Origin of the sequence: Streptomyces sp. Da 82-17 (assembly GCF_046098215.1) — a bacterium.
In the GTDB taxonomy this organism is placed as follows: Bacteria; Actinomycetota; Actinomycetes; order Streptomycetales; family Streptomycetaceae; genus Streptomyces.
This window is the reverse complement of sequence record NZ_JBJURH010000006.1, coordinates 1-56763: the sequence shown is the minus strand read 5'-3', so window position 1 is coordinate 56763 and position 56763 is coordinate 1. Positions and strand designations below refer to the sequence as shown.

52 protein-coding genes are annotated in these 56763 nt (G+C 71.2%); 30 read left to right on the top strand and 22 right to left on the bottom strand.

Annotated features, from left to right (window positions below):
* Positions 1-79: 79 nt before the first annotated feature.
* Positions 80-1843, top strand: coding sequence for an aspartate--tRNA ligase (gene aspS, locus ACIDOF_RS12020; protein WP_409005805.1), 1764 nt, complete (start codon positions 80-82; stop codon positions 1841-1843).
* Positions 1844-2018: 175 nt separating this feature from the next.
* On the opposite strand, the gene metG is transcribed toward aspS, so the two are convergent.
* Positions 2019-3728, bottom strand: a complete 1710-nt coding sequence (metG, locus tag ACIDOF_RS12015; protein WP_409005804.1) for a methionine--tRNA ligase — start codon at positions 3726-3728, stop codon at positions 2019-2021.
* A gap of 142 nt (positions 3729-3870) precedes the next feature.
* Entirely contained in the window at positions 3871-5238 is a 1368-nt protein-coding gene (locus ACIDOF_RS12010; RefSeq protein ID WP_409005803.1) for a VWA domain-containing protein, read from the bottom strand.
* Positions 5239-5575: 337 nt separating this feature from the next.
* Here ACIDOF_RS12010 and ACIDOF_RS12005 point away from each other — a divergent pair, with 337 nt between their 5' ends.
* Positions 5576-7645 carry a PhoX family protein gene (locus ACIDOF_RS12005; protein ID WP_409005802.1) on the top strand — a complete coding sequence of 690 codons (2070 nt, stop codon included), beginning with the start codon at positions 5576-5578 and terminating at the stop codon, positions 7643-7645.
* A 95-nt stretch (positions 7646-7740) separates the two neighbouring features.
* Here the strand turns inward: ACIDOF_RS12005 and ACIDOF_RS12000 are convergent, their stop codons facing one another.
* Both ACIDOF_RS12000 and ACIDOF_RS11995 read right to left on the bottom strand, forming a co-directional pair.
* On the bottom strand, positions 7741-8625 hold the full coding sequence (locus tag ACIDOF_RS12000) for a hypothetical protein (protein ID WP_409005801.1): 885 nt from the start codon (positions 8623-8625) through the stop codon (positions 7741-7743).
* A 184-nt stretch (positions 8626-8809) separates the two neighbouring features.
* Positions 8810-9760 carry a LysR substrate-binding domain-containing protein gene (locus tag ACIDOF_RS11995; RefSeq protein WP_409005800.1) on the bottom strand — a complete coding sequence of 317 codons (951 nt, stop codon included), beginning with the start codon at positions 9758-9760 and terminating at the stop codon, positions 8810-8812.
* Positions 9761-9945: 185 nt separating this feature from the next.
* Here ACIDOF_RS11995 and snpA point away from each other — a divergent pair, with 185 nt between their 5' ends.
* Positions 9946-10602: a snapalysin gene (gene snpA / locus ACIDOF_RS11990; RefSeq protein WP_409005799.1), complete on the top strand. Its 657-nt coding sequence runs from the start codon at positions 9946-9948 to the stop codon at positions 10600-10602.
* Positions 10603-10947: 345 nt separating this feature from the next.
* On the opposite strand, the gene ACIDOF_RS11985 is transcribed toward snpA, so the two are convergent.
* Positions 10948-12204, bottom strand: a complete 1257-nt coding sequence (locus ACIDOF_RS11985) for a sensor histidine kinase (RefSeq protein ID WP_409005798.1) — start codon at positions 12202-12204, stop codon at positions 10948-10950.
* Positions 12201-12911: a hypothetical protein gene (locus ACIDOF_RS11980; RefSeq protein ID WP_409005797.1), complete on the bottom strand. Its 711-nt coding sequence runs from the start codon at positions 12909-12911 to the stop codon at positions 12201-12203. The genes ACIDOF_RS11985 and ACIDOF_RS11980 overlap by 4 nt, the downstream gene beginning before the upstream one ends.
* An 820-nt stretch (positions 12912-13731) precedes the next feature.
* Between ACIDOF_RS11980 and ACIDOF_RS11975 the strand changes: the two genes are divergently transcribed.
* Complete coding sequence (locus ACIDOF_RS11975; protein WP_409005796.1) at positions 13732-14133, top strand: hypothetical protein; 402 nt, start codon at positions 13732-13734, stop codon at positions 14131-14133.
* A 176-nt stretch (positions 14134-14309) separates the two neighbouring features.
* Here ACIDOF_RS11975 and ACIDOF_RS11970 read toward each other — a convergent pair whose 3' ends face one another.
* The 3 genes from ACIDOF_RS11970 to ACIDOF_RS11960 form a co-directional block, all read right to left on the bottom strand.
* Positions 14310-16292 carry an FUSC family protein gene (locus ACIDOF_RS11970; protein WP_409005795.1) on the bottom strand — a complete coding sequence of 661 codons (1983 nt, stop codon included), beginning with the start codon at positions 16290-16292 and terminating at the stop codon, positions 14310-14312.
* Positions 16293-16439: 147 nt separating this feature from the next.
* On the bottom strand, positions 16440-17468 hold the full coding sequence (locus ACIDOF_RS11965) for an endonuclease/exonuclease/phosphatase family protein (RefSeq protein WP_409005794.1): 1029 nt from the start codon (positions 17466-17468) through the stop codon (positions 16440-16442).
* Positions 17469-17527: 59 nt separating this feature from the next.
* Positions 17528-18886 (bottom strand): PLP-dependent aminotransferase family protein, encoded by a 1359-nt coding sequence (locus ACIDOF_RS11960; protein ID WP_409005793.1) that lies wholly within the window; start codon positions 18884-18886, stop codon positions 17528-17530.
* A gap of 192 nt (positions 18887-19078) precedes the next feature.
* Here ACIDOF_RS11960 and ACIDOF_RS11955 point away from each other — a divergent pair, with 192 nt between their 5' ends.
* Both ACIDOF_RS11955 and ACIDOF_RS11950 read left to right on the top strand, forming a co-directional pair.
* Positions 19079-19906, top strand: a complete 828-nt coding sequence (locus ACIDOF_RS11955) for an alpha/beta fold hydrolase (protein ID WP_409005792.1) — start codon at positions 19079-19081, stop codon at positions 19904-19906.
* Between the two features lie 73 nt (positions 19907-19979).
* Positions 19980-20561: a Uma2 family endonuclease gene (locus tag ACIDOF_RS11950; RefSeq protein WP_409005791.1), complete on the top strand. Its 582-nt coding sequence runs from the start codon at positions 19980-19982 to the stop codon at positions 20559-20561.
* A gap of 1 nt (position 20562) precedes the next feature.
* Here ACIDOF_RS11950 and ACIDOF_RS11945 read toward each other — a convergent pair whose 3' ends face one another.
* The 4 genes from ACIDOF_RS11945 to ACIDOF_RS11930 form a co-directional block, all read right to left on the bottom strand.
* Positions 20563-21447 (bottom strand): hypothetical protein, encoded by an 885-nt coding sequence (locus ACIDOF_RS11945; protein ID WP_409005790.1) that lies wholly within the window; start codon positions 21445-21447, stop codon positions 20563-20565.
* Between the two features lie 239 nt (positions 21448-21686).
* The gene (locus ACIDOF_RS11940) at positions 21687-22553 is read right to left on the bottom strand and encodes an ABC transporter permease (protein WP_409005789.1); all 867 of its coding nucleotides are present in this window, start codon (positions 22551-22553) and stop codon (positions 21687-21689) included.
* The gene (locus tag ACIDOF_RS11935; RefSeq protein WP_409005788.1) at positions 22550-23593 is read right to left on the bottom strand and encodes an ATP-binding cassette domain-containing protein; all 1044 of its coding nucleotides are present in this window, start codon (positions 23591-23593) and stop codon (positions 22550-22552) included. Before ACIDOF_RS11935 ends, ACIDOF_RS11940 begins: the two co-directional genes overlap by 4 nt.
* Before the next feature lie 135 nt (positions 23594-23728).
* Positions 23729-24295 carry an NADPH-dependent FMN reductase gene (locus tag ACIDOF_RS11930; RefSeq protein ID WP_409005787.1) on the bottom strand — a complete coding sequence of 189 codons (567 nt, stop codon included), beginning with the start codon at positions 24293-24295 and terminating at the stop codon, positions 23729-23731.
* A 296-nt stretch (positions 24296-24591) separates the two neighbouring features.
* Here ACIDOF_RS11930 and ACIDOF_RS11925 point away from each other — a divergent pair, with 296 nt between their 5' ends.
* The 9 genes from ACIDOF_RS11925 to ACIDOF_RS11885 all read left to right on the top strand — a co-directional run bounded on the left by ACIDOF_RS11925 (position 24592) and on the right by ACIDOF_RS11885 (position 33300).
* The gene (locus tag ACIDOF_RS11925; protein WP_409005786.1) at positions 24592-24993 is read left to right on the top strand and encodes a hypothetical protein; all 402 of its coding nucleotides are present in this window, start codon (positions 24592-24594) and stop codon (positions 24991-24993) included.
* 216 nt (positions 24994-25209) lie between these two features.
* Positions 25210-28713, top strand: coding sequence for an ATP-binding protein (locus ACIDOF_RS11920; protein WP_409005785.1), 3504 nt, complete (start codon positions 25210-25212; stop codon positions 28711-28713).
* A gap of 59 nt (positions 28714-28772) precedes the next feature.
* The gene (locus tag ACIDOF_RS11915) at positions 28773-29399 is read left to right on the top strand and encodes a CrcB family protein (protein WP_409005784.1); all 627 of its coding nucleotides are present in this window, start codon (positions 28773-28775) and stop codon (positions 29397-29399) included.
* A gap of 4 nt (positions 29400-29403) precedes the next feature.
* On the top strand, positions 29404-29748 hold the full coding sequence (locus ACIDOF_RS11910; RefSeq protein WP_409005783.1) for a DUF190 domain-containing protein: 345 nt from the start codon (positions 29404-29406) through the stop codon (positions 29746-29748).
* Positions 29749-29875: 127 nt separating this feature from the next.
* Positions 29876-30256, top strand: coding sequence for a fluoride efflux transporter FluC (locus ACIDOF_RS11905; protein WP_409005782.1), 381 nt, complete (start codon positions 29876-29878; stop codon positions 30254-30256).
* A gap of 138 nt (positions 30257-30394) precedes the next feature.
* Positions 30395-30826 carry a hypothetical protein gene (locus ACIDOF_RS11900; protein WP_409005781.1) on the top strand — a complete coding sequence of 144 codons (432 nt, stop codon included), beginning with the start codon at positions 30395-30397 and terminating at the stop codon, positions 30824-30826.
* Between the two features lie 309 nt (positions 30827-31135).
* Positions 31136-31669, top strand: a complete 534-nt coding sequence (locus ACIDOF_RS11895; protein WP_409005780.1) for a DUF6232 family protein — start codon at positions 31136-31138, stop codon at positions 31667-31669.
* Positions 31669-32028, top strand: coding sequence for a hypothetical protein (locus tag ACIDOF_RS11890; RefSeq protein ID WP_409005779.1), 360 nt, complete (start codon positions 31669-31671; stop codon positions 32026-32028). The genes ACIDOF_RS11895 and ACIDOF_RS11890 overlap by 1 nt, the downstream gene beginning before the upstream one ends.
* A 57-nt stretch (positions 32029-32085) precedes the next feature.
* Positions 32086-33300 (top strand): cation:proton antiporter, encoded by a 1215-nt coding sequence (locus tag ACIDOF_RS11885; protein ID WP_409005778.1) that lies wholly within the window; start codon positions 32086-32088, stop codon positions 33298-33300.
* An 81-nt stretch (positions 33301-33381) separates the two neighbouring features.
* On the opposite strand, the gene ACIDOF_RS11880 is transcribed toward ACIDOF_RS11885, so the two are convergent.
* Positions 33382-34818 (bottom strand): MDR family MFS transporter, encoded by a 1437-nt coding sequence (locus ACIDOF_RS11880; protein WP_409005777.1) that lies wholly within the window; start codon positions 34816-34818, stop codon positions 33382-33384.
* Positions 34819-35042: 224 nt separating this feature from the next.
* On the opposite strand from ACIDOF_RS11880, the gene ACIDOF_RS11875 reads away from it, so the two are divergent.
* The 8 genes from ACIDOF_RS11875 to ACIDOF_RS11840 all read left to right on the top strand — a co-directional run bounded on the left by ACIDOF_RS11875 (position 35043) and on the right by ACIDOF_RS11840 (position 44495).
* Positions 35043-35255, top strand: coding sequence for a hypothetical protein (locus ACIDOF_RS11875; protein ID WP_409005776.1), 213 nt, complete (start codon positions 35043-35045; stop codon positions 35253-35255).
* On the top strand, positions 35252-35341 hold the full coding sequence (gene kdpF, locus ACIDOF_RS11870) for a K(+)-transporting ATPase subunit F (RefSeq protein WP_409005775.1): 90 nt from the start codon (positions 35252-35254) through the stop codon (positions 35339-35341). The genes ACIDOF_RS11875 and kdpF overlap by 4 nt, the downstream gene beginning before the upstream one ends.
* 8 nt (positions 35342-35349) lie before the next feature.
* Complete coding sequence (gene kdpA / locus ACIDOF_RS11865; protein ID WP_409005774.1) at positions 35350-37014, top strand: potassium-transporting ATPase subunit KdpA; 1665 nt, start codon at positions 35350-35352, stop codon at positions 37012-37014.
* Positions 37011-39194: a potassium-transporting ATPase subunit KdpB gene (gene kdpB, locus ACIDOF_RS11860; protein WP_409005773.1), complete on the top strand. Its 2184-nt coding sequence runs from the start codon at positions 37011-37013 to the stop codon at positions 39192-39194. Before kdpA ends, kdpB begins: the two co-directional genes overlap by 4 nt.
* Positions 39195-39199: 5 nt before the next feature.
* On the top strand, positions 39200-39826 hold the full coding sequence (kdpC, locus tag ACIDOF_RS11855) for a potassium-transporting ATPase subunit KdpC (RefSeq protein WP_409005772.1): 627 nt from the start codon (positions 39200-39202) through the stop codon (positions 39824-39826).
* Positions 39823-40533, top strand: coding sequence for a response regulator (locus ACIDOF_RS11850; protein WP_409005771.1), 711 nt, complete (start codon positions 39823-39825; stop codon positions 40531-40533). The genes kdpC and ACIDOF_RS11850 overlap by 4 nt, the downstream gene beginning before the upstream one ends.
* 65 nt (positions 40534-40598) lie before the next feature.
* Positions 40599-43163 carry an ATP-binding protein gene (locus ACIDOF_RS11845; RefSeq protein WP_409005770.1) on the top strand — a complete coding sequence of 855 codons (2565 nt, stop codon included), beginning with the start codon at positions 40599-40601 and terminating at the stop codon, positions 43161-43163.
* A 150-nt stretch (positions 43164-43313) separates the two neighbouring features.
* Positions 43314-44495 (top strand): acyltransferase family protein, encoded by a 1182-nt coding sequence (locus tag ACIDOF_RS11840; protein ID WP_409005769.1) that lies wholly within the window; start codon positions 43314-43316, stop codon positions 44493-44495.
* A gap of 350 nt (positions 44496-44845) precedes the next feature.
* On the opposite strand, the gene ACIDOF_RS11835 is transcribed toward ACIDOF_RS11840, so the two are convergent.
* Positions 44846-45262: a YeeE/YedE thiosulfate transporter family protein gene (locus ACIDOF_RS11835; RefSeq protein WP_409005768.1), complete on the bottom strand. Its 417-nt coding sequence runs from the start codon at positions 45260-45262 to the stop codon at positions 44846-44848.
* Entirely contained in the window at positions 45262-45987 is a 726-nt protein-coding gene (locus ACIDOF_RS11830; RefSeq protein WP_409005767.1) for a YeeE/YedE family protein, read from the bottom strand. Before ACIDOF_RS11830 ends, ACIDOF_RS11835 begins: the two co-directional genes overlap by 1 nt.
* Positions 45988-46853: 866 nt before the next feature.
* On the opposite strand from ACIDOF_RS11830, the gene ACIDOF_RS11825 reads away from it, so the two are divergent.
* Positions 46854-47045: a hypothetical protein gene (locus tag ACIDOF_RS11825; protein ID WP_409005766.1), complete on the top strand. Its 192-nt coding sequence runs from the start codon at positions 46854-46856 to the stop codon at positions 47043-47045.
* 30 nt (positions 47046-47075) lie between these two features.
* Here the strand turns inward: ACIDOF_RS11825 and ACIDOF_RS11820 are convergent, their stop codons facing one another.
* A complete protein-coding gene (locus tag ACIDOF_RS11820; RefSeq protein ID WP_409005765.1) occupies positions 47076-47990 on the bottom strand; it encodes a 4-hydroxy-tetrahydrodipicolinate synthase family protein in 915 nt (304 codons plus the stop codon).
* 70 nt (positions 47991-48060) lie between these two features.
* Here ACIDOF_RS11820 and ACIDOF_RS11815 point away from each other — a divergent pair, with 70 nt between their 5' ends.
* Positions 48061-49056, top strand: coding sequence for a LysR family transcriptional regulator (locus ACIDOF_RS11815; RefSeq protein ID WP_409005764.1), 996 nt, complete (start codon positions 48061-48063; stop codon positions 49054-49056).
* A 312-nt stretch (positions 49057-49368) separates the two neighbouring features.
* On the opposite strand, the gene ACIDOF_RS11810 is transcribed toward ACIDOF_RS11815, so the two are convergent.
* The gene (locus tag ACIDOF_RS11810; protein ID WP_409005763.1) at positions 49369-49557 is read right to left on the bottom strand and encodes a hypothetical protein; all 189 of its coding nucleotides are present in this window, start codon (positions 49555-49557) and stop codon (positions 49369-49371) included.
* Between the two features lie 39 nt (positions 49558-49596).
* Positions 49597-50352: a GntR family transcriptional regulator gene (locus ACIDOF_RS11805; protein ID WP_409005762.1), complete on the bottom strand. Its 756-nt coding sequence runs from the start codon at positions 50350-50352 to the stop codon at positions 49597-49599.
* Between the two features lie 72 nt (positions 50353-50424).
* Here ACIDOF_RS11805 and ACIDOF_RS11800 point away from each other — a divergent pair, with 72 nt between their 5' ends.
* From ACIDOF_RS11800 to ACIDOF_RS11785, 4 genes are all read left to right on the top strand, one after another.
* On the top strand, positions 50425-50721 hold the full coding sequence (locus ACIDOF_RS11800; RefSeq protein ID WP_409006081.1) for a hypothetical protein: 297 nt from the start codon (positions 50425-50427) through the stop codon (positions 50719-50721).
* Between the two features lie 510 nt (positions 50722-51231).
* Positions 51232-51456 carry a hypothetical protein gene (locus ACIDOF_RS11795; protein ID WP_409005761.1) on the top strand — a complete coding sequence of 75 codons (225 nt, stop codon included), beginning with the start codon at positions 51232-51234 and terminating at the stop codon, positions 51454-51456.
* Positions 51457-51464: 8 nt separating this feature from the next.
* On the top strand, positions 51465-52193 hold the full coding sequence (locus tag ACIDOF_RS11790; RefSeq protein ID WP_409005760.1) for a GntR family transcriptional regulator: 729 nt from the start codon (positions 51465-51467) through the stop codon (positions 52191-52193).
* A complete protein-coding gene (locus tag ACIDOF_RS11785; RefSeq protein WP_409005759.1) occupies positions 52190-52498 on the top strand; it encodes a hypothetical protein in 309 nt (102 codons plus the stop codon). The genes ACIDOF_RS11790 and ACIDOF_RS11785 overlap by 4 nt, the downstream gene beginning before the upstream one ends.
* 277 nt (positions 52499-52775) lie before the next feature.
* Here ACIDOF_RS11785 and ACIDOF_RS11780 read toward each other — a convergent pair whose 3' ends face one another.
* From ACIDOF_RS11780 to ACIDOF_RS11770, 3 genes are all read right to left on the bottom strand, one after another.
* Positions 52776-53351, bottom strand: coding sequence for an RloB family protein (locus ACIDOF_RS11780; RefSeq protein ID WP_409005758.1), 576 nt, complete (start codon positions 53349-53351; stop codon positions 52776-52778).
* A 59-nt stretch (positions 53352-53410) separates the two neighbouring features.
* Complete coding sequence (locus ACIDOF_RS11775; protein ID WP_409005757.1) at positions 53411-54706, bottom strand: AAA family ATPase; 1296 nt, start codon at positions 54704-54706, stop codon at positions 53411-53413.
* A 573-nt stretch (positions 54707-55279) separates the two neighbouring features.
* Positions 55280-55732: an NUDIX hydrolase gene (locus ACIDOF_RS11770; protein ID WP_409005756.1), complete on the bottom strand. Its 453-nt coding sequence runs from the start codon at positions 55730-55732 to the stop codon at positions 55280-55282.
* Between the two features lie 30 nt (positions 55733-55762).
* Between ACIDOF_RS11770 and ACIDOF_RS11765 the strand changes: the two genes are divergently transcribed.
* The gene (locus ACIDOF_RS11765; RefSeq protein WP_409005755.1) at positions 55763-56542 is read left to right on the top strand and encodes a GntR family transcriptional regulator; all 780 of its coding nucleotides are present in this window, start codon (positions 55763-55765) and stop codon (positions 56540-56542) included.
* The last annotated feature ends 221 nt before the right edge of the window (positions 56543-56763 follow it).

Below are 56763 nucleotides of genomic sequence, written 5' to 3'. Positions count from 1 at the left end.
CCCTGGGGCCGGGCGGTAACCTGGTTCGCGTTGATTCCCGCCTGTCTCGCGACGAACGACGCGAAGAATTGGAAGAGAAATGCACCGGTACAGGTCACACAACTGCGGCGAGCTCCGCGCCACCGACGTCGGCAGCGACGTCCGGCTGAGCGGTTGGCTGCACAATCGCCGCGACCTGGGCGGCATCCTCTTCATCGACCTCCGCGACCACTACGGCCTGGTCCAGCTGGTCGCCCGCCCCGACACCCCCGGCTTCGAGGCGCTCGACAAGCTCTCCAAGGAGACCGTCGTCCGCATCGACGGCAAGGTGATCTCGCGCGGCGCGGAGAACGTCAACCCCGAGCTCGCCACCGGTGAGATCGAGGTCGAGGTCGGCGAGGTCGAGGTGCTCGGCGCCGCCCAGCAGCTGCCGTTCCAGATCAACCAGGACGACGGCGTGGGCGAGGAGCGCCGCCTGGAGTACCGCTTCCTGGACCTGCGCCGCGAGCGCATGCACAAGAACATCATGCTGCGCACGGCGGTCATCTCCGCCATCCGGCACAAGATGACGGCCCTCGGCTTCAACGAGATGGCGACGCCGATCCTCACGGCCACCTCCCCGGAGGGCGCCCGCGACTTCGTCGTCCCGTCCCGCCTGAACCCCGGCAAGTTCTACGCGCTGCCGCAGGCCCCGCAGCAGTTCAAGCAGCTCCTGATGATCTCCGGCTTCGACCGGTACTTCCAGATCGCGCCCTGCTTCCGCGACGAGGACGCCCGCGCCGACCGCTCGCCCGGCGAGTTCTACCAGCTCGACGTCGAGATGAGCTTCGTCGAGCAGGAGGACGTCTTCCAGCCGATCGAGAAGCTCATGACCGAGCTCTTCGAGGAGTTCGGCGGCGGCCGCCACGTCACGTCGCCGTTCCCGCGCATCCCGTTCCGCGAGTCGATGCTCAAGTACGGCAACGACAAGCCGGACCTGCGCGCCCAGCTCGAACTGGTCGACATCACCGACATCTTCGCCGACTCCGGCTTCAAGGCGTTCGCCGGCAAGCACGTCCGTGCCCTGCCGGTCCCGGACACCGCCGGCCAGTCCCGCAAGTTCTTCGACGGCCTCGGTGAGTACGCCGTCGAGCAGGGCGCCAAGGGCCTGGCCTGGGTCCGCGTCGGCGAGGACGGCTCGCTGACCGGCCCGATCGCCAAGTTCCTCACGGAGACGGACGTCGAGGAGCTCACCAAGCGCCTCTCCCTCGCCCCGGGCCACGCGGTGTTCTTCGGCGCCGGCGAGTTCGACGAGGTCTCGAAGATCATGGGCGCGGTCCGCGTCGAGGCCGCCAAGCGCGCCGGCCACTTCGAGGAGAACGTCTTCCGGTTCTGCTGGATCGTGGACTTCCCGATGTACGAGAAGGACGAGGACACCGGGAAGATCGACTTCTCCCACAACCCCTTCACGATGCCCCAGGGCGGCATGAAGGACCTGGAGGAGAAGGACCCGCTCGACATCCTCGGCTGGCAGTACGACATCGTCTGCAACGGCATCGAGCTGTCCTCCGGCGCGATCCGGAACCACGAGCCGGACATCATGCTGAAGGCCTTCGAGATCGCCGGTTACGACCGGGAGACCGTCGAGGCCGAGTTCGCGGGCATGCTCCGCGCGTTCCGCTTCGGCGCCCCGCCGCACGGTGGCATCGCCCCCGGCGTGGACCGCATCGTCATGCTCCTCGCGGACGAGCCGAACATCCGCGAGACGATCGCGTTCCCGCTGAACCAGAACGCGCAGGACCTGATGATGGGGGCGCCGACGGAGCTGGAGGAGGCTCGGCTCAAGGAGCTGAACATTGCGCTGCGCAAGCCGGCTGCTCAGTAGGTAGGCCTGCCGCCTGGGCACGCGAAAGGACCCGGAACCTTCTGGTTCCGGGTCCTTCTGTTTGTCGTTCGGGTGCGGGTGCGTCGTGGTTGCTCGCGCAGTTCCCCGCGCCCCTAAAAGATGCGGAGTTCCCCGCGCTCCCAAGATTGCGCAGTTCCCCGCGCCCCCAGAAACGTCACTCGCCGCCGAAGCGGTCCTTGTACGTCTCCAGGTCCTCGTCCGTCAGCTTGGCGAAGAGGACCGGCGGGACCGTGAACGGGGTGCCGGCGGGCAGGAAGGTGAGGGCGCGGGCCTCGTCGGCCGTGACCCAGGTCTTCGTGTCGTCGGCCAGCTCGAACGCACCGCGCATCGCGGCCGCCGAGGACGGGATGAACGGCTCGGAGACCACCGCGTACAGGTGGATGAGGTTCATCGCCGTACGCAGCGTCAGGGCCGCGGCCTCCGGGTCCTGCTTGATCTCCAGCCAGGGGGCCTTCTCCTCCAGGTAGGAGTTGCCCGCCGACCACAGGGCGCGCAGCGCGGCGGCGGCCTTGCGGAACTGGAGGGCCTCCATCTGGGACTCGTACTCGGCGAGCAGGCCCGCGATCTCCTCGCCCAGCTTCGCCTCGGCCGCACCCGCGGCGGCGCCCGCCGGGACCTCCTCGCCGAAGCGCTTCTTGGAGAAGGACAGGACGCGGTTGACGAAGTTGCCGAGGGTGTCGGCCAGGTCCTTGTTGACCGTCGCCGTGAAGTGCTCCCACGTGAACGACGAGTCGTCCGACTCCGGGGCGTTGGCGATCAGGAAGTACCGCCAGTAGTCCGCCGGGAGGATCTCCAGGGCCTGGTCGGTGAAGACGCCGCGCTTCTGCGACGTGGAGAACTTTCCGCCGTAGTACGTCAGCCAGTTGAACGCCTTGACGTAGTCGACCTTCTTCCACGGCTCGCGGACGCCCAGCTCGGTCGCCGGGAACATCACCGTGTGGAACGGGACGTTGTCCTTCGCCATGAACTCGGTGTAGCGGACCGTGTCGTCCGCCTCGTACCACCACGACTTCCAGTCGCGGTTCTCCGGGTCCTGGTCGGCCCACTCCTTCGTCGCGCCGATGTACTCGATCGGGGCGTCGAACCAGACGTAGAACACCTTGCCCTCGGCGGCCAGTTCGGGCCAGGTGTCGGCGGGGACCGGGACGCCCCAGTCGAGGTCGCGGGTGATCGCGCGGTCGTGCAGGCCCTCGTTCAGCCACTTGCGGGCGATGGACGCGGCCAGGTGCGGCCACTCGTCCTCGTGCGCCGCGACCCACTGCTCGACCTCGTGCTGCAGCTTCGACTGCAGCAGGAACAGGTGCTTCGTCTCGCGGACTTCGAGGTCCGTCGAGCCGGAGATGGCGCTGCGCGGGTCGATCAGGTCCGTCGGGTCCAGGACGCGGGTGCAGTTCTCGCACTGGTCGCCGCGCGCCTTGTCGTACCCGCAGTGCGGGCAGGTGCCCTCCACGTAGCGGTCCGGCAGGAAGCGGCCGTCCGCGGGGGAGTACACCTGGCGGATGGCGCGCTCCTCGATGAAGCCGTTCTCGTTCAGCTTCCGCGCGAAGTGCTGGGTGATCTCGACGTTCTGCTCGCTGGAGCTGCGGCCGAAGAAGTCGAAGGCGAGCGCGAAGCCGTCGTAGACCGCCTTCTGCGCGTCGTGCGCCTGCGCGCAGAAGTCCGCCACGGGCAGGCCCTGCTCCTTCGCCGCCAGTTCGGCGGGGGTGCCGTGCTCGTCCGTCGCGCAGATGTACAGGACGTCGTGGCCGCGCTGGCGGAGGTACCGGGAGTACACGTCCGCCGGGAGCATGGACCCCACCATGTTGCCCAGGTGCTTGATCCCGTTGATGTACGGAAGGGCGCTGGTGATGAGGTGTCGAGCCATCGCGGGCTGCTCCCAAGTCGCTACGAAAAGTGACGGTTGATGTCTGCGGGACCGTCTACGGAACCTTGAAATCGTAGCCGACACGCGACAGCCGCCCGCCCCGAGTTTCCGGGGCGGGCGGCTGGTCCAGCATGTGAAACGGTCAGGGGCGCTCGGTGGGTTCCCAGCTCGCGAGCAGGCCCTTGTACAGCTCGGCGTCCGTCAGCTCCTTCGGGACCGGGCCCGCGTGGAAGAACGCGGCGTTCGCGACGGACTCGTCCGCGTCCAGCTTGCGGAGGAAGTCGAAGGCCTTCGCCTCGTGCTCGCCGAACGCGACGAACTGGAAGAAGAGGTGCGCCGGGGCGTCGGTGAGTGCCTTCGTCGCGGCGGTCTTCACCTCCGGTGCGCCGTCCGTCTGGAAGACCACCAGGGCGGGGGCCTCGGGGTCCGCGGACTCCTGGTGCAGCTTGACGATCTCGTCGACGGCCACGTGGTAGTTCGTACGGCCCATCCGGCCGGCCTCGGCGTGCAGCTCGTCGACCTTGCCCTCGAACGCGTCGAGCGTGAGGCTGCCGGTGCCGTCGATCTCCGTCGAGAAGAAGACGACGCGGACGGTGGCCTGCTCGTCCAGGTGCGCGGCGAGGGCCAGGGTCTGCTCGCCGAGGTTCTGCGCGGAGCCGTCCTTGTAGTACGGGCGCATGGAGCCGGAGCGGTCGAGTACGAGGTAGACGGAGGCTCGCGCCCCCGTCAGGCCCCGCTTCTTCAGCGCGGCCCCGGCGGCCTTGTGCGCTGCGGCGAGCGCGGGGGCCTTGGACTTCAGGCGGGCGGGGGCGGTGGCGGGCTTCGCCTGCGGCGTGGTCTGTACGGGGGCGGGGTCGACGTCGGCGTCGGCGTCAGCGTCAGCGTCGGCGTCGGCCGCTACGGGCTCCGGGGCGAGGTCGGCCTGCGGCTCGGGGGCGGGGGCGGGGGCAGCCTTCGGCTGGGGTTCGTTTTCGGCCGTCGGCTCGGGGGTGGGCACCCGGTCTTCGACCGGGTCGTCGCTCCCACCCGCAGCCACCCGTGCGGATACGTCGTCGGCTGCCGGGTCCTCCAGTGGGGCCCTTTCGCCGTCGGCGACTGCGGGTGCGATTTCGGGCTCGGACCCGCTCTGCGGCTCGGGCTTCGCCTCAGCCTCCGGCTCGGGCTTCGCCTCAGCCTCCGGCTTCGCCTCGACCTCAGCCTCCGGCTTCGCCTCGACCTCGGGCTCCGGCTTCGCCTCGACCTCGGGCTCCGGCTTCGCTTCGGCCTCCGCCTCCGGCTTCGGCTTCGCCTCGGCTTCGGGCTGCGGCTCGGGCTTTGCCTCGGGCTCGACCTCCGGCTCCGCCTCAACCTCCGGCTTCCCCGCCTTCGGGGGTGCGCTCAGTGAAGGGTTGTCGAAGGCCGCCGACACCAGGTCGTCCACCGGCTCCGGCTTCGCCTTCGGGGCGGGCGTGGGCTCGGGCTCGGGCTCCCGGGAAGGTTCCGGGATCTTCACCGCCGCCGGCTCAGACACCTGCGCCTCGTCCTCCGCCGGAGGCAACGCCTCTCGGGACCGCCGTCCGAACGCATTCCGCAACCGTTCCAGAATGCCCATGTGCGCAACCCTTCGCGTGAGTTGATTCCGTAACCCCTGGCCAGGGCGGACACGTAAGGTTAGCCGCCGCTCGGAGCGATCTTCGTGAGGGTCTCGCTCAACGGAACAGCGGCCACAACTGCCCTCCGTGTACCCCGGGTTCACTCACCGTTCACCCAGAGGCCGCCGCTGTGCCCGTCTACGCGCCTAACGTCGCGGCCGAAAACATTCCGACACCATGTCGGCGCGGGGTGCGCCGCAATATGGAGGGTCCAACGTGCGCAAACTGCTGCCGCTCATCACGAACAAGAAGGCCGGTTCGCACCCCGGCGGCCGCTCGGCTCTCACCTGCCGCTTCCGCTGCGGTGACGCCTGCTTCCACGAGACGCCGAACACCAGCGACAACGAGTACGTCGGCGACGTCATCTCCGGTGCCGTCAGCCGCCGTTCCATAGTCCGCGCCGCCGCCGTCGTCACCGCGGTGACCGCCGCCGGCACCGGCGTCGTGCTCTCGCAGCAGAACAACGCCGTCGCCACGCCGCCGGCCGGCAAGGGCGCCGGTACGCGGTCCGCGCGCGGTCTGCGCTTCGGCGCCGTCGCCCCGAACACCGCGGACAAGGTCACCGTCCCCGCGGGCTACCAGCAGAACATCGTCATCCGCTGGGGTGACCCGATCCTGCGCGGCGCCCCGGAGTTCGACCCGGACAACCAGACGGCGAAGGCGCAGGCCGGCCAGTTCGGCTACAACAACGACTTCCTGTCGCTGCTCCCGCTGGAGTCGGAGCGCGGCCGCCAGGTGCTCGTGTCCAACCACGAGTACACGGACGAGGTCCTGATGTTCAAGGACTACGACCCGGAGAACCCCACCCGCGAGCAGGTCGAGATCGCCTGGGCCGCGCACGGTCTCGGCGTCGTCGTGGTGGAGGGCGAGGGCCGTACGGGCAAGCTCACCGCGGTCCCGCGGCACCGCCTCAACCGCCGTGTCACCGCGACCACCGAGTTCCGTGTGCAGGGCCCGGCCGCCGGTTCGGACCTCCTGAAGACGTCCGCCGACCCGACCGGCACGAAGGTGCTCGGCACCCTCAACAACTGCTCGGGCGGTACGACGCCGTGGGGCACGACCCTGCACGGCGAGGAGAACGTCGACCAGTACTTCGCCAACGGCACCCGCGCCACCGACAAGCGCTACGGCCTCAAGCCCGGTGCGACCGAGCGCAAGTGGGAGCGGTTCGACAAGCGCTTCGACGTCGCCAAGGAGCCGAACGAGGTCCACCGCTTCGGCTACGTCGTCGAACTCGACCCGTACAACCCGGAGTCGACGCCGGTGAAGCACACCGCGATCGGCCGCTTCAAGCACGAGGGCGCCTCCATCGCGCTGACCGCCGACGGCCGCCCGGTCGCGTACAGCGGTGACGACTCGAAGTTCGAGTACTTCTACAAGTTCGTCAGCAGCAAGCGGATGCGCCGCGGCACCACCCGCGCGGACCGCGAGTACAACATGACGCTGCTCGACGAGGGCACGCTGTACGTCGCCAAGGTCAGCGGCGACTCGCCGGCCGCCGAGATCGACGGCAGCGGAAAGCACCCCTCGGACGGCCAGTTCGACGGCAGCGGCACGTGGATCCCGCTGGCCACGGCCACCGCGGACGGCGCGGAGTCGCACGTCGAGGGCATGACCGCGGAGGAGGTCTTCGTCTTCACGCGCCTCGCCGCCGACAAGGCCGGCGCGACGAAGATGGACCGCCCCGAGGACATCGAGCCCTCGCCGCGCACCGGCAAGGTCTACCTGGCGCTCACCAACAACTCCGAGCGTGGCCTGGACGGCAAGGCCCCGGCCGACGAGGCCAACCCGCGCAAGGCCAACAAGCACGGCTCGATCCTGGAGCTGACGGAGAAGGGCAACGACCCGGCGGCCACCAAGTTCGGCTGGCTGCTGTTCCTCGTCGCCGGTGACCCGAACGACCCGGCCACGTACTTCGGCGGCTTCCCGAAGGACCAGGTCTCGCCGATCTCCTGCCCGGACAACGTCGCCTTCGACCCGCACGGCAACCTGTGGATCTCCACCGACGGCAACGAACTCGGCTCGCACGACGGCCTGTTCGGCACCGCGACGGTCGGTGAGTTCCGCGGCCAGCTGAAGCAGTTCCTGACGATGCCGGTCGGCGCCGAGACCTGCGGCCCGATCGTGCAGGACCGCCGGGTGCTCGTCTCCGTGCAGCACCCGGGCGAGGTCGACGGCGCGTCCGTGGAGGAGCCCGCGTCGACCTGGCCCGACGGCCCGGGCACGCTGGTCCGCCCGTCCGTGGTCGCGGTCTGGCGCGAGGACGGCTCGGACATCGGCGTCTGACCCCCCAGGGGTACGTGAGGATGGGGCACCCGGTCGTCGCCGGGTGCCCCATCGGCCTTTTCCGGTACGGGAGTTGAGGTGCGAGGTCGGCCGGTTCAGCCGTCCTCGCGGCCGCGGCGCAGCATCGCGAAGCTCAGGCCCGCGGCGCCGGCCGCCGCCATGCCGCCGCCCGCGGCGAGCAGCGGCGCACTGCTCCCGCCGTCCCCCGGCACCTCCGCCCCGGCCGGCGCGATCCGGTCGTGCGCGGCCTTCGCGGCGACCGCGCCCGCCTTGCCGCCCTCGGTCCACGCCTTCATCCGGCCGTCCGGGCCGAGCACGAAGTGGGCGCCGTTGTGCTGCCCGTACGCGGCCCGGTCGCCGCGCTGCCGCAGCGTGTCCCACTTGGTGTACGCGCCGGAGGCCGGGTCCTTGCCCCACATCTCGGCGTCGTACCCCGACCGCACCTTGAAGACCTTCGCGTCGAACCCGGAACCGCCGAGGTTCTTGTACGTACGCACGTGGGCCCGCTTGCCGTTCCGGTTCCGGTCGCCGCCGTCGCGCTTGCCGGTCTTGGTGATCCGGCCGTCGGAGGTCAGAGTGAACGTGCAGCCGTGTATCCGGGTGGTCGCGCTGCGCTGCTGGGCGGTCAGGGAGCCCTTGGCCTTCCCGTACAGGAAGATCCGCGCCTTGGCGCTGCGGGCGGAGGCGTTGACGTCGACCTCGGCGACCCACCCGTTGCCGAGGGCGACAGTCCCCTTGCTCACCCAACCGCCCACCGCGGGGCTTCCGTTGTCGGGGGCGGGCTGCTGGTCCTCCTGGTCCTGAGGTGTGGCCTGGTCCTCCTGGTCCTGGTCGTCAGGCGTGACCTGGTCCTGGTTCTGCGTCTGCGGGGTCGGCTCCGTGGCGGCGAAGGCCGTCGCGGTCGGCATCGCGGCGATGCCCGCGATCAGGCCGGTGGCGATCACGGCGGTGCGGAGGGTGCGGCGGGGGGTGGCGCGCATGGCGGGCTCTCTCTCGTAGCTGGGGGAGTCGCGAGCGGCGACGTCAACGAAGCTACGGACGCCGTGTTGGGGCCATGCATAAGGAATGTAACGAAAGGCACGAAGCTGGGGCGCTTCTGTGTAAATGCGTGAAAGGTGAAGGAAAGGGGCGGGGAAGAGGGCCGAAGGTCCCTGGAAGGAACGGTCAGGCGGCCCTTCCGCTTCCGCCCGGCGCGCGCCGCAGCCACGCCCGGTACTCCGCCGACTCCCAGGCCGCCTCCCAGTACGCCGCCTCCAGGTCCTCGTACGCCCGGTCCAGGTCCTCCTCCGTACGGCCGGCGAGCAGCAGGCGTACGCAGAGCGGGTCGCCCTCCAGCGGGCGGATCACCACGCCGGGGCGGCCCAGCGACGTGGGCTGGTAGATCGTGACGACGTCGCCGGTCACGACGAGGGTGGCCGCCGTGACGTAGTCGCCGTGCAGGACGCGGGGCGTGATGCCCGCCGACCGCAGCATCCGCAGCAGCCCCGTGCGCTCGCCGTCCACCGTCGGGTCGACCATCCACTGCTCGTCGGCCAGGTCGGCGAGCGGCACCGTCTCCTTCGCCGCCGCCGGGTGGTCCGCGGCCATGCCGACGAACTGCGGCTCACGCTCGACCAGGACGCGGTGTGCGAGGCCCGGCGGCGGCCGCAGCGGCGAGCCCTCCACCTCGTGCACGAACGCCACGTCCAGCTGCCCCTCGGCGACCAGGCGGAGCAGCGCGTCCGCGGACATGTCGGTCTGGATGGACGGTCTGCCCTGCGGGTGCCGGGCGCGCAGCCGGCGCAGCCAGCCCGGGATGGCGCGGCTCGGGGTGGAGCCGATGCGCAGATCCGGCCCGTCGCCCGCCTTCGCGGCCACCGCGCGGGCCTCCGTGACCAGCTCCCGCATCTCCGCGACCAGCGGGCGGGCGCGGCTGAGCAGCACCTGGCCGAGCGGGGTCGGACGGCAGCCGGTGCGCTCGCGGGCGAACAGGCGGCCCCCGATAGAGTCCTCGATCCGACGGAGCTGAGTCGTCAACGAGGGCTGACTCATGCCGAGTTGGCGGGCAGCCTTGTGCAGGCTGCCGGTGTCGGCGATGGCGCACACGGCGCGGAGGTGTCTCACCTCAAGCTCCATGCGGTGAGCGTATGGCCGCCACTGTGATCACACCAGACTCTCAAATCGCCACAGATGGTCTGGAGTTGGCCAGGTGTGACGTACCTGATAGCTCCGCGTTATCGCCGACTGCCATCATCCCGCGGACCCCGGACTCCACCCACACTCACGGGTGACCGCTCGCCCCCCACGAGTAGGAGCCCCCCATGCGACTGTCCAAGTCGGCGCTCTCGGCCGCCCTGGGCCTCGGTCTCGCCACGGCCGCCCTCGGCGTGGCCCCCGCGTCCGCCGTGACCGACGTACCCTCGGCGCCGTCGTCCGTACCCTCGTACCTCGCGTACGAGAAGTCCGGTGAGAACGCGGCCGCCAACAGGGCCTTCTTCGACGCCGTCTGGAAGGAGGTCGCCGAGAAGCGCGCGGCCAATCCGGGCGCGAAGTCGGTGACCGTCACCTACGACGCGTCCCAGGCGCCGACGTTCAAGGCGCAGATCGACAAGAGCACCCAGATCTGGAACAGCTCCGTCCAGAACGTCCAGCTGCAGGAGGGCTCCGGCGGCGACTTCGAGTACCGCGAGGGCAACGACCCGCGGGGCTCGTACGCCTCCACGGACGGCCACGGGCGCGGCTACATATTCCTCGACTACAAGCAGAACCAGGAGTACGACTCCACCCGCGTCACCGCCCACGAGACCGGCCACGTGCTCGGCCTGCCGGACCACTACGAGGGCCCGTGCAGCGAGCTGATGTCCGGCGGCGGCCCGGGCCCGTCCTGCACCAACGCGCAGCCGGACGCCAACGAGCGGGCGCGCGTCGACCAGCTCTGGCAGAACGGCCTGGCGAAGGGATTCGCCAAGATCCGCTGACCTCCGTACCTCCGTCGCTCGCTGATCCGGGCGACGAGTTGTGCCCGCCGGCACGCAGCACACCGGCGGGACACCGACCGGCCGCCCCACACCCCTGCGGCCGGATCACATCAGGACCGGTCGGGCCACAGCGACTGGACGGGCTGCTTCCCCCAATGCCCGCCCAGGCCACCCCCCACATGGGCCCGGCCGGTCCTGTGCTCCACGCAACTGCCGTGCAGGCAGGGGCCGTTGAGCGCACCGAGACCTCGTAGGACCCGCTCGGCCGTGCCGGTGGACACACCGATGACCAGCTTCCGGCACGGCCCGCGTACCCGAACGGACTGCTCCCCCAGTCCGTGCGGCTCAGCCGGAGGGCAGGCGCAGCGCCGTGCGTGCGCCGCCCTCCGGCCCATGGGTGAACTCCACACCCACCCCCAGCACCTGGGCCTGACCAAGTGCGATGGTCAGGCCCAGGCCATGCCCCTTCCCGCGCCCCGGATCACCGGTACGGAAGCGCTGCGGGCCGTGCGCGATCAGCTCCGCCGGATAGCCATCGCCGTGGTCGAGCACCTCGATCACCGGGCCGTCGACCGTCACCACCACGGGCGGGCGGCCGTGCCGGTGGGCGTTGGTGATCAGGTTGGCGATGATCCGGTCGAGGCGGCGCCGGTCCGTCTCCACCTCCACGTCCCGGACGACCCGCACCTCGGCCTCAAGTCCCGTCGCCCGGACCGCGCGCTCCACCAGAGGGCCGAGGGCGCAGGGCGCGAGCTCCGGGTGTTCGGCGCCCGCGTCCAGCCGGGAGATCTCCAGCAGGTCCTCGGTCAGTGAACGCAGCGCCTGCAGCCGGTCGTTGATCATCTCCTTCGGCCGGCCCTCGGGCAGCAGACCGGCCGCCGCGATCATGCCGGTCAGCGGAGTGCGCAGCTCGTGCGCCACGTCCGCCGTGAACCGCTTCTCGGTCTCCAGGCGGGACTGCAGCGAGGCCGCCATCGAGTCCAGCGCCCCGGCGACGTCCCGCACCTCGTCCCGCCCGCGCCACCCGAGCCGGCCGAGTCCCCGGCGCCGCCCCTCCGGCCGCCCCCGACCGGACGGCATCCCGACGCGCGCGTCCAGGTCGCCGTCCGAGATCCGCCGCGCCACCTGCGCCGTACTGCTCAGCCTGCGGCTGATCCCGGTGGCCAGGAAGATCCCGGCGAGCGTGACGAGCCCGGCGGCCAGGAACGCCGAGCCGAGGATCGCGGTGTCGATCGCCGCGAGCCGGTCCCGGGTGTCCCCGTACGGCGACCAGACCGCCAGCGGCCTGCCGTCCGCGGGCGCCGCCGCCCACATCACGGGCTGCCCGCGCCGCTCGCCGACCATGCTGCCCCACTCCCCCCGCCCCACCGACTCCCGCAGCGGGCCCGGGAGTTCCGGCGGGTCGAGCACGACCTTGTCGCCCCTGGTGGAGGTGCCGTACTCGTACGCGGCGAGGGCCCCGTCGAGCTCCTGGTGCACCTTGCCGCGGACCTCGCCGACGGTCTGCCGGGCCACGACGTTGTGCACGAGCACCCCGAGCACCGCGGCGACCACGCAGGACACGGCCGTCACGGTGAGGGCGATCTGCCAGCGCAGGCTCATGGCACCGCCCGCGGGCAGGGCTCGTGCCCGGTGCCCGTGCCGGTCCGCGGCGCCCGGCACTCGTCGAGCGACAGATCGTCGAGCGCCATGGCCCGCTTCCCGTCCCACACGTAGTCGGAGACGCTCACGTACGCCGGGTTGCTCGTGGGTTCCCGTACGGCGAGGTGGCCGGCGGCGACCTCCACGCCCTCCAGGACGGCCCGCCGCGCGAGGACCCGGGTGACGCGCTGCCCGGCCACCGTGTAGACCCGCAGCTCGCTGGTCCGCCCGTCCACGTCCACGGCGACGATCAGCTCACCCTTGCCGTCGCCGGTCAGATCGTGCAGCACGGGCTCCCGCACCGGGCACGCCTCGCCCGCACAGTCCGCGAGCAGCCGGACCGCCCGCTGGTCGACCAGGCGTCCACTGCCCCCGTCCTGCCCGGCCGCGGCGGCCACGTCGGCCTTCACGACGGCGAGCGGGTCGGCGTCCCGCATGTCCCCCGACGGCACGGCCGCCACCCCGGGCACGACCGCGGGCCTCCCCGGATGCTGGCCGGGCGCGGCGGGCGCGGGCGTACGGTCCTGCCACAGCGAGAGCGGCGCGGTCACCTCGTCGAGCCGCCCCTGACTCCGCAGCCCCTCGACATCGGCACACCCGCCGACACCGAACACGACGCCTGCGCAGAGCGCCGCCACCCGAACACGACGACCAGCGGACAGAGGCATGCCCCCATGCTGTCCGCGAGGGGTCCCCCCGGCTTGGCGAGTGGTCTGGACGGGGCAACGGGCGGGTTCGTCCCCTGCCGAGAAGGTGCGTGCACATGCCAAACTGAGGGCTTTCGGCGTTCCCCGGTTTCGGCTTGCTCTGACGCAACGGAGTACCGCGTGCCTGACACCCCGGACACAGACGCTCCACGTTCCGACGACTTACCGCCGCCCGAGCCCGGCCGCCCGGCCTCCGGCACCGACGCTGCTCCGGCCGCGCGCGCTGCGGAGCCGGCTGCTCGTTCCGCGGACCCTGCCGCGCGCCCTGCGGCCACGCCGACGCCGGAGGTACAGCGGCCCGCGCCTGCGCCGGTTCCCGCGCCGCGGACCACGGACCCCGGCGCCGGCGGCGCCCGTACCGCCGACCGGACGGACGCCGACCGGACGGACGCCGACGACGGGGCGGACTCCGACGACGACGCCCCCACCCCCTCCGGCCGCGCCAAGACCGTTCTCGCCGCGGCGCTCGGAGTGGTGCTGAGCGCCCTGCTCGCCGCCTTCGTGACCCTGTACTTCGACGTGTGGGCCAGCAGCGGCTCCTCCGTGCCCGGCGGCAAGGGCATGCACGCCGAGGCGGAGGAGTGGTGGGACCTGACGCGGGACGTGCGGGCCGTGCGCGTGGCCGGTCCGGTGGACGTGGAGAAGCTGCAGCGCGACCACGGCGACGCCCTCGCGGTGCTGGACGGGCTGGTCGAGAGCGGCGGGACGCACGCCGGGAAGATGCGGATCAGGCTGACCCGCGGCCGTCGACGAGAACGCGGTCGCGGACGTGCGGCTGCGCGTGACGAAGGTGGAGCGCACCGACTCCGAGCCCGTCGGCTACGGCTGCTACCCCGACGACTGGGAGCTGCAGATCAACGCGAAACGGGAGAGCACCGAGGTCGACCTGCGGCCCGACGACCCCGAGGTGACCGTCCGCACCGCCGAGCCGCTGCAGCTGCACCGCGACCAGCCGGGCGTCCCGGCGACCGACGCACTGTTCTTCGGCGTCTTCGCGTCGGGCCCCACGGACCTCGCGTACCACTTCACCGTGGAGGTGACCGTCCGGGACGGCGCGGGCCGCCGCTTCCGCTACACGCTGGACGACGCCGGCCGCCCCTTCGTCCTCGCCGCCCGCCCGGACAACCGCGCACCGGAGGACGAGAAGCACGTGTACGAGGAGATAGGCCACCGAATCGGCTGACCGAGCGCCCCGTCAGGGGCGCGGGGAACTGCGCGAGTGGCCACGACGGCGCGGCTGTCGAGCGACGGCGGGGTGTGCCCCGATAAGGGGCGCGGGGAACTGCGCGAGCGGCCACGACGAAAGCCGCAGACGAAGGAACACCGCCGGAGGCTTTCGGGAAGGGGCGGGGTGGGGAACTAACCCCCCGGCGTAGCCACCGCTCGGGCCGCCGCGATCTCCCGCCGGAGCGGCGTCAACGTGCTGGGCGGGTCGTCGTCCAGCGGAGCGGGAGGTACATGCGGGGTCGAGGGGCGGCGGCCCTTGTCCTCTCTCAAGTCGTCCGCCAGTTGCTCCAGTTGGAGGGAGAGTTCCTTGGACTCGGCGGGCGCGGGCCGGGGCGCGCCGTGGCGGATGCGGACGCGGGCCGAGGTCGTCGCGTCCACGACCCGCTCGAGGGCGACGACCAGCGGCCAGAACGCGGCGGCCCGCGTGCCGAACGGCGGCGGTTCGGTGAGGGCGCGCTGGAACTCCGTACGGACGACGGACAGGTCGCGGTAGATGCGGCGGCGCATGCGGGCGCGGGCCGCGGGGTCGGGGACGCCGGGCGTCGCCGGGTCGAGGAACGCGCACTCGACGTACCGCGCGGTGTCGGCGACCGCGTCCGCGAGCCGGTCGCCGATCCGGGTGCCCCAGCTTTCCGGCCACAGCAGATAGCCGGCGACCAGGGCGATCGCGCAGCCCATCAGGGAGTCGTACAGCCGGGGCGCGAGCAGGGCCGCGCCCTGGTGGTTGAGGATGTCGGAGAGCAGCAGGATCACCGGGGTGATGGCCGCGGTCTGGTAGCCGTACCCGCGCGGCGTGAGCGCCGGGATCATCGGCGCGAGCAGCACCATCACCGGCACGTCCCACCAGCCGCGCGGCACCTGCGACAGCACCGCGGCCGCGAGCACCAGGCCCGCGGCCGTGCCGACGGCGCGCAGCACGGCCCGGGAGAACACCGAGCCGAAGTCCGGCTTCATCACGAACGTGATGGTCAGCGCCACCCAGTACGACCGTGGCACGTCGATCAGCGACACCAGGGACTGGGCGAGGCCGATGCACAGGGCGAGGCGCAGGCCGTAGCGCCAGGACGCGGCGGAGAGGAGGACGTTGCGGGCGGCGCGGCGGGCCCGGTCGCGGAGTGCGGCGGGCCGGCCGAGGCGGTCGTCGACGTTGCCCGGGTCGTGCTCGGCGAGTGCCTCCGCCGCGTACCGGATCGCCGCGTCCACGGCGTGCGCGGCCGGGCCCTGCGGGCCTTCGGGGAGCCGCAGGTCGACGGGCCGGGCGGAGCCGCGCTCCACCGCGTCCGCCAACGCCCGTACGGCGGCGGGCACTTCGGGCGGCAGCGGCCGGCCCCGCTCGTGCGCGGCGGGCGCCGCCTCCACGACCGGGATGAGCGCGTTGAGCTGCGCGAGCAGCCGTACGAGGTCCTGGTTGCGGCCGTGGTAGAGCGCCCGCCGGGCGAGGACCACGTCGTACGACTGGTTGAGCGCGTGCGTGACGTCCTGCCGGGCCGTCTCGTACGCCTCCGCGTCGATGCCCGCTTGTTCCAGGAGGTCGGCCACCGTGCGGTACGTCCCGGCGACCGTGGCCCGTTCCGGGACCCCGGACCGCAGCGGCCAGGCGAGCAGCGCCAGCGTGAGGACGAGCAGGCCGCCGCCGGAGATGAGCAGCGGCGCGAGCCACCACTCGCCGGGCATCGGAAGGCCCGCCCCGACCACGGAGTTGAGCAGGAGCAGCAGTCCGGACACGGACGCGACCGCGCCGATCGTCGAGATCATCCCGGAGACCAGCGCGATCACCGTGACGCAGGCGACCGCCACCCAGCCGTGCCCGTACACGAGCGTGCCGAGCGTGACGCCGAGCGCGCCGAACAACTGCGGCACGGCGATGTTGAGGACCCGCATCCGGTACGCGGTCGCCGTGTCGCCGATGACGCCGGACAGCGCGCCCATCGAGGCGAGCGCCCCGTACTCCGGGTGTCCGGCGAGCAGTCCGATCGCCAGCGGCAGCGCCATCGCGATCGCCGCGCGGGCGACAGCCGGCCACGGGACGGGCGCGGGCTGCGGCTTCAGCGTCCCGAGACTCCGGACCAGCCACTCGGGCGGGGCGAGACGACCAGCAGCGAACTCTCGGGGCATACGCCCATTATGTCCGTGCCGGTAGGGGGCCTCTTTGGGTGTGCGTGCGTGCTGCTCGGCGGTGTGCGGGCTGCTCGGTGGTGTGCGTGCTACTGGGCGGTGTGCCGTGCTGCTCGGTGGCCTGCGTGCTGCCAGGCGGTGTGCGTGCTACTGGGCGGCGTGCAGGGTCAGGTCGACGACCAGTGAGCGGTGGTCCGTGTGCGGCAGGTCGAGGAAGCGGGCGTCGCGCGCGCTGAACTCCCGGCTCACCAGGACGTGGTCGATCTGCGCGCCGAGCACGGGCGCCGTCGACGCCGGCCAGCTCGGGGTGCGCGCCCCGCCTGCCAGGCGGGTGCTGTCGCGCAGCCCGGCGTCGAGGATGCGGCGGAACGCGGCATGGTCCTGGCTCGCGTTGAAGTCCCCGGCGAGCACGGTCGGCGTGCCCGCCCCGGCCTGCGCCCAGCTCCGCAGTTCCGCGAGCTCGGACCGCCAGAGCCCGACCCCGCCCGGCAGCGGCGGCATCGGGTGCGCGAGCTGCAGCCGTACGTCCCGCCCCTCGACCTCGGCCACCGCGCCGGGCATGCCGAGCGTGCCGTCCACACCGGGTGTGCGCCGCAGCGGGTACCGGCTGAGGATCGCCGAACCCTCCGCCCCGGTCGCCTCGACCAGACTGCGGTACGGGTAGCGCTCGCCGAGCTGTTCCTTCAGCACCGCCGAGCAGCGCAGCTCGCACTCCTGGACGAAGACCAGGTCGGGCCGCTCGCGCCGCACCGTCGACAGCAACTCTTCGGTGACGCCGCCGAATTCGAGGTTCGACGTCAGCACCCGCAGCTGCGCCACCGCCCGGCCCTGCGGCGCCTCGGCCTCGCCGTACGGACGGAAGAACCAGCCGGTCAGGGCCAGAGCGACCACGCCCCAGACGAGCCCGGCCCGCCAGCGCGCGAGCGCGGCCAGGCCCGTGCCCACGGCGCCGGGCAGGAGCAGCCACGGCAGGAACGCCAGCAGCTGCGGCAGTGGCGTGACCCCGTCTACGTCGAGAGCCCGGCAGAGCAGGACGACGCTCACGCCGGCCAGGGCGACGCCGGCCGCCCAGCGGGTCAGCGGCCTGCCGCCTCTACGTGTCACGGCGCTCGCCCCCGTGGCCGTACCCGTACCCGTCCCCGTACCTGTGCCCGCGCCTGCCTGCGTACTCGTCACGCCCGAATTCTCCCTCTGCGGGCGTGAGTTGAGGGTGAGATCGTGGGCTTCGCCTCGTTTCACGTGAAACACGGTCCCGCCTCCGCGAGCGCCGCCAGCCGCCGCAGCGCCGTCTCCAGCACGTCGTGCGGCGGTGACGCCAGGCCGATACGGACCGTGTCCGGGGCCGTGGTCGACCCGGCGGCGAAGGCCGAGCCGGGCGTGATCGCGATGCCCTCGTCGGCGGCCGCGGCGGTGAACGTCTCACCCCGCCAGGGCGCGGGCAGCCGCCACCAGAGGTAGTAGGCGCGCGCATCGGTCCGTACGTCATGGCTGGTCAGGCACGACGTGACCAGGCGGTGCCGGGTCGCCGCGTCCGCGCGCTTCGCCCGCGCGAGCCGCTCCGCCGTCCCGTCGGCCAGCCAGCGCGTGGCCGCCTCCAGTGCGAACCGCCCGGCCGTCCAGCCCCCGGACCGCAGCGCCGCGGCCACCCGCTCGTCGTCGCCGCCCGGCGTGACCAGGAGGCCCACCGAGAGCCCGGGCGCGATCCGCTTCGACAGGCCGTCCACGACGTACGTCCGCTCCGGGGCGTACGCGGCGAGCGGCTCCGGCGCGTCCGGATGCAGGAACGACCAGATCCGGTCCTCGACGACCGGCAGCTCCAACTCCCGTACGACCTCGGCCAGTTCGCGGCGGCGGTCGTCCGGCATCGTCGTGCAGGTCGGGTTGTGCAGCGTCGGCTGGACGTACAGCGCGCTCAACGGCGCGCTCCGGTGTGCCGCCGCCACGGCCTTGGGGCGCAGCCCGTCCGCGTCCATGGCCAGCGGCACGAGCGTCAGCCGCAGCCGCTCGGCGATCTCCCGCACCACGGGGTACGTCAACGCCTCCACGCCGACCCGCCCGCCCGGCGGCGCGAGCGCGGCGAGGGCCCCGGCGATCGCCTGCCGCGCGGTGCCGGTGAACAGCAGCCGCTCGGGCGCCGGACGCCAACTCCCGTACGCGAGCAGGGCACTTGCGGCCGACCGGGCCTGCGGTGTGCCGGCCGCGGCGGCGGTCTGCGTGGCCTCCGCGAAGACATCGGGCCGCAGGAGCGGGCCCAGGCTCGCGCTCAGCAGCTCCGACTGGCCGGGCGCGGACGGGTAGTTGAGCTCCAGGTTGACCTCGGCGGGCAGTTCCGGCGGCTCGGTCAGCGCCCGCCCGGTCGCCTCGTCCGGCCCCGGCGCCGCCCGTACGTACGTCCCGCGCCCCACCTCGCCGACGACCAGGCCGCGCCGGACCAGCTCGCCGTAGACCCGGCTCGCCGTGGACGGCGCGATACGGCGGCGCCGGGCGAAGAGGCGCTGCGGCGGCAGCCGGTCGCCGGGGCGCAGTCGGCCGCGGGCGATGTCGGCGGCGACCACGTCCGCGATCCGCCGGAAGTCCCGGAACTCCTCGCCCATCCCGCCCGCCCGCTCCCGCTTGCCCGTCCCGTACGACAGTGCACCGACGCCGACATTGCACCGACGACCGACGACCGACCACCGACGACCGACGACCGACCACCGACACTGCACTGGCGCCGGCACCGACATTGCACCGAGTGCAAAGCCGTCCATTGCTCCGACCGTAACCCGCTTCCTAGGCTCCCGGCCATGGCAGACGTACTCCTCCCCGACCGCCTCCCCGACCCCCGCCCCGCCGATGTTCCGGACGGCCTCCGGATCGGCTACGACGAGGCCGGCCCCGCCGACGCACCGCCCCTCGTCCTGATCCACGGCCACCCCTTCGACCGCACCATGTGGACGCCCCAACTCGCCACGCTCGCCCCGGAGTTCCGCGTCATCGCGCCCGATCTGCGCGGCTACGGCGCCTCCACCGTGGTCCCCGGCACCACCCCGCTCGATGTCTTCGCCCGCGACATCGAGGCCCTCCTCGACCGGCTCGGCGTGCAGCGTCTCGTCCTCGGCGGGCTCTCCATGGGCGGCCAGATCGTCATGGAGTGCGTACGGCTCTTCGGCGACCGCGTCACCGGCCTCGTCCTCGCCGACACCTCCCCGGTCGCGGAGACCGACGAGGGCCGGGCCTGGCGCCGCGCCCTCGCCGAACGCCTCCTGAGCGAGGGCATGAAGCCGTACGCGGACGAGGTGCTGCACAAGATGGTCGCCCCGCACTCCGCACCCGAGGTCCAGGACCACGTCCACCGCATGATGTGCGGCACCGACCCGGAGGGCGCCGCCGCCGCACTCCGCGGCCGCGCGGAACGCCCCGACTACCGCGCCCTCCTCGCCCGCACCACCGTCCCGACCCTGCTGGTCGTCGGCGCCGAGGACGCCTACACCCCGGTCTCCGAGGCCGAGGCCCTGCACGCCGCCCTGCCGCACTCCACGCTCCGCGTCATCGAGGGCGCCGCCCACATGCCCAACCTGGAACGGCCGCAGGAGTTCAACTCGGCGGTACGGGGGTTCTTGGCGGGGGCGTGATTTCCGGGGCCGTGCCCTGCCGCCGACCGTAGAGTGGAGTCGTCACCCCGATCGGGAGGAGGCCGCTGTGACCATGTCCGACACACGACCGCCGTTCATGGCCCAGGAGGAATTCGAGGCGCTGGCTGCGCATGCCAGATCGCTCAACGAATCGCTGAGTTTCGAGTTCATCAACGGCAAGATGGGGGCCAAGGGCGTGCCGGACGGGGATCACGACGAGATGATCGCCTGGTTGCAGAGCCTGTGCATGCAGGCGAACGCCGGGTGGTGGCTCTACGTGGAGCGAGGGCTGCGCGTCGAGACCTACCGCACGGGCAACGCACGGCCCGACGGCACGCTGGCTCCGCGCGGGACCTTCAGCGGTCAGGGCGAGTGGGCGAGCACCGACGGTGTCCTCATGGTGGTCGAGGTGACCTCGGGAGACAGCGACACCAACCAGCGCGACCGCGTCGACAAGCCCCGCGCCTACGCCCAGACCGGCATCCCCGTCTACCTGCTGATCGACCGGGACACCTGCGAGGTCAAGGTCCACTCCCAGCCGGACGGGGAGCGGTACGAGATGGTCGGGACCGTGCCGTTCGGCAAGACCGTGGCGCTCCCCGACCCGGTGGGCATCGAGCTCGACACCGAGCCCCTCAAGGACTGGGTCTGCTGACTCAGCCCCGGTCCGGCCCGCTTCCCCCACCTCGGCGGGGGAAGCGGGACGTGGCCCAGGCCGCGACCGCGACGAGCAGGGCCGCGCCGAGGATGATCCAGGACGCCGTGCGCAGGGACTCCGTCAGCGCGTCGTAGACCGCGGCGACGGCCGGGCGGGAGAGGTCGGGGGGCAGGTCGTCGAGGGTGACGCTGCGGCCCACGGCGACCGCGACCGCAAGCAGCACCGCGCTCAGCGCGACGCCGAGCGCGGTGGCGACGACGGCGCGGCGTCTGCGTACCGCGAGGGCCAGGCCCGCGGCCGCGCACAGCACCGCGGCGATCGGCAGCCAGATCCCGGCGACCTGCAGCATGTGAAACCCCTTCCCCAGGGTGCCGAGGTCTTCCAGGACGGTGATCTCGGTGTGCTCGACCGGGATGCTCTCCGCGAACGGCAGGCCGTCCTCGATGAGCTGGTCCCTGACCTGCTCGATGATCGGCGCGAGGTCCAGGGTGACGGCGCCGCCGTCGTTCAGCGCGTCCTGGACCGCGTCGTGCGCCTCCCGGTTGGCCGCGTTCCACGCCGTCTCGAAGGTGCGGGTCTCCGTGAACGACAGCACCGCGTCCTGCAGGAACGGCTCCACGGCGCCCTGCAGCGGGCCCATGTCGACGTTCCGCACGATCTCCGCGCTCACCGCGTCCGCCACGTTCTGCCGTACGTCCGGGTCGGAGGCGAGCGGCGCCATCGTCGCCACGTAGTTGTCGCGGTCCCCGATCTCGTATTTCGCCCAGGTCGACATCGCGCCGAGCGGCGTGAGCAGGCAGGCGAGGACCAGCAGGACCGCCGACAGTGCCGCCCGCGCCCCGCCGGCGCCGCGCCGCTCGCGTACCTCCCGGGAACTCCGCACCCGTCCAGGCAAGAGCGGCCACCGCCCTGCCGCGACCGGTGTTGCTGCGCGCGAGTGGCCGGGGCGGGGAGATCGACTCCTATGGAGCAGCGGTTCGGGCGGCAAGGGGCGGGCCCGGCGGGCTGAGGGTGGGTTTGTCGAGGGCCGGGCGTCCCCGTCGGCGCCCGGCCCCCAACCCCCGTATTCGGATGGTCTGTTGTGACGGGCCTGCGGTGATGGCCGTCTGTGCCGTGCGGCGGCTACTTGCGGTTGTAGAGCCGCATCGTGATCGGGCCGAACACCGCGACCAGGAAGGCCGCCCAGCCCAGCGTCCAGATCAGTTCCGTGCCGGGCCACTCGCCCTGCATGAAGGAGCGGACGGACGAGGAGACGTGGGTGACGGGGTTGTTGTTGACGAAGGCCTGCAGCCAGCCGGGCATCGTCGAGGTCTCCACGAAGATGTCGCTGAGGAACGTCAGCGGGAAGATCACCATCATCGAGACGCCCATCACCGACTTCTCGGTGCGCAGCATCAGGCCGAACATGGTCCACACCCACGAGAACGCGAACGAGAACACGATGAGCAGCGCGATGCCCGCCACCACCCCGGTGACCCCGCCCTCCGGGCGGAAGCCGAGGATCAGGCCGACGGTGAGGATGACGAGGGAACCGAGGACGTACCGCAGCATGTCGCCGAGGAGATAGCCGACCATCACCGAGGGCCGCCAGATCGGCAGGGTTCTGAAGCGGTCGAAGACGCCCTTGTCGATGTCGGTGTTGACCGAGACGCCCGTGTACATCGTGATCATCACGATCGACATCACCAGGATGCCGGGCAGCAGCCGCTGCAGATACTCCTGCGGCGAGCCCGCCAGCGCACCGCCGAAGAGGTACGTGTACATCAGCACCATCATGATCGGGAAGGCGGTGACGTCGAAGAGCTGCTCGGGGACGTGCTTGATCTTCAGCATCGCCCGCCAGCCGAAGGTGACCGACGCGGAGAGCGCGCTGGGCCGGGGCGGGCGGTCCTTGGCGATGAGGAGTTCGGCGAGCGACTCCGTGGAGACCGCGGCGAGTTCCTCCGCCCCGCCGGCGCCGGGGGCGTTCGTCTGGGTCGCGGTGCTCATGCCAGTGCCTCTTCCTGTGCGTCGTCGCGCGGGTCGGTGGTGGTGCCGCCTGGTGTGGCCGGGCGGTCGGTGAGGGCCAGGAACACTTCGTCCAGGCTGGGTTGGCCGAGCGAGAAGTTGTCGACGGTGATCCCGGCGCGCGCCAGCTCGCCCAGCGCGCGGGAGGCCTTCTCGGCGGCCGCGGTGCCGTCGCCGGTGCCGCCGTTGGCGATGCGGGCCGTGAGCGCCAACGGATCGGCCTCCAGCAGGACTTGGGCGTCCAGAGCGGTCCTGAGGAGCCGCTCGGCCTCGGGCCGCTGCTCCGCGTCCCGCAGCCGCAGGTGCACCGCGCCCGCGCCGACGGACGACTTCAGCTCGCCCTTCGTGCCTTCGGCGATGACCCGGCCCTGGTCGATGACGGCGATCCGGGACGCCAACTGGTCGGCCTCGTCCAGGTATTGCGTGGTCAGCAGGACCGTGGTGCCCTGCGCGACGACCGCGCGCACGATGTCCCACACCTGGTTGCGGCTGCGCGGGTCGAGGCCGGTGGTGGGCTCGTCGAGGAACAGCAGGTCGGGGGTGTTGAGGATGGACGCGGCGATGTCGATACGGCGCCGCATGCCGCCCGAGTAGTTCTTCACCTGCCGGGACGCGGCCTCGCTCAGGCCGAAGGCCTCCAGGAGCTGTTCGGCGCGCCGCGCCGAGGCCCGCTTGGAGTGTCCGGTGAGCCGGCCGAGCAGGAGCAGGTTCTCCGTGCCGGTCAGGTCCTCGTCCACCGAGGCGTACTGCCCGGTCAGGCTGACCCGGCTGCGGACCGCGTCCGCCTCGCGCACCACGTCGTGCCCGAAGACGTGGGCCTCGCCGCCGTCGGGCCTGAGCAGGGTGGCGAGCATCTTGACGGTGGTGGTCTTGCCCGCGCCGTTGGGCCCGAGGACGCCGTAGACGGTGCCGGCCGGGACGCTCAGGTCGACGCCGTCGACCGCGCGGTTCTCGCCGAAGGTCTTCACCAGACCCGCGGTCTCGATGGCCAGGCCGGTCGTACGGCCAGTCCGGTCGCTCATGGTCCTTCGGTCCTTCCTTGTCCTGCGGTTCTGTCGGTCCGGGTTTCCGGGCCCGGTGGGCGTCGGGCGGGCGGTCGGTCGCTTCGGCGCGCTGCGTTCGCGTGCTGCGTTCGCGTACGGCCTTCGCATGCCGTGTCAGGAGGGGTACGGGTGGGCCGCGCGGGCTTCGCGCAGGGCCTGTCCCCACCAGACGAGCTGGTCGAGCATCGCGGTCACCGCCCGGCTCGGCCGGTTCTCGGCGCCGCGCGGCAGTTCCTCGACGAGATTGAGACCGACGCCGTCGCGCAGACTCATCGCATGCAGCTCGGTGAACACGCACCGCAGCTGCTCGACCGCGTACAGCCCCAGGCTGTCGTAGCCGTAGCTGACGAAGCCGACGGGCTTGCCGTGCCACTCGTCGTACGCGAAGTCGATGGCCTGCTTCAGCACGGCGGGGAAGCTGCGGTTGTACTCCGGCGTGACGACGACGAACGCGTCCGCGCGGTCGACGTGGCGGACGAAGCGGAGCATCGCGTCGGTGGGCGCGGAGGGGTAGCGGGCGGGCAGGTCCTCGTAGTCGACGAGGTCCACGACGTCCAGCGCGAGGTCGTCGCGCTGCCCCGCGCGCTCCAGGAACCACTCCGCGACGCTGCCGCCGACGCGGCCCTCGCGGGTGGACCCCACGATCACCGCGACCGCGAGCCGCCGCTCCGCCTCCGTCATCCCACCCCTCCTGCCCGTCCGGTCCTTCGGCCTGCGTGTTCGCACTCCGCTCTCGTCACCTGGGCGCGAGATCCGATCGCGCAGCCGCCAGATTCGATCTGGCGCCGAAGTGGCAGTCGCTGGATCCGACCTGGCGGCGGTCGCGCGGCGGAGGCCTGGACGTACGGCGACGTACGGCCCGGCGGCGGCCGAGGCGTGCGGCCGGTGGGCGGGGCCTCGCCCGAGTTGCCGGGCGCCCTGCCCGGGTGTGCTCTTGAAGTGCAGGGGAGTGACTGCGAGGACGAGAGGACGACCTCATGGCACACGCCGCACCAGCACGGATACGCGCGCACCGCCCCGCCGGGTCCACGACCTGGCTGGCCCCGCTGCTCGCCGTCGTCTACGGCCTGTGGGCCGCGGCCAACCACCGCGACGGCGGCCCCATCACGACGGCCAACGTCCTGCACGGCGTCGTGGCCGGAGTCGTCTTCGGGGCGCTGTTCTTCGGCCTGCGGTCCGTCTCCGCCCGCCTGCCGCGCGAGCTGCGCGCCCTGGCCTGGGGCGCGTTCACCGGCATCGCCTTCGGCTTCCTCTACAGCCTGACCGGCGCGAGCATCCTGAGGTCGATCGTGATGGCGGCCGTCATCGGGGGCGTGGTGGGGGCCATGTTGTTCTACCGCTACTACACGTCGGAGGACGCCACGGGCCACCACGACTGACGTCCGGGAACGGCGCCGGCCTGGGGCCTCGGGGTCGAGCGGCTCGGGCGGCTCGGGCGGGACGAGCCGGCCGGGCCGGTCGGGCGGGTCGGGGTGAGCGCCAACAGCCCCGCACAGAACCGGAGTTGAGCCTTTCGGGCGCTGCGTACCGCCCCTGACCAGCGGTCTTTCGGAGCCCGGGCGGATTGTCAGTGGCGGCCCCTATGGTTCGGAGGCATGAACCCAGCCGCTCTCATCGGACGCGACCACCCGGCGGGCGTACTGCGCGCCGAGGTGGAGCGCGCCGTGCACAGCCACGGCGGGCTCGTGCTCGTGACGGGCGAGCCGGGCATCGGCAAGACCACGCTCGTCTCACAGATCGCGCGCGAGGCCCGCGAGTCGGGCGCCCTCGTGCTGGCCGGATCCTGCTGGGCCTCGGACAGCGCGCCCGGCTACTGGCCGTGGGTGCAGGTCGTGCGCGCGCTGCGGCGGGCGGTCGGCGAGGAGCGGTTCGCGGCGGCCCAGGAGACGTCCGGCGCGGACAGCCCGTGGCGGCTCGGCGCGCTCCTCGGCGAGTCCCCGGTGCCGGGGGCGGACGACCCGGCGGCGGCCTTCCGGCTGTACGACGCGGTGACCACGGCCCTGGTCGCCGTCTCCCACGACCAGCCGGTGGTGGTCGTGCTCGACGACCTGCACTGGGCGGACGCCGCCTCCCTGAAGCTGCTCGAATTCGCCGCAGGGCACGCCTGGTTCGAGCGGCTGCTCCTGGTGGGCACGTATCGCGACGCGGAGGTGGACGCCGAGGACCACCCGCTGCGCGGCCAGATCCTGCCCCTGGTGGCGAAGGCGACGACGCTGAGCCTGGCGGGCCTCACGCGCGCGGAGACCGGCGCCCTGGTGGCGCGTACGGCGGGCCGGGAGCCGGACGGCCCGACGCTCACCGAACTGCACCGGTTCACGGGCGGCAACCCGTTCTTCGTGGAGCAGTCGGCGCGGCTGTGGGCGGCGGGCGGCTCGCTCGGCGCCGTCGCGCCCGGCGTGCGGGAGGCGGTGCGGCGCCGGCTCGACCTGCTGCCCGCGGCGGCGAAGGAGCTGCTGACCACGGGCGCGGTGCTCGGCCGTGAGTTCCACCGGCAGGTGCTCGCGGCGGTCGCGGCGGCGCCCGTGGCGCACGTCGACCGTCTCCTTGACCAGGCGGTCACGGCCCGCCTGATGACGGCCCTCGGTAACGGCCGCTTCGCCTTCGCCCACGATCTCGTACGGGAGACGCTGCAGGAGGAGCTCGCGCCGGAGGAGGCACGCGCGCGGCACGCGGCCGTGGTCGGGGCCCTGGAGCAGGCGCCCGACCTGGCGGCGAAGGTCTTCCCGGCGGACCGCGCCCGGCATGCGTACGCGGCGGGGGACGCCGTGCTGGCCGAGACGGCGGTGCGGCTGCTGCAGGAGGCCGCGCACGACGCGGGGGCGCGGCTCGCCCTGGAGGAGCAGGTCGTGCACCAGCGGCGGGCCGCCGAGCGGGCCGTGGGCCTCGAGGACCAGGGCAGGCGGGTCCTGGTGACGCTGGGCCTCGCCGAGTTCCTGCACCACGCGGGCGAGGTGGCCGAGTCCCGCCGGGCGTTCGACGCGTGCCTGGACCTGGCCCGCTCCCTCGACGACGCGACGCTCCTCGCGCGCGTGGCCCTCACGCTGTACGGCAGGCAACTCCCGGGCCTGTTCGGCACGGAGGGTCCGAGCGAGGCGGACGGCCTGCTGCGCGAGGCGCTCCGCGCGCTGGTCGGCGGGGGCGCGGCCGCGCGGGGCGGCGCCGATCCGGCGCAGGGCCGGACGGCGGGCGAGCTGGCGCAGGAACTCAGCGTCCGCAGCGCGGTGTTGGCGCGGCGGCACGAGGACGACGAAGCGCTCGGCTTCAGCCTGTGGGCCCGCCACCACGCCATCTGGGGCCCCGGCACGGCGGCCGAACGGGTCGCGCTGGTCGAGGAGTTGACGGCCATCGCCCGGCGCTCGGGCGACGCGGAGGGCGAGCACTTCGCCCGCGCGCTGCACTGGGTGGCCCGCATCGAGCTGGGCGACCCGCGCTATCTGGACGAGTACCACGCGTACGTGGCGCACGCCGAGCAGTCCGGGCAGCCGATGATGGGCGTCGGCGCCGCCATCGACCAGTCCATCGTGTGCGCCCTCGGCGGCCGCTTCGCGCAGGCCGAGAGCTTCCTGACGGAGGCCTTCGGGTACGCGAGCAGGACCGAGCCCCACACCCACTTCTTCCCGCTGCTCGAACACCACCGCTGGACCCTGGCCCTGCTGCAGGGGCGGTACGAGGGGGTGGACGAGGTGCTCCGCAGCCTGGAGCGCGGCCACCCCTGCGCCCGTCTCCTCGTCGGCATCACGGCGGTGGAGCGCGCGGCCGAACCGGACGCGCCGTCGGGGGAGTTGGCGGCTGCGGAGACCTATGCGCGGGAGCTCCTGGCCGGGGCGGAGACGGGGCCGGATGCGGACGCCGCCCGTGGCGCGGGGGCCGCCGGGGGCCCGGAGCCCGAGCTTCCCGGGCGTACGGCCGACATCGACCGGGGCTTCCTGCCGTTGCGGCTGCGCTTCCAGGCCCAGGCGGCGGCGGCCTCCGGGGACCGGGCGCTGTGTGCGGCCGCCCGCGCGGCGCTCGTTCCGTACGCGGAGCAGTGGGCGGTTTCCATGTTCGGCTGGGACATCAGCGGCCCGGTCGCGCACTGGATCGCGCTGTGCGACGCGGCGATGGGCCGCCTGGAGGAGGCGGAGCAGGGCTTCACGAAGGCGTACCGCTCGGCCGAACTCCTCGCCGCGAGGCCCTGGTCGGCGCTGGCCCGCGTGCACCTGGCGGAGGTCCGCGCGGCCCGCGGCGAGGACGCGGAGCCACTGCTCGCCGAGGTCGTGCGGGACGCGGAGGAGCTCGGCATGCGGCAGGTGCTGCGCCGCGCGGCCCGACTGCGGGAGTCGGCGGCGGCACGGCCCGCGCAGTCCGCGAGCGGATCGGCGACCCCGCCGAGCCCGACGGGGACGGAGCGTCCGGGACAGGCCGAGGGCCGCCTGGGACAGGCCGAGGTCCTGGGACAGGCCGAACAGGCCGAGCGCACGGGACGGACCCAGCTTCCCGGTCAGGCCGAACAGCCTGATCGCCCAGGACTGGGGGCGGCACCAGGACAGGCCCAACTCCCCGCCCCCGCCTACGAGTTCCGTTTCGACGGCACCGTCTGGACGCTCACGTACGCGGGCCGTACGACGCCCATGCCGGACGCGAAAGGGCTGCGCGACCTGCGGCAGTTGCTGTCCCGGCCGGGGGACGACATTCCGGCCGTGCACCTGCTGGCCCCCGAGGGCGGCGCGGAGGTCGTCGCGGCGCGGAGCCTCGGCGGGGACGCGGTCCTGGACGAGGAGGCGAAACGGCAGTACCGCGCGCGCCTGGAGCGGCTGGACGACGAGATAGACCGCGCGGCGGCGCGGGGCGACCCGGACCGGGCGGCGGAGTACGACCGGGAGCGCAAGGCCCTCCTGGAGGAGCTCCGCGCGGCGGCCGGACTCGGCGGACGCAGCCGGCGCCTCGGCGACGAGGCGGAGCGCGCCCGCAAGACGGTGACGGCGCGCATCCGGGACACCCTGCGCCGCCTCGACACCCGCCATCCCGAACTGGCCGCGCACCTGCGGGAGTCCGTGACCACGGGCGTCACCTGCGCGTACAGACCGCCGGGCGGCAGAGGGCCGGAGTGGCGGCTGTGAGCGAACCGTGCCGCAGGTCAGGGGCGGCCGACCCGGCAGAGCCTCATTAGCCTTGCCGTATGGCCGCCCCCGCCCCCGACCCCGAGCCCGACGCAGCCCCCGAGCCCGAGCCCGCCCTCGACCCGCTGCCCGTCGCCCCCCGCCCCGCTCTGCTGCGGGGGCAGGGGACGACGGTGGCGGCCGTGGCGGCCGGCGGGGTCGTCGGGGCGGCGGGGCGGTACGGGGCCTCGCTGCTGTGGCCGACGCCGGGCGGGGCGTTCCCGTGGACGACGCTGTGGGTGAACGTCGTCGGGTGCGCGGCGATGGGCGTGCTCATGGTCGTGATCACCGAGGGGCGGCAGCGGCACCGGCTGGTCCGGCCGTTCCTCGGCACGGGGGTGCTGGGCGGTTTCACGACGTTCTCGACGTACACCGTCGACATCCGGCGGCTGGACGACCTCGGGGAGGTCCGGGCCGCGCTCGGGTATCTGGCGGCGACGCTGGTCGCCGCGCTCGTCGCGGTCTGGGCCGCCGCGACCGCCACCCGCCGCGCCCTGAACGCGAGCCGAGGCGACGACCCCCGCCCCGACCACCCCACCGCACCCGCGAATCCCACCGCACCCGACCACCCGACCGGACCCGAGGACCCCGCCGCACCCGAGGACCCCGCCACTCCGCCCGGAACCCCGCTCGACAGGAGGCGATGACGGCATGACGAGGCTCACCGGCACCGCGCTGCGCGTGACGATCTTCATCGGGGAGAGCGACACCTGGCAGCGCAAGCCGCTCTACAGCGAGATCGTGCACCGCGCCCACCGCGCGGGGCTCGCGGGCGCCAGCGTGTTCAAGGGGATCGAGGGCTTCGGCGCCTCCTCGCTCGTCCACACCCACCGGCTGCTCTCGCTCAGCGAGGACCTTCCCGTGGCGGTCGTGATCGTCGACACCGAGGAGCGCGTCCGCGCGTTCCTGCCGCAGCTCGACGAACTCGTCGGCGAGGGCCTGGTGATCCTGGACGACTGCGAGGTCATCCGGTACGTCGGCCGGGAGCGGAGTTGACCGCCCAAGCCCCGCGCCTCCAGAGGCACCCGCGCCTCCAGAGGCACCTGCACTCCCGAACGCACCTGCACTCCCGAACGCACCCGCGCTCCCGAACGCACCCGCGCCACCGGAGGAGGTGCCCGCGATGAACTGGCTGTATGTGCTGTGCGGCGCGGCCGTCGGCGCCCCGCTGCGGTACCTCACGGACCGGGCCGTGCAGTCCCGGCACGACTCGGTGTTCCCGTGGGGCACGTTCGCCGTGAACGTCCTGGGCTCCCTGATCCTCGGCGTGCTCACCGGCGCGGCGCTCGCCGGCGCCACGTCCGTGTCCTCGCCGCTGTTCCTGCTCCTCGGCCCGGGCCTGTGCGGGGCGTTGAGCACGTACTCGACGTTCTCGTACGAGACCCTGCGCCTGGCCGAGTCCGGGGCGCGGCTGTTCGCCGTGCTGAACGCGGCCGGCAGCGTGGCGGCCGGACTCGGCGCGGCGTACGCGGGGGTCGCGCTGGCGGAAGCCTGGTGGACCTGAGCGCCCCCGGCCAGGCGCACCTCCCGCTCCCCACAGACTCCAGGCACCCCGCGCCCCCGCACGCCCTTGCGCCCCCGCACGCGCCCGCACGGCCGCCGTACGCTGGAGCGGGCGAGGGGCACAGGGCAAGGCTCAGGGGTGGGGAGGTACGACGTGGTGGAGTGGCGGTACGTCTCCCATGGGGCGCGGGCGGTCCCGGAGCCGTGGGCGGCGCCGCTGATCTGGACGGCTGCGTACGCCGGGTCGTTCGCCCTCGTCCATGTCCTCGACCTGCTCGGCGTGCTCGACAGCTCGGGCCTCGCGCTGGCCGCGCTGTCCCTCTTCGCCGCGCTTCTCGGCGTACGCGGCAGCTTCGTGGCCGCGCCCGGCACGGCCCTGCTGTGCTGGGGTTTCCTGAACTTCTTCGGCGCGTACCCGACCGGCCGGCTCTCCTGGGCCGTCGACCGCGACGTCCAGTGGATCGCCTGCCTGCTCGGGGCGGCGCTCGTCGGCACGGCCACGGCGCGCGTGCTGCAGGCCCGCGCCGCGTACCGCCGGATCACGCCGTACACACCGGAACCGTACGTGTAGCAACTCCCGTCTGTAGCTGCACGATTGACGATCCAAGGGGGACAAGTGACGGCAGAATCAACGCACTTACCGGGCCCGGAGGGGCAGGGCCGGGACGAGGGCGAGGGAGAGGAGGCCCGGACGGATCCGTCTCCGCCGCCGCCCCCGTCCGCACCACCGACCCCACCACCGACCTCACCCCCGCCCCCGCGGCACGACCCGCACCCCGACGTCCCACCGGCCGGAACCACAGCCGGAACCACAGCCGGACTCGGAGGCGGACGCGGAGTCGGGCCCGGGGCGCAGCCGCTCGCCGGCGTCAGCCTGCGCGTGAGCAAGCGGCTGCTGTGGGTCGGCGAGGCGTACTACCCGCTGCAGAACGTCGCCCGCGTGCACACGGTGACGATCCATCCGCGCCGCAAAGAGGCGGTACTCCTGTTCGTGAAGCGGGTGTTGGCGATCGTGCTGCTGCTCGTCGTGCTCGGACTGCTCGCCGCGGCGATCGACACGGCGAACAGCTTCGGGGAGGACGAGGGCGGGGGCGGCGCGGGCCTGAGCGCGCTCGTCCTGGTCGTCGCCGTCGGCGCGTTCATCTACTACCTGATCGAGATGCTGAAGGTGCTCGGCGCGCCCTCGTACTACGTGCTTGCCGTGGAGACGAACGGGCCGTCGCACGCCGTCGTCACCAGTTCCAGCACCGAGCTGCTGCGGAACATCGCGCAGCAGATCGCCGAGGCGATCGAGAACCCGCGGGCGGAGTTCGAGGTGCGGGTGGAGAAGATCTCCATCAGCCCGAAGCACTACTACTACGGAGACAGCGTCAACATGTACGGCGGCAGCGGCAACGTGGGGATGGCGAGCTGATGAGCGGCGACCAGCACTACTACTTCGGCGGCGGCGACCACGTCACCATGAACCAGGGCAGCGGCAACGTCGGCATCGACAAGCGCGTCATGGCGGCCCCGGAGCTGCAGCCCGAACTCCGTGAGGCGCTCGACGAACTCCGCGCGCTCATCGAGGAGTTGCGCCCCGGGGTCGACGAGCCGACCGCGCGGGACCTCGACGAGAACCTGCCGGCGCTGCGCACCGACACCGCGGTGCAGCCGCAGGAACGCCGCCGCGCCCTGCTCGCCGCGGCCGGCATCGCGGCGACGGTCAGCGCGCTGGGCGTACCCGTCGTCGAGGCGGTCAACAAGTGCCTGGAGCTGCTGGCCGGGAGCTGAACGCCGACCGCGGGCCATAGCAGCGCGAATGTCCTGTTCGCGTGCTAAACAACCCCTATGTCGCATCCCTGGACCCTCGTCCTCATCATGGTCGTGGCCGTGCTCGCGCCCCTGCTGTCGTACGGGCTGGGGCGGTGGGTGCGGGTCCCGCTGGTGATCTTCGAGATCGTCCTCGGGATCCTCGTCGGCCCCGACGTGCTCGGCCTCGCCCGGCACGACCAGGCCGTGGACATGCTGTCCGACCTGGGCCTGTCCATGCTGATCTTCCTCGCCGGGTACGAGATCGAGTTCGCGGCCGTACGCGGGGACACGCTGCGGCGGGCCGGGTGGGCGTGGGGCGTGTCGCTCGGCCTGGGGCTCGGCCTCGCGCTTGCGCTGACCGGCGCGGACGTGTCCAAGACGTTCGTCATCGGAACCGCGCTCACCAGCACCGCACTCGGCACGGTCCTGCCGATCCTGCGGGACAGCGGGGACCTCAAGGGCCGCTTCGGCACGGTGATGATGGCGTTCGGCGCGGTCGGCGAGTTCGGGCCCATCATCGCCATGGCCCTGCTGCTGAGCGGCCGTCAGCCGGGCCGGTCGGCCGCGGTGCTGCTCGCGTTCGCCGCCGTCACGGCCGCCGCGATCTTCTGGGCGTTGCGCCCGCGCCGCCCCTGGTTCGCCCGGGTCGTCGCCAACACCCTGCATTCCAGCGCCCAGTTCGCGATGCGGTTCGTGATGCTGCTGCTCGTCGCGATGCTCGCGCTCGCCGGGGCGTTCGGCCTGGACACGCTGCTCGGCGCGTTCGCCGCGGGCATTCTCACCCGGCTCGTCATGCACGGGGCGGCGCCGGAGAGCAGCCCCGAGATCCTCGGGAAGGTCGAGGCGATGGGCTTCGGGTTCTTCGTGCCGGTGTTCTTCGTCGTCACCGGCATCGAGTTCGACCTCGCCTCGCTCCTCGACGGCGGCCGCGCCCTCGCCCTGCTCCCGGTCTTCCTGCTGCTCTTCCTCCTCGTACGGGGGCTGCCCGCGTACCTCCTCGCGCCGCGCGACCTCGGGTCGGCCGACCGGCGCAGCCTGGCGCTGTACTGCTCGACCTGCCTGCCGCTCGTCGTCGCCATCACCACGATCGGCCTCGACGAGAAGGTCATCGCGAAGGGCGAGGCGGCGGCGCTGGTCGGCGCGGCGATGATCTCGGTCCTCGTCCTGCCCCTGCTGGCCCTCCGCGTCCGCACACGCGGGGGCGGGGCACGGCCGACCGGCGGGCCGATCGAGAACGCGGAGACGTGGTGAGTGAGAGGGGGGAGGGGAGGTCGGCGAGCGCACCCCCTAGGGGGCTCCGCACCCTGGCCCCTCTGGACCGCCCCCCGCTCCTCAATCGTCGGAGGGGCTTCCCGCCCGGTTGGGGAGCCGCAGGGCCACCGCCACCGTGACCACCGACAGAGCCGCCACCACGACGAAGGCGAGGCGCATGCCGCCCATCTGGGCCTGCGCGGGCGAGCTGCCCTCGGCGAGCAGGGCCGTCGTACGGGACGACATCACCGTGACCACCAGCGCCGTGCCGAACGCGGCCGCGACCTGCTGGAGCGTGCCGAGCATGGAGCTGCCGTGCGAGTACAGGTGCGCCGGGAGCCCGCCCATGCCGAGCGTGAAGCACGGCGTGAACGTCGCCGCCAGGCTGACCATCAGCAGGGCGTGCAGCCCGAGCACCACCCAGAACGGCATCGTCGCCGAGACCTGCGTGAACGCGCCGAGCGAGACCACCATGCCGATCGAGCCGGGCACGATGAGCGGGCGGCTGCCGAACCGGTCGAAGGCCTTGCCGATGGTCGGGCCGAGCAGGCCCATGATCAGCCCGCCGGGCATGACGAGCAGGCCGGTCTCCAGGGGGCTGAGCCCGCGCAGGTTCTGCAGGTACAGCGGCAGCAGGATCATCGCGCCGAGCATCGCCAGGAACCCGATGGACATCAGGACCAGGGACAGCGTGAACGTGCCGTGCTTGAGGGTGCGCAGGTCCATCAGCGGGGTGCCGGTGCGCTGCAGCCGCAGCTGGCGGAAGACGAACACCGCGATCGCCGCCGCGCCCGCGCCGACGACTCCGATGCCCGCGCCGACCGAGCCGTGGCCCTCGCCGAACAGGCTCAGGCCGTAGACGAGTCCGCCGAAGCCGAGCGTGGCGACGGCGACGCTCGGCCAGTCGATCGAACCGGCCGCGGGCTCGCCGATGTTCTCCATCTTGCGCAGCCCGAACAGCGTGACCAGGCCGGCGATCGGCAGGACGACCACGAACAGCAGCCGCCACGAGCCCGCCTGCAGGATGAGCCCGGACACGGCGGGCCCGAGCGCGGGCGCCACCGAGATCGCCAGCGTGACGTTGCCCATCACGCGGCCGCGGTCCTGCTCCGGCACGACGATCATCAGCGTGGTCATGAGCAGCGGCATCATCACGGCCGTGCCCGCGGCCTGCACGATCCGGCCGACGAGCAGCACCTCGAAGGACGGGGCGACGGCCGACAGGGCGGTGCCCACGAGGAAGACGCCCATCGCGATCGCGTACGCCTGACGGGTCGTGACCCGCTGCAGGAACCAGCCGGTGACCGGGATGACCGCGGCCATGGCCAGCATGAACGCGGTGGAGACCCACTGCGCGGACTGCTCGGTGATGTGCAGGGAGTCCATCAGACGCGGGATCGCGTTGATCATGATGGTCTCGTTGAGGATCACCACGAACGTGGCGAGCACGAGCAGCCGCACCACCGCCGGCGTGCGACCTGCCTTCGCGGCCGGTCGTTCCTCGATGACAGTGGTCATGGCAGCAGCACCTCGCTGGGCTTGTTCCTGGTCGACACGGATAGAGACCGGTACGCCTGGAAAAGCTCATCGGTCCGCCCGAGTCTTACAAAACTTCGAGCTGATCTCCTCCGAATTTCGACCGGGGCCGACCCCGCCGTACCGCCGGGCCACGTCACCCCGCCCCGCCGTACCGCCGGGCCGCGTCAGGGAACCGTCAAGGCCGGAGCCCGCCCTCATCAGGGATGCATCAAGGCCGGGCCCCGCGCCGTCAGGGAGCCGTCAACGACCGCCGCACCGGCCTGAACAGGGTGTTCTCTCGATCTGGCCGTTCATCCCGAACGGTTGACCCGGACCTCACTCAGGAGCCTGCGATGGCCGATCTGGCCTTCGTCGTCACCACGATCGCGGTGTTCGCGCTGGTGGCCGTCATCGCCAAGGGGGTGGCGAAGCTGTGACCGTCGAGAACATCGTCGGCCTCGTCGTCGCCGTGGCCCTCCTCGGCTATCTCGTCCTCGCCCTCGTCGATCCGGAGAGGTTCTGAGCGACCCGATGAGTCCGATCCTCGCCGACGTGCTCCTGGTGACCGCGCTCATAGCGGCGCTCGCCCTGGTGCACCGTCCGCTCGGCGACTACCTGGCCGCCGTCTACACCTCCGACAAGCACCTGCGCGTGGAGACGTGGATCTACCGCGCGGTGGGCGCGAACCCCGACGCCCAGATGCGCTGGCCCGCCTATCTGCGCGCGGTCCTCGCCTTCTCCGCCGTGGGCGTGCTCTTCCTGTACCTGCTGCAGCGCGTGCAGGACCGGCTGCCGCTGTCCCTCGGCTTCGACCCGATCAGCCCGGACCAGGCGTTCAACACGGCCGCGTCCTTCGTCGCCAACACCAACTGGCAGTCGTACGCGGGCGAGTCGGCGATGAGCCACGTCACCCAGACCGGTGGCCTCGCCGTGCAGAACTTCGTCTCGGCGGCCGTCGGCCTGTCCGTCGCGGTGGCCCTGATCCGCGGCTTCGCCCGCTCCGGCGGGCCCGAACTGGGCAACTTCTGGGCCGACTTGGTGCGCGGCACCGTACGCGTCCTGCTGCCGCTGTCCGTCGTCGCGGCCGTGCTGCTCGTCGCCGCCGGGGCCGTGCAGAACTTCGGCGACGTCCAGCACGTCACCACCCTCACCGGCGAACGGCAGGCGATCAGCCCCGGGGCCGTGGCGTCCCAGGAGGCGATCAAGAACCTGGGCACCAACGGCGGCGGCTACTACAACGCCAACTCCGCGCACCCCTTCGAGAACCCGAACGGCTTCTCCAACCTCCTGACGGTGTTCCTGCTGCTCGTCATCCCGTTCTCGCTGCCGCGCACCTTCGGCAGGCTCGTCGGCTCCGCCCGGCAGGGCCACGCGGTCGTCGGCGCGATGGCGGCCGTCTGGTTCGTCGGCGTCGTGCTCGTCACCTGGCTCGAGTACGCCCACCCGGGCACCGCCTCGCAGCTCGCGGGCGGCGCGATGGAGGGCAAGGAGCAGCGGTTCGGCGAGGGCCCCTCGTCGCTGTTCGCGGTGTCCACCACGATGACGTCGACGGGGTCCGTGAACTCCTTCCACGACTCGTACGGCGGCCTGTCCGGCGGGGTGCTGCTGCTCGGCATGATGCTCGGCGAGATCGCGCCCGGCGGTGTCGGCTCCGGCCTCTACGGCATGCTGATCATGGCGGTCGTCGCGGTGTTCATCGCCGGACTGATGGTGGGCCGCACCCCCGAGTACCTCGGCAAGAAGCTGGGCGCGCGGGAGATCAAGCTGGCCGCCTGCTACATCCTCGTCACCCCCGCCCTCGTCCTCACCGGCACGGCCCTCGCGATGGCGCTCGGCACGGGCCAGTCGTCGATGACCAACACCGGCGCGCACGGCTTCACCGAGGTGCTGTACGCGTACACGTCGGCGTCCAACAACAACGGCTCGGCGTTCGCCGGGTTCGCGGCCGACACCCCGTACCACAACACGGCGTTGGGGCTGTGCATGCTCCTCGGCCGGTTCCTGCCGATGGTGTTCGTGCTCGCGCTCGCCGGGTCCCTCGCCGAGCAGCGGCCCGTGCCGGTCACGGCGGGCACTTTGCGTACGGAGAAGCCGCTGTTCACCGGCCTGCTGGTCGGCACGATCCTGATCGTCACCGGCCTGACGTTCTTCCCCGCCCTCGCCCTGGGCCCGCTCGCGGAAGGGCTCGCGGCATGACGACCACCGACACGACGAAACAGGACGCGATGTCCGTCACCACCACGCCCGCCCCGCACCAGGACCCGCCGACCGGGCCGAAACCGGACGAGGGCGGCGGAGGCCGGGTCGGCGGCGGAATCTTCGAGCCGAGGCAGCTGCTGACCTCACTGCCCGAGGCGTTCCGGAAGCTGGACCCGCGGGCGATGGTCAAGTCCCCCGTGATGTTCGTGGTGTTGGTCGGCTCGGTCGTCACCACGGTCCTCGCGGTGCGCGATCCCGGCGACTGGTTCGGCTGGGTCATCACCGCGTGGCTGTGGCTGACCGTGCTCTTCGCGAACCTCGCGGAGGCCGTCGCCGAGGGCCGCGGCAAGGCCCAGGCGGACACCCTCCGCAAGGCCAGGACCGACGGCGTCGCCCGGCGCCTCGGCGCCGACGGGGGTGAGGAGCAGGTGTCCGGCACCGACCTGACCGTCGGCGACCTGGTCGTCTGCGAGGCCGGCGACACCGTCCCCGGCGACGGTGACGTGGTCGAGGGCGTCGCGTCCGTGGACGAGTCCGCGATCACCGGTGAGTCGGCGCCGGTCATCCGCGAGTCCGGCGGCGACCGCTCGGCCGTCACCGGCGGCACGAAAGTGCTGTCGGACCGGATCGTCGTCCGGATCACGACCCGGCCCGGCGAGACGTTCATCGACCGCATGATCAACCTGGTGGAGGGCGCGGCCCGGCAGAAGACGCCCAACGAGATCGCCCTGAACATCCTGTTGGCGTCCCTGACGATCGTCTTCCTGCTCGCCGTCGTCACGCTCAAGCCGTTCGCGATCTACGCGGGCGCCGACGCGCAGACCTCCCTGATCGTCCTCACCGCGCTGCTCGTCTGCCTGATCCCGACGACGATCGGCGCGCTCCTCTCCGCGATCGGCATCGCGGGCATGGACCGCCTGGTGCAGCGCAATGTGCTCGCCATGTCCGGCCGGGCGGTCGAAGCCGCGGGCGACGTGTCGACGCTGCTGCTCGACAAGACCGGCACCATCACGTACGGCAACCGGCGGGCCGCCGAGTTCGTGCCCGTAGCGGGTGTCACCGCCGCCGAACTCGCCGACGCCGCCCAGCTGTCGTCCCTCGCCGACGAGACGCCCGAGGGCCGCTCCGTCGTCGCCCTCGCGAAGGAGGAGTTCGGGCTGCGCGAGCGGGAGTCGACCGAGGACGGACCGCAACGGGGCTGCCCCGCACGGGAGCTGACCGGCGCCGAATGGGTGCCGTTCACCGCGCAGACCCGGATGTCCGGCGTGGACGTCGACGGCCGCAAGGTCCGCAAGGGCGCGAGCGGTTCGGTCGTCGCCTGGGTCCGGGAGCGCAGGGGAGAGGTCGCCGAGGACGCCGACGGGATCGCGAACGGGATCTCCGAGGCCGGCGGCACCCCGCTGCTCGTCGCCGTGGAGGACGCCGACGGCGCCCGCGTCCTCGGTGTGATCCACCTCAAGGACGTCGTCAAGGACGGCATGCGCGAGCGGTTCGACGAGCTGCGCCGCATGGGCATCCGTACGGTCATGATCACCGGTGACAACCCGCTGACCGCGCGGGCCATCGCCGCGGAGGCGGGCGTCGACGACTTCCTCGCCGAGGCCACGCCCGAGGACAAGATGGCGCTGATCAAGCGGGAGCAGTCGGGCGGCAAGCTCGTCGCGATGACCGGCGACGGCACCAACGACGCGCCCGCCCTCGCGCAGGCCGACGTGGGCGTGGCCATGAACACCGGCACCTCCGCCGCGAAGGAGGCCGGGAACATGGTGGACCTGGACTCCGACCCGACGAAGCTCATCGAGATCGTCGAGATCGGCAAGCAACTCCTCATCACCCGGGGCGCGTTGACGACGTTCTCCATCGCCAACGACGTCGCCAAGTACTTCGCGATCATCCCGGCGATGTTCACGGCGGCCCACCCCGCGCTCGACAGGCTCAACGTCATGGGCCTCGCCTCGCCCGAGTCGGCGATCCTCTCCGCCGTCATCTTCAACGCGCTGATCATCGTGGCCCTCGTGCCGCTGGCCCTGAAGGGCGTGCGCTACCGGCCGATGAGCGCCGACCGGATGCTCCGCCGCAACCTCGGGATCTACGGCCTCGGCGGCCTGATCGCCCCGTTCGTCGGCATCAAGCTCATCGACCTGCTCCTCTCCCTCGTCCCCGGAATCGGTGGCTGACCGCCATGACCAACTCCCCCGTGCACACTCCCGCGAAGCACACCGGCCGGCTGGTGTGGGCGGCGCTGCGGATGCTGCTCGTCCTGACCGCCGTCACCGGCGTCGCCTACCCGCTCCTGGTGACCGGCGTCGCCCGAGCCGCGTTCCCCGACCACGCCGCAGGCTCGCCGGTGAGGGCCGACGGCCGTGAGGTCGGCTCCGCGCTCATCGGCCAGTCCTGGAACCTGAAGGGCACGGACGAGCCCGACCCCCGGTGGTTCCAGCCCCGCCCCTCCCACAGCGGCTACGACCCGCTGGCCACCGGATCGAGCCAACTCGGCGCGTCCGACGCCCGGTTGACGAAGGCGGTCGGCGCGGCGAAGCGGCAGGTCGCCGAGTTCAACGGCGTGCCGGAATCCGAGGTCCCGAAGGACGCCGTCACCGGCTCCGCCTCCGCGATCGACCCGCACATCTCGCCCGCGTACGCGCGGATCCAGACCGCCCGCGTCGCCCGCGAGAACCGCCTCCCCGAGGCCGAGGTGCGCCGGCTCGTCGACGCGCACACCGAGGGCCGTACCGCCGGGTTCATGGGCGAGCCGCACGTCAACGTCCTCAAGCTGAACCTGGCGCTGAAGGAGGCCGCGGGCCGATGACGAGGGTGCTGGTGGTGGAGGACGACCCGCAGCTCGTCCGGGCCCTCGTGCTCAACCTGCAGGCGCGCAAGTACACCGTGGACGCGGCCCCCGACGGCGCCAGCGCACTGCGGCTCGCCGCCGCCCGCCCGCCGGACGTCGTCGTGCTCGACCTGGGCCTGCCCGACATGGACGGCATCGACGTCCTGGCCGGGCTGCGCGGCTGGTCCCGGGTGCCGGCGCTGGTGCTCACCGCCCGCAGCTCCTCGCAGGAGAAGGTGCGGGCCCTGGACGCCGGCGCCGACGACTACATCACCAAGCCGTTCAGCATGGACGAGCTCCTCGCCCGCCTCCGCGCCGCCGTACGCCGTACGGAACCGGCGCGGCCCACGAGCAGCGTCACCCTCGTCGCCACCGAGGACTTCACCGTCGACCTGGTCGCCAAGCGGGTCCGGCGGGACGGGCGCGACGTCCGGCTCACGCCCACCGAGTGGCAGCTCCTGGAGATCCTGATCAGCCACCCCGGGCACCTCGTCTCGCAGAAACAGCTGCTGCGCGAGGTCTGGGGGCCCACGTACGGCAACAAGAGCAACTATCTGCGCGTCTACATGGCGCAGCTGCGGCGCAAGCTGGAAGCAGACCCCTCCCACCCCCGCTACCTGATCACCGAGCCCGGCATGGGCTACCGCTTCGAGCAGCAGGGGCAGCCGTACGAGGAACGGGCCTAGGACACAGCCGTACGAGGAACGGGCACAGGACACAGCCGTACGAGGAACGGGCACAGGACGAGGACATGGGACGCGGCAGGCTCCGGATCTACCTGGGCGCGGCGCCCGGCGTCGGCAAGACGTACGCGATGCTGAGCGAGGCCCACCGCCGGGTGGAGCGCGGCACGGACTGCGTGGTCGCCTTCGTGGAGCACCACGGGCGGCCGCGCACCGAGGTGATGCTGCACGGCCTGGAACAGGTCGAGCGGCGCGAACTCCCGCACCGGGGCGGCACGTTCACGGAGATGGACGTCGACGCGGTGCTCGCCCGGCGCCCGGCCGTCGCCCTCGTCGACGAGCTCGCGCACACCAACGTGCCGGGCTCCCGGAACGTGAAGCGCTGGCAGGACGTCGAGGAGCTGCTCGCCGCCGGCATCGACGTCATATCGAACCTCAACATCCAGCACCTGGAGTCCCTCGGCGACATCGTCGAGTCGATCACCGGCGTACGGCAGCGGGAGACCGTCCCCGACGAAGTGGTGCGCCGCGCCGACCAGATCGAGCTCATCGACATGTCCCCGCAGGCGCTGCGGCGGCGCATGGCGCACGGCAACATCTACAAGGCGGAGAAGATCGACGCCGCCCTGTCGAACTACTTCCGGCCCGGAAACCTCACCGCCCTGCGGGAGTTGGCGCTCCTGTGGACCGCGGACCGGGTCGACGAGTACCTGAAGGAGTACCGCTCCGAGCACCGCGTCCAGAAGATCTGGGGCTCGCGCGAACGCATCGTCGTCGGCCTCACCGGCGGACCCGAGGGCCGCACCCTGATCCGCCGGGCCGCCCGCCTCGCCGAGAAGGGCGCGGGCGGCGAGGTGCTCGCGGTCTACATCGCCCGCAGCGACGGACTGACCTCCGCGTCCCCGAAGGAACTCGCCGTCCAGCGCACCCTCGTCGAGGACCTCGGCGGCACGTTCCACCACGTCATCGGCGACGACGTGTCCTCCGCGCTCCTGGAGTTCGCGCGCGGCGCCAACGCCACCCAGATCGTCCTCGGCGTCTCGCGCCGCAAGCCCTGGCAGTACGTCTTCGGGCCGGGCGTGAGCGCGACGGTGGCGCGGGAGTCGGGACCCGACCTGGACGTGCACCTCGTCACGCATGACGCGATGGGGCGCGGGCGGGGCCTCCCGGTGGCGCGCGGCGCCCGGCTCGGCCGTGCCCGGATCGCCGGCGGCTGGCTGGTCGGCGTGGGCGGGCCGGTGCTGCTGACGCTGCTGCTCACGACGCTCGTCCCGGACCTCGGCCTGCCCAACGACATGCTGCTGTTCCTGTCGCTGACGGTCGGCGCGGCCCTGCTCGGCGGCGTCTGGCCCGCGCTGGCGTCGGCGGCAGTGGGCTCGCTGCTCCTCAACTACTGGTTCACGCCGCCGCTGCACCTGTGGACGATCGCCGACAGCCGCAACATCCTCGCCATCGCGATCTTCGTCGGCGTCGCGGTGGCGGTCGCGTCGGTGGTCGACCTCGCGGCCCGCCGCACCCACCAGGCGGCCCGGCTGCGCGCCGAGTCGGAGATCCTCTCGTTCCTCGCGGGCAGCGTTCTGCGCGGCGAGACGACCCTGGACGCGCTCCTGGAACGCGTACGGGAGACCTTCGCCATGGACTCCGTCGCCCTCCTGGAGCGGGCCGGGGACCACGAGCCGTGGACCTGCGCGGGGCGGGCGGGGCCGGGGGACGCGGGTTCCGATGACGTGGGCCGGGCCGGGCCCGTCGAGCGGCCCGAGGACGCCGACGTGGACGTGCCCGTCGGCGACCACCTCGCGCTCGCCCTGACCGGCCGCGTCCTCCCGGCCGAGGACCGCCGTGTCCTCGCCGCGTTCGCCGCCCAGGCCGCCGTCGTCCTCGACCGGCAACGCCTCCAGGACGAGGCCGACCGGGCCCGCGCGCTCGCCGAGGGCAACCGGATCCGTACCGCGCTGCTCGCCGCCGTCAGCCACGACCTGCGCACCCCGCTCGCGGGCATCAAGGCGTCCGTCACGTCCCTGCGCTCCGACGACGTGGAGTGGTCGGACGAGGACCGGGCCGAGCTGCTCGAAGGGATCGAGGAGGGTACGGACCGGCTCGACCACCTCGTCGGCAACCTGCTCGACATGTCACGCCTGCAGACCGGCACGGTCACCCCGATCATCCGCGAGACCGACCTCGACGAGGTGGTGCCGATGGCGCTCGGCGGCGTACCCGAGGGCAGCGTCGAGCTCGACGTCCCCGAGACGCTCCCGATGGTCTCGGCGGACAAGGGCCTCCTGGAGCGGGCCGTCGCCAACGTCGTCGAGAACGCCGTCAAGTACAGCCCCGAGGGCGAGCCCGTCCGCGTATCCGCCAGCGCGCTCGCCGACCGCGTCGAACTCCGCGTCGTCGACCGCGGCCCCGGCATCCCCGACGAGGCGAAGGACCGCGTCTTCGCCCCGTTCCAGCGGTACGGCGACGCTCCGCGCGGCGCGGGCGTCGGCCTCGGCCTCGCCGTCGCCCGGGGCTTCACGGAGTCGATGGGCGGCACGCTCGTCGCGGAGGACACCCCGGGCGGCGGCCTGACGATGGTCCTCACGCTCCGCGCGACCGCCCGCCCGGAGGGGGGACACTCCGGGGCGTTTACGTAACTTCTACATGCGTGTCAAACCCCACACGCACGTGGGATGTACGGGAGTTGGCGCCGCTGACTATGGTGCCGGGGATGTCTCGCGCTGACTCCATCCCCCAAATCAAGCAAGACGCAGGATCTCTGCTCCGGGTTGCCTCCAGGAGGCCCCATGAGTGAAACGCTGCGCACACTCCACCGGACCTCGGCCCCGCTGCCGCCGGCCCGGACCGCACCGGAGAGCGAGACGCTGACGCTGCGAAGAGCCACGGCCGCAGCTCCTCCGGCGCAGAAGACGGAGAAGGGGTCCACGGGGGCCAAGGGCGGAAAGCAGCGGGACGCGTTCTTCGACAACGCGAAGTACATGGCGATCGTGCTCGTCGCGATGGGCCACGCCTGGGAGCCGCTGCGCGCCGACAGCCGCGCGGCCGCGGCGCTCTACATCGCCGTGTACACCTTCCACATGCCGGCGTTCATCATCATCTCCGGCTACTTCTCGCGCAGCTTCGACGCCAGCCCGGGCCGCCTGAAGCGCCTGGTCACGGGCGTCGCCGTGCCGTACGTGATCTTCGAGTTCGCGTACTCGCTGTTCAAGCGCTGGGCCGACGACGACCCCACCCACCCGATCAGCCTGCTCGACCCCTGGTACCTGGTGTGGTTCCTGGGCGCCCTGTTCATCTGGCGCCTGACGACCCCGCTGTGGAAACTGGTCCGCTGGCCGATCCCGCTGGCCCTCGCCATCGCCGTGCTGGCCTCCGTCTCCCCCGACATCGGCGACGACCTGGACCTCCAACGCGTCCTGCAGTTCCTGCCGTTCTTCGTCCTCGGCCTGTGCCTGAAGCCGGAGCACTTCCGCCTGGTCCGACGCCGCGAGGCCCGCATCATCGCCGTACCGGTCTTCGCCGCGGCCCTGGTCTTCGCGTACTGGGCGGCCCCCCGCATGAACGCCGCCTGGTTCTACCGCCGCGACAGCGCCCAGGAACTCGGCGTCCCCGGCTGGGTCGGCCTGCCGATGACCCTCGGCATGTTCGCCTGCTCCCTGATCCTGGTCGCCTGCTTCTTCGCCTGGGTCCCGGGCCGCCACATGTGGGTCACGGCCCTCGGCGCCGGCACCCTCTACGGCTACCTCCTCCATGGCTTCCTCGCCAAGGGCTCCCGCTTCTGGGACTGGTACGAGGTCGACTGGGTCCACACCCCGCTGGGCGCCGTCGCGATCACCGTCTTCGCCGGCGCACTCATCACCGCCCTCTGCACCCCACCGGTCCAACGCATGTTCCGCTGGTCCATGGAGCCCAAAATGGAATGGGCCTTCAAACGCCAGGCAGACACTCTGGACCGCAGGGCCAAGCGCTGACCCTCGCCGCACCCCCGAAACCCGCCCGCTTCCCGGGCGGGTTTCGCCGTTCAAGACCCCGGCTCGGACAACTCCCGCCTCTCTTGGGGGAGTTGCCCCGAGATCGCCCTCACCTGTGACACCGAGCGCGTCCGTGACGCAGTCGTAGGTGGGCCGACTGATCATCGGCCTCCCCGATCCGCATGTTCCCCCCGTGCGTGCGGATCCTTCTCCCGGCGCGGGTGCATCCCCCGTCGCCCGCGCCGGGAGCAAGTCGCCCTGCGGACATCGGGCCCTGCCCGGCCGCCGGGCCGTGACGCGAAGAGGCCCGGCGGACGTGCCGTCCGCCGGGCCTCCGTCGTCCCGAGGCGCTACAGGCCGCAGGAGCCGCGATCCAGGTGGAAGTAGCGGCCGTTGGCCCAGCGGCACAGCCGGATGCCGACGACGACGCCGAGGATCGTGACCAGCGCGGGCACGTATCCCCCGGCGACCTGGATGATCGGGATGGCCGGGCACCCGCCGGAGATCGCCCACCCGGTGCCGAACAGCACCGCGCCGGGCACCACGCCCGCGTGGATCCGCCCCGGCGTCCGGCGTACCCGCAACAGGGCGAACGCGCAGATGATGAGCCCGACGGCGCCCGCGAAGGTGAAGAACATCCGCAGGTCCTGGAACGTGAACATACGGTTCAGCTCGGCGTAGTCACCGAAGCCGATACGGGAGACGGTGTAGCCGAGAGCCAGCCCCGTGACGACGTTGGCGACGAGAATCGCACCACGCGTACGCATCAGATCACCTTCCACAGAAGGAACGACACCGCGACGGCGGTACCGAAGAACACGGCGGTCGCGACCAGGCTGACCGGCCGCAGCCGACCGCAGCCGTTGAGCCCGTGACCGGAACTGCACCCACCGGCCAGCCGCGTGCCGAAGCCGACCAGGACGCCCCCGACGAACAGCAGGACGACCATGGTGACCGGGTTCGCGGTGACCACGTCCCGGAACCCCGGGCCCATGTCGAGGCGAAGCTCGAACTGCCCGGAGGTGATCGCGGCGATCAGACCGCCGAGGAAGATCGACACGAGCAGAGCGGCCTGCGTGACCAGCGGAGCCGGATTCTGGCTCGTCACCGGGGAGTTCTCGGCCGCGGCCGGGGCAGGGGAGTGGGCGTCGAACTGCTCGGCGGTCCCGAACTGCCCCGCGCTGCCGTGCGGTTCAGCGGTTCCGAACTGCTCGGCGGTCCCGAACTGTTCAGCCTTTCCGAACTGGTCCGCGTTCCCGAACTGTTCAGCCTTTCCGAACTGCTCCGCCGTCGCCGCGGCCAGGGCGTCGGCGAGGGCCTGGTCGTCGGTGAACTCCTCGTCCATCCGCTCCAGTCGGCGTTCCCTGCGCCAGTGCAGCACGCGGTCCCACGCCGACGACACCCCGAACGACCGGTCCGTGGTGAGGGCGTAGTAGACGGTGATCAGCGCGAGCCCGACGGCGCCGGCCCACCAAGGCCAATAGCCGCTCATGCGGGGCCTCCCATCCATGCGGTGAGCCGAGCCCACCAGCCGCGCTTCGGCTGGGAGTTCCGCCCCGCACGCTCCGGGCGGCCGGCGGCGCCGGGCCGGCCCGCGGCTACGCCCGGTCCCGTGCCGGTGCCTGAGTGCGTACCCGTGGCCGCGCCCGTACCCGTCGTACCCGTACCCGTCTCTTCGAGGTACCGAGCGCTCGCTCCGTTGGGGAGCAGACTGATCGGCACCCGTTCACCGGTGAGCGACACCTTGTACCGCGCGCAGTCGAGCCATCGGTCCTCGCTGTCGCAGTAGTAGTCGCGCCACCCTTGCAGACTCGCCCTGAGCAAAGGGAAGAGGGGGCATCCTGCGGAGTGCGAGCAACTCACGTTGCTCCCTTCTGACCGGCGCACACCCCCCGTTCCATGCTGGCGGTCGCCGTTTCTCTCTTGCCTTCCGCGCCCAAGTCGAGGATGTCGAGGGCGCGGTGATGGCCTGTCACGGCTCGGGGCAGGGGGTTCCCCGCCTCGGCCGGGCGTGATGGAACCACTGTTCGGTAACGCAGGCAATTCAGGAAGCGGCCACAACCGCGGGACATCGCCGAGGACGCCACAACCCGCAATATCGGGCGGGCACGTCCATATGGCCACGGCTCCTGCCGAAAGACGTGTGTTTTTCGTGGAGTTCGTGTGCGCGCAGCGGCCATTTGCGGGTGGAGGCGTGAATTCGCTTGTGACGAAATTGTTGATATTACTGGGCGTTAACAAGGGCGCGCTGATGTGCGCTGATGTGCCCTGATGAATGAAGGAGTCCGGAGTCCCATGTGCCGACGCGTTGTCTGCCAGTCATGCCGTAAGGCGACCTATGAGGGCTGCGGGAGGCACGTGGAGCAAGTGCTCGCCGACGTACCGGCCGCGCAGCGGTGCACCTGCGAGCCGGCCCGGCGAGCGGCAGCCCAGCGAGAGGCAGCCCAGCCCGGGCCGGTACGAGAGTCCGCGCGCGAGCCCGTGGCGGCAGGCGGGCCGAAGGACGGCAAGTGGGCCCGGCTCGTGGCGTGGATCAAGAGCCCCGCCTGACCGTCGAGGACGAGGAGCCGCGAGGCACTCTCAAGCCGCCAACTCCTGCCCCTCGCCCGCGGCCAGCGCCACCGCGCGCCGCACCGATCCGGCGGAGGCGGCCAGCAGAGGAAGCCGCACGGCAGGGCTCGGGATACGGCCCTGGGCGTGCAACACCCCCTTGATCACAGTCGGGTTGGGCTCGGCGAAGAGGGCGGCGGACATCCGGGCCAGCTCGGCGCCCAGCCTGCGGGCCGGCCCGGCGGCGTCGCGCCGCCACAGCGAGATGAGCTCGGCGTAGTCGGCGGTGCGCACGTTGGCCGACGCGAGGATGCCGCCGTGGGCGCCCGCCGCGAGCAGCGGGGAGATGACGGCGTCGTCACCGCCGAGCACCGCGAAGTCCGGGGAGGGCGAGCCGAGCAGTTCCACGGTCGCCGCGTCGATCGCGCCGGTCGCGTACTTGACCCCGACGACCTGCGGCAGCCGGCTGAGCGCACGCATCGAGCCGACGCCGAGCGGCTGACCGGTGCGGTACGGGATGTCGTAGACGACCAGCGGCAGGCCCCCGTGCTCGGCGAGCGCCGTGAAGTGCGCCAGCGTCCCCGCTTCGCCGGGCCGGGTGTACGGCGGCGCGGGCACCAGCGCTGCGGCGACGTCGCCGCGCTCCGCGAGCTCCCGCAGTGCCGTGATCGCCGCCGCGGTGTCGTTCGTACCGACGCCGACGATCAGCGGCGCTCCGTGCGCCCGGCAGGCCGCCGCGCAGACACGGACCACGGTCCGCTTCTCCTCGTCGGTCAGCGTGGCCGCCTCCGCGGTGGTGCCCAGGGCGACGAGGCCGCGGGCGCCCCCGGTCGACAGCGCCTCTTCGGCGAGGCGGGCGAGCGCGTCCGGGGCGAGGCGCAGATCGTCGGTGAACGGGGTCACCAAAGGGACGAACAGGCCGGTCAGGTTCGCTTCGGGCTTCATGCGTCCAGCGTGACCGACAGAACCCGGTAGAACCAGTTCATGTTTCTTCGCTCATACGTAAGCTGACCTTATGCTCGATCTTCGCCGTCTCCGCCTGCTGCGCGAACTGGACCGGCGCGGCACCATCGCCGCCGTCGCCGAGGCACTGGCCTACACCGCCTCGGCCGTCTCCCAGCAGCTGAGCGTCCTTGAGCGCGAGGCGGGCGTACCCCTGCTGGAACGAAGCGGCAGACGGGTCGCACTGACCCCCGCGGGACGCACCCTCGTCACCCACGCCGACGCCGTGCTCGAACGCCTCGAACTGGCCGTCTCCGAACTGGCCGGGGCACGCGAGGGCATCGGCGGCCCGCTGCGCATCGGTACGTTCCCCTCCGGCGGCCCGGCGATCGTCCCCGCCACGCTGGCCGAACTGGCCCGGCAGCACCCCGCGCTGGAGCCGATGGTGCAGGAGATCGACTCGGCCCGGGTCTCCGACGGCCTCCGCGCCGGCGAACTCGACGTGGCCCTCGTCCACGACTACGACTTCGTGCCCGCCTCCCCGGACACCACGGTCGACCAGGTGCCGCTGCTGGAGGAGCCGATGTACTTGGCCACGGCCACGGCCACGGCCACGGCCACCGCACCGGAACCGGCACCCGACACCGACCCCGACACCGACACCGGCCCCGACACCGATTCCGCCGAGGACCTCACCGCCCGAGACGGCACACTCGCGGACCTCCTCGGACCGTGGGCCACGGCTCCCTGGATCACGGCCCGCGACGGCACGACCGGCCACGCGATGGCGGTACGGGCCTGTCAGGCGGCCGGATTCCAGCCGCGCATCCGCCACCAGGTCAACGACTTCCGTACGGTCCTGGCGCTGGCCGCCATCGGCCAAGGCGCCGGATTCGTACCGGAGATGGCCACCGCCCACGCCCCCGAGCACGTGGTCCTGACCCCGCTGCCCCTGTACCGCCGCTCGAAGGTCGCCTTCCGCGCGGGCGGCGGCGCCCACCCGGCCATCGCGGCCTTCGTGACAGCGGCACGAACAGCGATCGCCGCAACAGCCCCCCACGCACCCTGAGCGATCTAGCCCGCCGAACCCGCCCAACTCCCGCGCCCAGCAAGGCAGAAGAGCAGAACAACACCTCCAACGCCCCGGACAACAAAGAAGCCCCAGGTCGCTGACCTGGGGCTTAGCTGTGGAGCGGGTGACGGGAATCGAACCCGCGCTCTGAGCTTGGGAATCGCGGGGTGATCTCGGGGGGTTATTCCTCTGACCTGCGGCTATGGCTGCTCGGGGTGAGTCAGTGGCGGTTGCTGTTTTGCTGCCGTTCCCCGGGGTTACCCGACGGACCGGGCACGCATCGGGCACGGGTCGGGCAGGAACGCGGGGCTATCGCTTGAGCGCGCGGTAGCGCTTCATGAGGGCGGTGAGCTTCTCGGGGCTCGCGCCGCTGTTCAGCTCTGCGAGCAGATCGTCAGGGCAGAGTTCGTAAAGGTCGCCCCACCAACGTCGGGCCTTGTTGTCCCAGATCCGGTACCCGCCGGGTACCCCTCGGGCGACGTAGCGCCGCTTGCTCAACTGTCCTCCCCCCCCGTCGGCGATATCCCTCAGCGGACGCTAACGGTTGATCGGAATCTCGTACACGATCTCGCAGCGGCTGGCGGGCACCACGATGTCCGCCGTCTCGACTGGCCGCCCGTCGTTGCTGTAGTACGTCCGCCGGATGTGCGTGACGAGTGCGGCCTTCTGGATGCCGAGCAGTGATGCCTCCTCGGCGGTCGCCTGCCGGGGCTCCGGCTGCTCGACGGCGTGGCTGACGGTGACCCCGATGGCGGCCATACGGTTCACGACGCCGGCCCCGGCGTGCGGCCCACCCTCGGGGAGTACGACGAGAGTGCCGGCGGTGAGGTCGTACGGCTCCCAACTCGTCGACAACTGAACGGGTTTGGCGTCCGCCAGGAACTCGTACGTGGTCCGTACGCACAGATCGCCCTCGGAGATCCCGAGCCGTGCCGCGATGTCTGCGGGGGCCGGCACCTTGGCGTCGGTCCTGCTCTCCCAGTCGCCCTGTCTGCCGACGGCCTTCATGTCGGCGCGGAACGGTGACCCTTCGGGCTGCTCGCGAGCGGACGACCGGACCACCCGTACGCGTTGCCGGGGTTCGGTGACGTACGTACCTGAACCGGCACGGCCCTCAAGTACGCCTTGGGAGATCAGCAACTCCTGGGCCCTGCGCACCACGTTCTCGCCCACGCCGCACTCCTGGCCGATCTGGGCGCGGGAGGGCAGGCGGTCGCCGGGTTCCCACTCGTGGTCCGCGATGCGCCGCCGCAGTTCGTCGGCGATGCGGAGATAGGGCGGCTGCTCAGGCATATGGAAAATCTAGTTCACTAGCTCTAATCTAGTTAACTGGCTTCACTGAACGTGATTGCCGAGCAACGGAGGCTGCCCTGTGCCCAGTTCGGGAGTGGTTCGGGAGTGAGCGCGGGGTCCATCGCTGCCCGGCTGTCCGCCCTCGGTCTCCCCGTACGAGTGGAGGAGCACCCAAGGCACACATCGGTGGAAGCGGAGGTGCCCGGTGAACTCTCCGCCGAGTTATGGCGGGAGGCCCTGGACGTGGTGGCCGAGGCCGATCGGTTCGGGCTTCTCGCCGCCAGCTTGAACGGCCGCACCCTCTGGGCGGTCGTACGCAAAACGGTCCCCTCGACGGGCGATGTCGGGGGACCGAGCCGTCAGCGATAGGAGCTGAACAGCGTGTTCAACCGTATCCGCCGTGCCCTGTCCCTTGCCAGGGTGCGGAATTCCTCTATGGACAGGCACCGGCGACCTCGTCCGTTAACGCCCTCCTGCCCTCCGGCCTCTTCTCCCGCTCCACGGACGGGTGCTGGCACCCCCGCCCGCCCGACGCCTCATTGCTCTCTGCTCGCTGGGGAGGACGTTGCACTCGTCCGTCCGTACGTGCTGGCGCGTGAAAGGCGGGTCCGGACGCTTTCGGTGTTCGTCGCCCCTCACCTGCCGGCGGATGCCCGGTCGGCTCTGGTGGGAGGCCGCTGATGGCGTCGCGTCGACAGTCGAGGATTGCGGACACCTCTCCCGCTTCGTATCGCTCGGCCGCATGCAGGATCGGTACGCACTCCGCCTGCGCTGAGTCCGACCCGGCTCCGGCACCCGCCGGTATCCCGTTGATTAGCGAAGCGTGCGCTGCCGTTGCCATGCGGCTGGCGACCTGCCCGCGCTCATGGAGGTGACGCGGTGAGCTTCCAAGCCCCCGCAGGTGCACTGGTCTCCAACATCGAGATCAACGCAGCCACTGTCCAACGCGGCGACGTCATCCAACTCGGTGGCCACGCCTACCGCGTGAGATACCTCTTCCAGCTCCCCCAGGGAGCGAAGCAACTGATCTTCGAGCCAGGCGAGTTGTTGACCATACATGCGCGTACTCGGCTCGTCGCCGTGCGCATGCTGGGAAGGCGGTGACTGGCCTCATGCGCTCACGCCGCCACACCATCGCCGACGATCTACGGCAACAGATCACCAGCGGCCGCATCCAGCCCAGCGAACGCCTGCCGTCCGAAGCCGACCTGGCCGACCGATACAAGGTCAGCACCTTGACCTTGCGGCACGCCCTCGCCGTACTCCAGGGCGAAGGCCTCGTCGAGAAGATCCATGGCAAGGGCAACTTCGTCCGCCGCCCGCTCCGCAAGACCATGTACGTCGGCGGCTGGGGAATCCTGGACCCGTGGACGGCAGCCGAGCCGGCATTGCGCGTCACCGTTAGCAGCAACACGGTTCAGGCCCCAGCACACTTAGCGACCCTGATGAAGGTGTCAGTGGGCAGCCCCCTCGCAGAGTTCACCTGCCTCAGCTACGAGGGGGAGTCGCTGCACGGCCTGGCGCGCATCTACCTGCCGCGCGACCTGGCCCCGGCTGGACTGCTCGACGACTCTGCCTCCCGACAGGCGGCTGCGAGATTCGCTCAGCTCTGCCCGCTGCAGACTGCTGTCCGAGAGACGGTGTGTGCTCGCCCACCAAAGACCGACGAAGCCTCGGCCCTCCGGCTAGCCGCCGCATCGGTCGTCCTCTCCATTACCCGCATCGCCACTGACTCCACCGGCCGCATCGTCGAAGCTGCGCTCCTGACCTTCCCTGGAGACCGCATCGACGCCGTCTTCACCACGCACCCCATGACCGACGAGAGGCAGGCCCGAGCATGACACCGCCGAACGAACTGCGTCTCCTCCCCTGGTCGGGCCCGGAGGGCAAGCCCTGCTACTTGAGCACCGACGACAGGGACGGCTACATGTCCCGCCTGGCGGACAACGTGGAAGTGGTCCAACTCGCCGCAGCAGAGGATCTATTGGACCGGGCAACCGAAACCCTCAACGACCAGGAAACGGCCATCGAGGAGCTGCGGTACCTGTCAAAGGACCTGACCGGCGCTTTGCGAGATGTCCTCCGCGTCGCCACCAGCCGCGGCCACCTCCTGGCGCTCAGCGAACCGCGCGAGTCGGCCTACTGACCCGCGTGCGTGCTGACCTGCACGACGCGACGAAGCCCACGGCATCTGAGATGTTCAGATGCCGTGGGCTTCTGGTGTTGTTTGTGGCCTCAGTCAACCCGGGAACCGCTTCGTTCCGAAGCAACTTGGATGCCCGCCGCCTTTGAGTTGCTGTGCCTGGCACCTGCGCTCATGGTCTGCTGACGTCCACGGTTGCCAGGCGGTTGGGCGCTCAGCGAGCTCCTCCCACCAAGCCTGAGTGGCCTCTGACGCATGGCTACCACTGCGATGCAGTCGTCTATTCACGCGGAAGTAGACTGTCAAATTTAATCCCGGCAAACTCTTCGACCGTCGTCATGAATTTCCACATGGAGGTCGATGGGTTCTTGCCTTGAATGGGGGCATCTGGGGCAAAACGGCTATCCAAATCTGCTGCCCTACTGATCGCCTGACCGATTCCTTCCTTGAGGGCATCGAATTCGAAGCCCTTTTCTTTGTAGGAGGCGATCTCCTTGTCTGCGAGTTTAACCATACCGCTAGTTGTGACTTCGCGATTATGGTTAAGCAGGTGCAGTATTAGCCACAGCTCGAAGCATGGATTAGAAACTGCGCATTTGATCCCATTCTTTGCGGCGAGAGAAAGGGCGGAGCTTAAACTTCCGTGTGGAGGGGTTTCGACGTCGAACAGGCACCAGATGGCATCGTAGGCATCTCCGGCGCGCATTTCATCTGCCCGCTTTATTGCGCTCCGCACCAGACCCAACGGCTCGCCGTTCTTACTTCCGGGCTCAATTTGGATTGGGTGTCTACGCAGGATCTTCCTGAGGCCATTAATGTATAAGCGCTCTGTAACTTCCCCCTCAAAGAAAACCAAAACCTTCTTCTTGGCCGGCCTGGCGTTGGATCTCCGGGTTAGCGATCTCCCCTGTCGACTCATGACTCCACCGCCACAACTTCTGAGATCACGACCTCTAGAAGTTCTTCATCGAAGAAGGGGAGTCCACCGTATCTTCCCCCGAGGTAGCGCTTTTCTACGTTTTCAATCGAGCGAACCTTATAGTCCGTCAGTGGGTAAATAGATGTAGCGCCTTCAATCTTCTCGGTTAGCCAGACTTGGTCACGCCGCAATGTCGCTACAGCGTCTGGTCCAAGCAAGGCCGCGTCGTGAGTGTTGAACAGTAGCTGGGCCCCGTGTGGGTTGGTCCGTGGATCTTGGAACAGCCTAACGAGCTGGGCAGATAGATTGTGGTGAAGCCGGGCGTCCAACTCGTCGATGACGAGAACGCAGCCATGCATAAGTGTGGAAATGATTGGGCCTACGATGCCAAGCCAGCTTCGCGTGCCGCTGGACTCGAGCTCTAGGGGCAATTTGAACTCGTTTCCCTCGATCACGTGGGAAAGCTCGACGTCCATACCGGCCGAGATTTCGTCTGGGTTGACGTCAGTCACTTCTGAGTCCAATTGCTGGATAAGTTCAGCAATCTTTGCGGCCTGCTCGGGTGGGAGTTTTACGTCGGAGAATGAGACATTCGAAACTCCTAGGTCTGCGTACTTAAGCAATGCGAGAATTGCCTTAGATTCGTGCTTTTCGAGGTAGTGGCGCGTTTCCCTCAGGCGTGGTTCGAAGTTGCTTTCCCAGGCGATTCGCAGGTTATCGGAAAACCAGTCGAAGACAGGAAGTAGCTGCTTGTGATTATTTGCAGCAGCGGCCGAAAGGAATAGGCTGTTAGGCCGCAACATTCGCTCCACTTGGACTTTCTGGCCGTGCAGGGTGGGGCCGAAGCTGATAGGAGAGCCAGGTTGTCGATCGTAGATCTTGCGTGGGCGCCCCTCCGGGTACGAATACAGCCACTCGCTCAGGAACTCTTTCGAGTTGCAAGTGAAGCCGTATTCGTACCGGACGTCCTCTGCAACAAACTCAATGGTGAATTTGCTAGGCTCGTTCGCCTTATCGGGGTCCAGGAGGAATGGGCGGCGTGCGATGTCGGCTCGCGGCCGCCAGCGTTGATGTGAGTTGATGACGGAGCTTCGCATGAAGGAAAGAGCATGGATCAAGTTGCTCTTTCCGGCGGCATTCGGACCAAAGATGCCGGCTGTCGGCAGGACCCACTGAGGGAACCGTGGGACCTGACGAACCGCGAGTCCCTCGTGGGGCTTCTCGGCAATGAGTGTCAGTTCCGCCTCGTCGCGGAACGATGCGTAGTTGGCGACTGTGAAGCGCAGCAACATGGTGACTCCTAGCATGGGGCGGCTTGTCATCTGGGCGCTCCTCAGGACAAGAATTGCTCTGTGAGGCACCCTGATGCAACATCTTGAGGTGATTGAAACCCGACAGAGACGACCAGGATGACCGTTCATGCTGAGTGCCTGGTGGTCTCGGCGCGGCGCTCGCCCTGAGGGGCGTTGAGTCGCGCAAGGTGCGGGGCGTGGTGTTGGGCCGGGTGTCGTGAGCGTCGTGCCCAGGTCTTGTGGCACGAGAGGCCGGCGGAGCGGCTTTGGGCTGGAGCTGCTTTGGGGCGAGTGGTCTTGGCCCCGTAAGCTTCCGGCGCGTCGGGCAGTCTGTGGACCTGCCCGTTAAAGCACGACGTTGGGGCCAAGATCTTCGAGGCTCGCCCCAAAGTGGCTGCCTAAAGCCGTGGAGCCGGCCGCCCCAGCCACAGAGGGTTTCTCCCCACCTCATGCCCGCAGCCGCCGAGCGCGCCGACGGGCGCGGCCAGCCGGGGCGGAGACAGGAGGCAGGCCGCGCCGCACAGGCGGCGCGCGCCCGCGCCGTGCGCGGGCCTTGATGAAGTAGGGAAAGTCTTATCCCGCAGTGACGAACTGCTTGCCGTCGTGGCTTCGTACGTGGGGGCCGTTGTCGTCCAGGGCGTCCAGGAGTCTGGCCGCGTAGACCTCGGGCATACGGGCGGTGATCTCGTCAGGCGTGAGCCAGGCGACGGCTGTTGACTCGTCGGAGGTGCGCTCGGTGCCGCCGGAGGGCTTACAGCGGAAGACCAGGGCGACGATGCCTCGGGCGGTGTTCTTGTAGACGCCGGTGAGTTCGTCGACCTCGACCTGGATGCCTGTCTCCTCCAGGACTTCGCGGGCCGCGCCGGCCTCCGGGGTCTCGTTGAGTTCGAGTACGCCGCCGGGGAGTTCCCAGTTGCCGTTGTCGGCCCGGCGGATCGCCAGGAGCCGTCCGTCCTCCCGTACCACTGCCCCCGCTACGGATACGGAGTGCAGGGGTGGTGAGGTGGGGTCCTGTGCTTGACTCATCTACAGGAGCATAGGAGGCAGGGAAGGACTATGGGAACTTCGGTGGCCGGGGGCAAGTCCGAGCCTGAGTACGTGCGCATCGCGAACGAGATCGTGCAGCAGATCCGGGCGGGTGTGATCGAGCCGGGCCAGATGGTGCCGAGTGAATCGGTGCTGGTGGAGCGCTATGGCGTGTCCGGCGGTACGGTCCGGCGGGCCATGACCGAGGTGCGGGCGAGTGGGCTTGTCGAGACTCGGCACGGCAAGGGTTCGATCGTGAAGAACCGGCCGCCGGTACGGCACCGCTCCTCCGACCGTTTCCGGCGCTCGCACCGCCAGGGCGGCAAGGCCGCGTACCTCGCGGAGTCCGCACAGTCCGGTGCCACCGCCAAGGTGAGCGTCCTCTACATCGGGCCCATGGAGGCCCCCGCGGATGTCGCGGAGCGACTGGGTGTCCCTGCGGGTGCTCAGGTGTTGGCCCGCCGGCGGCTCTACTTCCGCAACGGCACTCCGGTCGAGACGGCCTCCTCGTACCTCCCGTGGGACGTCGTGAAGGACATCCCGGAGCTGTTCGCCGAGAACCCCGGTGGCGGTGGCATCTACGCCCGACTCGAAGACCACGGGCATGAGTTCGCGGAGTTCGTCGAGACGCTGCAGGCTCGGCCGGCCTCCAAGTCGGAAGCCTCCGAGCTGGCGCTCAACCCGAGTGCGCCCGTGGTGCACCTGGTCCGGGAAGCCCGTACGACGGCCGGAGTCGTGGTCGAGGTCTGCGACACGCTCATGGCGGCTGACCAGTTCGTTTTCGAGTACAGGATTCCTGCCGAGGACTGACGCGGAGTTAGACGTTGTTTCAGATGGCGAGTGTGCGGGAGCTTCCGACGTCCGGTGATTATGGACCCTGCCACGTGCGAGGTACCGGGAGGAACGTCGCCTGCACACCGAGTGCGGGCGAATGGTCATGCTTAGTGCCAGGGTGGTGTGGGGGCGCCGTCTGGATCCAGCCCGTGCGGCCACCGGTCTTTGAGCAGTGTCCAGGCACCGCCCGCGTCGGC

Coding starts and splice junctions, on each gene's coding strand:
- aspS (WP_409005805.1), top strand. CDS start 80: ATGCACCGGTACAGGTCACACAACTGCGGCGAGCTCCGCGCCACCGAC.
- ACIDOF_RS11770 (WP_409005756.1), bottom strand. CDS start 55,732: ATGAGTCAAGCACAGGACCCCACCTCACCACCCCTGCACTCCGTATCC.
- ACIDOF_RS11935 (WP_409005788.1), bottom strand. CDS start 23,593: ATGAGCGACCGGACTGGCCGTACGACCGGCCTGGCCATCGAGACCGCG.
- ACIDOF_RS11955 (WP_409005792.1), top strand. CDS start 19,079: ATGGCAGACGTACTCCTCCCCGACCGCCTCCCCGACCCCCGCCCCGCC.
- ACIDOF_RS11940 (WP_409005789.1), bottom strand. CDS start 22,553: ATGAGCACCGCGACCCAGACGAACGCCCCCGGCGCCGGCGGGGCGGAG.
- ACIDOF_RS11915 (WP_409005784.1), top strand. CDS start 28,773: ATGGCCGCCCCCGCCCCCGACCCCGAGCCCGACGCAGCCCCCGAGCCC.
- ACIDOF_RS11995 (WP_409005800.1), bottom strand. CDS start 9,760: ATGGAGCTTGAGGTGAGACACCTCCGCGCCGTGTGCGCCATCGCCGAC.
- ACIDOF_RS11885 (WP_409005778.1), top strand. CDS start 32,086: ATGTCGCATCCCTGGACCCTCGTCCTCATCATGGTCGTGGCCGTGCTC.
- ACIDOF_RS11930 (WP_409005787.1), bottom strand. CDS start 24,295: ATGACGGAGGCGGAGCGGCGGCTCGCGGTCGCGGTGATCGTGGGGTCC.
- kdpA (WP_409005774.1), top strand. CDS start 35,350: ATGAGTCCGATCCTCGCCGACGTGCTCCTGGTGACCGCGCTCATAGCG.
- ACIDOF_RS11890 (WP_409005779.1), top strand. CDS start 31,669: ATGAGCGGCGACCAGCACTACTACTTCGGCGGCGGCGACCACGTCACC.
- ACIDOF_RS11925 (WP_409005786.1), top strand. CDS start 24,592: ATGGCACACGCCGCACCAGCACGGATACGCGCGCACCGCCCCGCCGGG.
- ACIDOF_RS11830 (WP_409005767.1), bottom strand. CDS start 45,987: ATGAGCGGCTATTGGCCTTGGTGGGCCGGCGCCGTCGGGCTCGCGCTG.
- ACIDOF_RS11950 (WP_409005791.1), top strand. CDS start 19,980: ATGTCCGACACACGACCGCCGTTCATGGCCCAGGAGGAATTCGAGGCG.
- ACIDOF_RS11765 (WP_409005755.1), top strand. CDS start 55,763: ATGGGAACTTCGGTGGCCGGGGGCAAGTCCGAGCCTGAGTACGTGCGC.
- ACIDOF_RS11920 (WP_409005785.1), top strand. CDS start 25,210: ATGAACCCAGCCGCTCTCATCGGACGCGACCACCCGGCGGGCGTACTG.
- ACIDOF_RS11905 (WP_409005782.1), top strand. CDS start 29,876: ATGAACTGGCTGTATGTGCTGTGCGGCGCGGCCGTCGGCGCCCCGCTG.
- ACIDOF_RS11840 (WP_409005769.1), top strand. CDS start 43,314: ATGAGTGAAACGCTGCGCACACTCCACCGGACCTCGGCCCCGCTGCCG.
- ACIDOF_RS11815 (WP_409005764.1), top strand. CDS start 48,061: ATGCTCGATCTTCGCCGTCTCCGCCTGCTGCGCGAACTGGACCGGCGC.
- ACIDOF_RS11970 (WP_409005795.1), bottom strand. CDS start 16,292: ATGCCCCGAGAGTTCGCTGCTGGTCGTCTCGCCCCGCCCGAGTGGCTG.
- ACIDOF_RS11790 (WP_409005760.1), top strand. CDS start 51,465: ATGCGCTCACGCCGCCACACCATCGCCGACGATCTACGGCAACAGATC.
- ACIDOF_RS11785 (WP_409005759.1), top strand. CDS start 52,190: ATGACACCGCCGAACGAACTGCGTCTCCTCCCCTGGTCGGGCCCGGAG.
- metG (WP_409005804.1), bottom strand. CDS start 3,728: ATGGCTCGACACCTCATCACCAGCGCCCTTCCGTACATCAACGGGATC.
- snpA (WP_409005799.1), top strand. CDS start 9,946: ATGCGACTGTCCAAGTCGGCGCTCTCGGCCGCCCTGGGCCTCGGTCTC.
- ACIDOF_RS12000 (WP_409005801.1), bottom strand. CDS start 8,625: ATGCGCGCCACCCCCCGCCGCACCCTCCGCACCGCCGTGATCGCCACC.
- ACIDOF_RS11960 (WP_409005793.1), bottom strand. CDS start 18,886: ATGGGCGAGGAGTTCCGGGACTTCCGGCGGATCGCGGACGTGGTCGCC.
- ACIDOF_RS11845 (WP_409005770.1), top strand. CDS start 40,599: ATGGGACGCGGCAGGCTCCGGATCTACCTGGGCGCGGCGCCCGGCGTC.
- ACIDOF_RS11875 (WP_409005776.1), top strand. CDS start 35,043: ATGCATCAAGGCCGGGCCCCGCGCCGTCAGGGAGCCGTCAACGACCGC.
- ACIDOF_RS11835 (WP_409005768.1), bottom strand. CDS start 45,262: ATGCGTACGCGTGGTGCGATTCTCGTCGCCAACGTCGTCACGGGGCTG.
- ACIDOF_RS11805 (WP_409005762.1), bottom strand. CDS start 50,352: ATGCCTGAGCAGCCGCCCTATCTCCGCATCGCCGACGAACTGCGGCGG.
- kdpC (WP_409005772.1), top strand. CDS start 39,200: ATGACCAACTCCCCCGTGCACACTCCCGCGAAGCACACCGGCCGGCTG.
- kdpB (WP_409005773.1), top strand. CDS start 37,011: ATGACGACCACCGACACGACGAAACAGGACGCGATGTCCGTCACCACC.
- ACIDOF_RS11980 (WP_409005797.1), bottom strand. CDS start 12,911: ATGCCTCTGTCCGCTGGTCGTCGTGTTCGGGTGGCGGCGCTCTGCGCA.
- ACIDOF_RS11910 (WP_409005783.1), top strand. CDS start 29,404: ATGACGAGGCTCACCGGCACCGCGCTGCGCGTGACGATCTTCATCGGG.
- ACIDOF_RS11850 (WP_409005771.1), top strand. CDS start 39,823: ATGACGAGGGTGCTGGTGGTGGAGGACGACCCGCAGCTCGTCCGGGCC.
- ACIDOF_RS11820 (WP_409005765.1), bottom strand. CDS start 47,990: ATGAAGCCCGAAGCGAACCTGACCGGCCTGTTCGTCCCTTTGGTGACC.
- ACIDOF_RS11775 (WP_409005757.1), bottom strand. CDS start 54,706: ATGTTGCTGCGCTTCACAGTCGCCAACTACGCATCGTTCCGCGACGAG.
- ACIDOF_RS11880 (WP_409005777.1), bottom strand. CDS start 34,818: ATGACCACTGTCATCGAGGAACGACCGGCCGCGAAGGCAGGTCGCACG.
- ACIDOF_RS11985 (WP_409005798.1), bottom strand. CDS start 12,204: ATGAGCCTGCGCTGGCAGATCGCCCTCACCGTGACGGCCGTGTCCTGC.